Origin of the sequence: Duganella radicis (assembly GCF_009720825.1) — a bacterium.
Taxonomy (GTDB): domain Bacteria; phylum Pseudomonadota; class Gammaproteobacteria; order Burkholderiales; family Burkholderiaceae_D; genus Rugamonas; species Rugamonas radicis.
The window spans coordinates 111659-152947 of sequence record NZ_WNKY01000013.1 but is presented as its reverse complement, the minus strand read 5'-3'; the positions used below and the strand labels follow the sequence as shown (position 1 = coordinate 152947).

Annotated in this window: 40 protein-coding genes and 1 pseudogene (1 of these 41 running past the window's edge); 18 read left to right on the top strand and 23 right to left on the bottom strand. The window is 64.2% G+C overall.

Annotated elements, in window-relative coordinates:
- Both GM676_RS14415 and GM676_RS14410 read left to right on the top strand, forming a co-directional pair.
- The coding region (locus tag GM676_RS14415) for a beta strand repeat-containing protein (RefSeq protein WP_155464337.1) at positions 1–2025 on the top strand (2025 nt) is incomplete at its 5' end.
- Complete coding sequence (locus GM676_RS14410; RefSeq protein WP_155464336.1) at positions 2022–2498, top strand: hypothetical protein; 477 nt, start codon at positions 2022–2024, stop codon at positions 2496–2498. The genes GM676_RS14415 and GM676_RS14410, both read left to right, overlap by 4 nt.
- Here GM676_RS14410 and GM676_RS14405 read toward each other — a convergent pair.
- Complete coding sequence (locus tag GM676_RS14405) at positions 2495–3283, bottom strand: alpha/beta fold hydrolase (protein WP_229262685.1); 789 nt, start codon at positions 3281–3283, stop codon at positions 2495–2497. The genes GM676_RS14410 and GM676_RS14405 overlap by 4 nt on opposite strands.
- 79 nt (positions 3284–3362) lie before the next feature.
- Here GM676_RS14405 and GM676_RS14400 point away from each other — a divergent pair, with 79 nt between their 5' ends.
- Both GM676_RS14400 and GM676_RS14395 read left to right on the top strand, forming a co-directional pair.
- Complete coding sequence (locus tag GM676_RS14400; protein WP_155464335.1) at positions 3363–4676, top strand: M24 family metallopeptidase; 1314 nt, start codon at positions 3363–3365, stop codon at positions 4674–4676.
- Between the two features lie 132 nt (positions 4677–4808).
- On the top strand, positions 4809–5300 hold the full coding sequence (locus tag GM676_RS14395; protein ID WP_155464334.1) for a phasin family protein: 492 nt from the start codon (positions 4809–4811) through the stop codon (positions 5298–5300).
- Between the two features lie 6 nt (positions 5301–5306).
- Here GM676_RS14395 and GM676_RS14390 read toward each other — a convergent pair whose 3' ends face one another.
- Positions 5307–6299 (bottom strand): SDR family oxidoreductase, encoded by a 993-nt coding sequence (locus GM676_RS14390; protein ID WP_155464333.1) that lies wholly within the window; start codon positions 6297–6299, stop codon positions 5307–5309.
- Between the two features lie 70 nt (positions 6300–6369).
- Positions 6370–7032: a glutathione S-transferase family protein gene (locus GM676_RS14385; protein ID WP_155464332.1), complete on the bottom strand. Its 663-nt coding sequence runs from the start codon at positions 7030–7032 to the stop codon at positions 6370–6372.
- A gap of 144 nt (positions 7033–7176) precedes the next feature.
- Between GM676_RS14385 and GM676_RS14380 the strand changes: the two genes are divergently transcribed.
- The 7 genes from GM676_RS14380 (at position 7177) to GM676_RS14350 (ending at position 13140) form a co-directional block, all read left to right on the top strand.
- Positions 7177–7962 (top strand): MipA/OmpV family protein, encoded by a 786-nt coding sequence (locus GM676_RS14380; RefSeq protein WP_155464331.1) that lies wholly within the window; start codon positions 7177–7179, stop codon positions 7960–7962.
- Positions 7963–8004: 42 nt separating this feature from the next.
- A complete protein-coding gene (locus GM676_RS14375; protein ID WP_155464330.1) occupies positions 8005–8877 on the top strand; it encodes a CPBP family intramembrane glutamic endopeptidase in 873 nt (290 codons plus the stop codon).
- A complete protein-coding gene (locus GM676_RS14370) occupies positions 8870–10756 on the top strand; it encodes an AI-2E family transporter (RefSeq protein ID WP_371866233.1) in 1887 nt (628 codons plus the stop codon). Before GM676_RS14375 ends, GM676_RS14370 begins: the two co-directional genes overlap by 8 nt.
- The gene (gene aroQ / locus GM676_RS32950; RefSeq protein ID WP_155464329.1) at positions 10753–11964 is read left to right on the top strand and encodes a gamma subclass chorismate mutase AroQ; all 1212 of its coding nucleotides are present in this window, start codon (positions 10753–10755) and stop codon (positions 11962–11964) included. The genes GM676_RS14370 and aroQ overlap by 4 nt, the downstream gene beginning before the upstream one ends.
- 50 nt (positions 11965–12014) lie before the next feature.
- On the top strand, positions 12015–12260 hold the full coding sequence (locus GM676_RS14360) for an acylphosphatase (protein WP_229262684.1): 246 nt from the start codon (positions 12015–12017) through the stop codon (positions 12258–12260).
- A 95-nt stretch (positions 12261–12355) separates the two neighbouring features.
- Positions 12356–12814: a hypothetical protein gene (locus tag GM676_RS14355; protein WP_155464327.1), complete on the top strand. Its 459-nt coding sequence runs from the start codon at positions 12356–12358 to the stop codon at positions 12812–12814.
- Entirely contained in the window at positions 12811–13140 is a 330-nt protein-coding gene (locus tag GM676_RS14350) for a hypothetical protein (protein ID WP_155464326.1), read from the top strand. The genes GM676_RS14355 and GM676_RS14350 overlap by 4 nt, the downstream gene beginning before the upstream one ends.
- On the opposite strand, the gene GM676_RS14345 is transcribed toward GM676_RS14350, so the two are convergent.
- Positions 13124–14008, bottom strand: a complete 885-nt coding sequence (locus GM676_RS14345) for a CE1 family esterase (protein WP_170304297.1) — start codon at positions 14006–14008, stop codon at positions 13124–13126. The genes GM676_RS14350 and GM676_RS14345 overlap by 17 nt on opposite strands.
- A 175-nt stretch (positions 14009–14183) precedes the next feature.
- On the opposite strand from GM676_RS14345, the gene GM676_RS14340 reads away from it, so the two are divergent.
- A complete protein-coding gene (locus GM676_RS14340) occupies positions 14184–14951 on the top strand; it encodes a PilZ domain-containing protein (RefSeq protein WP_229262683.1) in 768 nt (255 codons plus the stop codon).
- Positions 14952–15025: 74 nt separating this feature from the next.
- On the top strand, positions 15026–15376 hold the full coding sequence (locus GM676_RS14335) for a hypothetical protein (protein ID WP_155464324.1): 351 nt from the start codon (positions 15026–15028) through the stop codon (positions 15374–15376).
- Positions 15377–15380: 4 nt separating this feature from the next.
- Here the strand turns inward: GM676_RS14335 and phoR are convergent, their stop codons facing one another.
- From phoR to pstS, 7 genes are all read right to left on the bottom strand, one after another.
- The gene (gene phoR / locus GM676_RS14330) at positions 15381–16694 is read right to left on the bottom strand and encodes a phosphate regulon sensor histidine kinase PhoR (RefSeq protein WP_155464323.1); all 1314 of its coding nucleotides are present in this window, start codon (positions 16692–16694) and stop codon (positions 15381–15383) included.
- 7 nt (positions 16695–16701) lie between these two features.
- Positions 16702–17394 carry a phosphate regulon transcriptional regulator PhoB gene (phoB, locus tag GM676_RS14325; protein ID WP_155464322.1) on the bottom strand — a complete coding sequence of 231 codons (693 nt, stop codon included), beginning with the start codon at positions 17392–17394 and terminating at the stop codon, positions 16702–16704.
- 10 nt (positions 17395–17404) lie between these two features.
- A complete protein-coding gene (gene phoU / locus GM676_RS14320) occupies positions 17405–18115 on the bottom strand; it encodes a phosphate signaling complex protein PhoU (protein WP_155464321.1) in 711 nt (236 codons plus the stop codon).
- Between the two features lie 36 nt (positions 18116–18151).
- Positions 18152–18955: a phosphate ABC transporter ATP-binding protein PstB gene (pstB, locus tag GM676_RS14315; protein ID WP_229262682.1), complete on the bottom strand. Its 804-nt coding sequence runs from the start codon at positions 18953–18955 to the stop codon at positions 18152–18154.
- Between the two features lie 22 nt (positions 18956–18977).
- Complete coding sequence (gene pstA, locus GM676_RS14310) at positions 18978–19850, bottom strand: phosphate ABC transporter permease PstA (protein ID WP_155464320.1); 873 nt, start codon at positions 19848–19850, stop codon at positions 18978–18980.
- A complete protein-coding gene (pstC, locus tag GM676_RS14305; RefSeq protein ID WP_155464319.1) occupies positions 19850–20848 on the bottom strand; it encodes a phosphate ABC transporter permease subunit PstC in 999 nt (332 codons plus the stop codon). The genes pstA and pstC overlap by 1 nt, the downstream gene beginning before the upstream one ends.
- 150 nt (positions 20849–20998) lie before the next feature.
- Complete coding sequence (gene pstS / locus GM676_RS14300; RefSeq protein ID WP_155464318.1) at positions 20999–22045, bottom strand: phosphate ABC transporter substrate-binding protein PstS; 1047 nt, start codon at positions 22043–22045, stop codon at positions 20999–21001.
- A gap of 279 nt (positions 22046–22324) precedes the next feature.
- On the opposite strand from pstS, the gene ppk1 reads away from it, so the two are divergent.
- Positions 22325–24421, top strand: a complete 2097-nt coding sequence (gene ppk1 / locus GM676_RS14295; protein ID WP_155464317.1) for a polyphosphate kinase 1 — start codon at positions 22325–22327, stop codon at positions 24419–24421.
- A 2-nt stretch (positions 24422–24423) separates the two neighbouring features.
- On the top strand, positions 24424–24891 hold the full coding sequence (locus GM676_RS14290; RefSeq protein ID WP_155464316.1) for a SixA phosphatase family protein: 468 nt from the start codon (positions 24424–24426) through the stop codon (positions 24889–24891).
- A gap of 267 nt (positions 24892–25158) precedes the next feature.
- Here the strand turns inward: GM676_RS14290 and GM676_RS14285 are convergent, their stop codons facing one another.
- The 3 genes and pseudogenes from GM676_RS14285 to GM676_RS14275 all read right to left on the bottom strand — a co-directional run bounded on the left by GM676_RS14285 (position 25159) and on the right by GM676_RS14275 (position 29193).
- Positions 25159–26265: a polyamine ABC transporter substrate-binding protein gene (locus tag GM676_RS14285; protein WP_155464315.1), complete on the bottom strand. Its 1107-nt coding sequence runs from the start codon at positions 26263–26265 to the stop codon at positions 25159–25161.
- A gap of 92 nt (positions 26266–26357) precedes the next feature.
- Positions 26358–27743 (bottom strand): flagellar filament capping protein FliD, encoded by a 1386-nt coding sequence (gene fliD, locus GM676_RS14280; protein WP_155464314.1) that lies wholly within the window; start codon positions 27741–27743, stop codon positions 26358–26360.
- A gap of 81 nt (positions 27744–27824) precedes the next feature.
- Positions 27825–29193 (bottom strand): annotated as a pseudogene (locus tag GM676_RS14275) (CoA transferase).
- Positions 29194–29286: 93 nt separating this feature from the next.
- On the opposite strand from GM676_RS14275, the gene GM676_RS14270 reads away from it, so the two are divergent.
- Positions 29287–30633, top strand: coding sequence for a citrate synthase family protein (locus GM676_RS14270; RefSeq protein WP_155464313.1), 1347 nt, complete (start codon positions 29287–29289; stop codon positions 30631–30633).
- On the opposite strand, the gene GM676_RS14265 is transcribed toward GM676_RS14270, so the two are convergent.
- From GM676_RS14265 to alr, 3 genes are all read right to left on the bottom strand, one after another.
- On the bottom strand, positions 30614–30934 hold the full coding sequence (locus tag GM676_RS14265) for a PilZ domain-containing protein (protein WP_371866231.1): 321 nt from the start codon (positions 30932–30934) through the stop codon (positions 30614–30616). The two genes, GM676_RS14270 and GM676_RS14265, sit on opposite strands and share 20 nt — an antisense overlap.
- Before the next feature lie 62 nt (positions 30935–30996).
- Positions 30997–32373: a DNA repair protein RadA gene (radA, locus tag GM676_RS14260; protein WP_155464312.1), complete on the bottom strand. Its 1377-nt coding sequence runs from the start codon at positions 32371–32373 to the stop codon at positions 30997–30999.
- Between the two features lie 4 nt (positions 32374–32377).
- Positions 32378–33472, bottom strand: coding sequence for an alanine racemase (gene alr / locus GM676_RS14255; protein WP_155464311.1), 1095 nt, complete (start codon positions 33470–33472; stop codon positions 32378–32380).
- Positions 33473–33602: 130 nt separating this feature from the next.
- Here alr and lplT point away from each other — a divergent pair, with 130 nt between their 5' ends.
- Positions 33603–34865, top strand: coding sequence for a lysophospholipid transporter LplT (lplT, locus tag GM676_RS14250; RefSeq protein WP_155464310.1), 1263 nt, complete (start codon positions 33603–33605; stop codon positions 34863–34865).
- A gap of 3 nt (positions 34866–34868) precedes the next feature.
- Here the strand turns inward: lplT and GM676_RS14245 are convergent, their stop codons facing one another.
- Genes GM676_RS14245 through tsaB form a run of 4 tightly spaced genes read right to left on the bottom strand, consistent with a single transcriptional unit; the run spans position 34869 to position 38251 of the window.
- On the bottom strand, positions 34869–36005 hold the full coding sequence (locus GM676_RS14245) for a DUF1853 family protein (protein WP_211923231.1): 1137 nt from the start codon (positions 36003–36005) through the stop codon (positions 34869–34871).
- Complete coding sequence (locus tag GM676_RS14240; protein ID WP_155464309.1) at positions 35998–37092, bottom strand: uracil-DNA glycosylase; 1095 nt, start codon at positions 37090–37092, stop codon at positions 35998–36000. The genes GM676_RS14245 and GM676_RS14240 overlap by 8 nt, the downstream gene beginning before the upstream one ends.
- Complete coding sequence (gene rimI / locus GM676_RS14235; RefSeq protein WP_155464307.1) at positions 37089–37562, bottom strand: ribosomal protein S18-alanine N-acetyltransferase; 474 nt, start codon at positions 37560–37562, stop codon at positions 37089–37091. The genes GM676_RS14240 and rimI overlap by 4 nt, the downstream gene beginning before the upstream one ends.
- Positions 37559–38251, bottom strand: a complete 693-nt coding sequence (tsaB, locus tag GM676_RS14230) for a tRNA (adenosine(37)-N6)-threonylcarbamoyltransferase complex dimerization subunit type 1 TsaB (protein ID WP_155464305.1) — start codon at positions 38249–38251, stop codon at positions 37559–37561. The genes rimI and tsaB overlap by 4 nt, the downstream gene beginning before the upstream one ends.
- 94 nt (positions 38252–38345) lie before the next feature.
- On the opposite strand from tsaB, the gene GM676_RS14225 reads away from it, so the two are divergent.
- Positions 38346–38771 carry a thioredoxin family protein gene (locus GM676_RS14225; RefSeq protein WP_155464303.1) on the top strand — a complete coding sequence of 142 codons (426 nt, stop codon included), beginning with the start codon at positions 38346–38348 and terminating at the stop codon, positions 38769–38771.
- 87 nt (positions 38772–38858) lie between these two features.
- Here the strand turns inward: GM676_RS14225 and GM676_RS14220 are convergent, their stop codons facing one another.
- Both GM676_RS14220 and GM676_RS14215 read right to left on the bottom strand, forming a co-directional pair.
- The gene (locus tag GM676_RS14220; protein WP_155464301.1) at positions 38859–41132 is read right to left on the bottom strand and encodes a xanthine dehydrogenase family protein molybdopterin-binding subunit; all 2274 of its coding nucleotides are present in this window, start codon (positions 41130–41132) and stop codon (positions 38859–38861) included.
- A gap of 24 nt (positions 41133–41156) precedes the next feature.
- On the bottom strand, positions 41157–41289 hold the 3' end of the coding sequence (locus tag GM676_RS14215; RefSeq protein WP_155464299.1) for a bifunctional diguanylate cyclase/phosphodiesterase. The gene runs 2987 nt beyond the window's last position; 133 of the gene's 3120 nt are visible here — the last part of the coding sequence; the start codon falls outside the window, past its right edge; its stop codon occupies positions 41157–41159.

Below are 41289 nucleotides of genomic sequence, written 5' to 3'. Positions count from 1 at the left end.
GCCGGCGGCAGCGGCGCCAGCAGCGATGGCGTGGCCGGCGCGGTCGGCAGCGACGGCACCGCCGCCTCGCTCAGCAACGCGGTGGCCGGCAGCACCAGCGGCCAGCTGTCGCTGACGCAAAATGTGCGCGGCGGCGACGGCGGCAGCTCCGGCTACCACGCCGCCGGCAAGGGCGGCGACGCCAGTTCCAGCCTGGTGCTGAGCGACAGCGTGGCCAGCCGGCTGGTGCTGAGCGGTAGCGCCGCCGGCGGCACCGGCGGCAGCTCGACCTACAACCTGGCCGGCAATGGCGGCAACGCCAGCTTGCAGCTCGACGGCAGCGGCGCCGGCGCTGTGCAAGTGGCGGGCAACGCCACCGGCGGCGCCGGTGGCTGGGGCCATTACGCCAACGCCACCGGTGGCAACGGCGGCAACGCCAGCGCCAGCGCACGCGGCGCCAGCAGCGGCGCCAACAGCGTGGACGTGGTGCTGACCGTGGCCGGCGGCGATGGCGGCAGCAACCAGGCCGGCGCCTACGGCGCCCTGCAAGCCGGTTCCGGCGGCGTCGCCAGCGGCAGCACCGCCGCCGGCAGTTCCGGCAGCGGCGCGGTGACCGTGCGCCTGACCCAGTCCGGCGGCCACGGCGCGGCCGGCTACTACGGCGCCAACGCCGGCAACGGCGCCGATTCGGCGCTGGTCGACGCGGTCAGCGGCAGCACCCATGGCGCCCTGTCGCTGACGCAGAGCGCCAACGGCGGCAACGCCGGCAGCGCCTGGGGCGGCACGGCGTCCAGCATCAACGGCGTGGCGGGTGCGGGCAAGTCCTGGCTGAGCCTGACCGATAGCAACGCCAGCAGTGTTCAGGTGCAGCTGAACGCGAGCGGCGGCAGCGGTGGCGGTTCGTGGACGGACACGGCCGCCACCAATGGCGGCAACGCCGACAGCCGCCTGCTGCTGCAAACCAGCGGTTCGGCGCAAGGCAGCGCCAACGCCACCGGCGGTAGCGGCGGTTCACATTCCAGCAACTACGGCCTGGGCGGCGACGCCACGGCGCGCGCCGAAGTGCGCGCGCCCGCGTCCGCCGTCGCCAGCGCCACCGCCAACGGCGGCTATGGCAACCCGGCGCAACGCTACGGCAATGCCGACGCCTATGCGCTGGCGCGCAGCACCCAGGCCGGCGGCTACAGCCAGGCCAACAGCCAGGCCATCGGCCATCAGATCAGCTCGGTGGCGCAGGCCGAGGGCGTCGGCAATGGCAGCATCCGCGCCAGCGCCAGCGGCCGGGGCGACAGCGGCCAGGTCAGCGCCATCGGCAGCGCCAGCGACGGCCTGGCCCTGTCCACCGCCAAGGCCACGGCGCCGGTGGGCGGCGGCAGCGGCTACAGCTACGCCAGTGCGCAGGCCGCCAGCGGCGGCGCCAGCGCCACGGCGTCGGAACTGGTCAACCTGGCCTATACCCCGCAAGCGCTGTCGCGCGTCACCGGCGCGCCGGCCGACAGCGCCGCCCTGCTCGCCGGCACCACCCATGTGGCGGCGGCGCTGACCGATGGCGTGGTGATCGGCAGCGGCGTGCAAGGGGCGTCGTTCTCGCCCGACGTGGCGCCGGCGGGCGGCAGCCTGACCTATCTGACCAGCGGCGAGTTCCAGTTCAAGACCACGCAGTCGGGCCACCTGATTGTCGGCTGGTTGTCCAGCTACGGCATCAACAGCGGCTTCGACACATTCAGCCTGAGCATCAACAGCCACGGCACGCTGATCTACACGCAAACCTTCACCACACTGGGCGAGGCGCAAAGCTTCTTTAGCGATGGCACGCTGGACCTGGGCCTGTTTGGCGCCGGCACGCAAAACCTGGAGATCGCCGCGGCGCTGACCACCAGCGGCGGCGTCAGCGGCGGCTTCGGCATCAACTACCTGCTCGGCGCGGTGGCGGCGCCGGTGCCGGAACCATCGACCTGGGCCATGAGCCTGGCGGGCCTGATGCTGCTGTTGCTGCAACGCCGCCGCAATCCATCCAACCAAACTAACGCCGGGGAGGCAGCATGAGCGCGCAGATCGACGACAACATCACGTACCCGAAAGCAGTGGAATTCCGCCCCGCCGCGCCAGCCGGCGGCTGGAAGGCGTGGCAGGTGAACCTGGCGCTGGTGCTGGGACTGCTGGGCGCCGGCGCGCTGGCGGCGTCGGCCGCCGGTGAATGGAACAAGAGCGCCGAGCGCGTGATCGCGCCGGGCCCGCTGGGCGGCTTGTACAGCGTGCAGTTGGCGAACGGCCAGGTGTATTACGGCGTGCTGCTGGAGGCCAAGCCGGCCTATATCCGGCTGGGCGACGTGTACTACATCCAGACCTACCAGCAGCCCAACGGCCAGCCCGGCAACCGGGTGGTCAGCCGCCGCAAGAACGACTGGCACGGGCCGGAATCGCAAACTATTCCGGCCGATAAAATCCTGACGCTGGACGCGGTCGGCCCGCAATCGCAGTTGGCCAAGCTGATCCAGCAGGACAAGGCCGCCAATTAAGCCGGCGACAGGCACTCCTCCAGCGTCAGTTCCAGCAGCGGGAAGTGGCCCGTCTCCACCTTGAAGAAGGCCGCCTGTGGGAAGATGATCTCCCACACGGCGCGGTCCTTGTCGGCGTCGATCATTGGATCGTAGGCGCCGAACAGGACCGACACCGGCCCGGTGAAGGCGCTTTGCACCGGCGTGTGGTCCAGCGCCGAGAAGTCGTCCGAGGTGGCCACCGAGGTCGGGCCGTCGAAGGCGCCCGGCTGCTGGATCAATTCCGCGAACGAGCGCGCCGCCTGCTCGCCGCCGTTGGGGCCGAAGTACAGGCCGGTGACGTCCGGCAGCAACGACAGCGCGCCAAACACATCCCAGAAACGCGGACGGCCCGGATCGTCCTCATACATGGCCAGCGCGGTGGCCAGCTTGCCGGCGTGCTCGTGGCCTGTATGCACGCGGAAGGCGCGGCGGGCGAAGCGCAGGGCGGCGTCTTCCGGATTGAAGGTCGGGCCCAGCAGCACGATGTCCTTGATCAGCTCCGGCGCGTGGCGCGCCAGATGCACCGCCAGATGGGCGCCGAAGGAACTGGCCATCAGCGTCAGCGGCTGGCCGGCCTCGGCGGCAACGCGGCGCAACTCGGTCAGCGCGGCTTCCAGCAGGTCCAGATACGGGCGGGCGGCGCAGGGCTTGGCCAGCGGCTGGTGCCACCAATGGACGTGACTGGCGTCCGGATAACGGGCGCGCTCGAAGACCGGACCGAGCCCGGGACCGCCGTGCAGATAAAAAACCGAAGGTGCTGCCATGTTCTCTCCTTTGCAGATGCAACGGCCATTATAAATATTGTTGATTGACATTGCCAAAAACCGGGCTCAAGATCGGCGGATGAAAAAATTCCTCTTTGCCCTCTCCCTGCTGCTGGCCGCGGGCGTGCCAGCCCGGGCCCAGCAAGTGCTGTCGGTGCGCGACCAGGCCACCGTCATCAATGAACTGCTGGTCGACCGCTTTGACAATCTGCTGCCGGCCGCGATGGAACAAACCGGCATCGACATGTGGGTGGTGGTCTCGCGCGAATACAACGAGGACCCGGTGCTGAAAACCATGCTGCCGGCCGAATGGCTGAACGCGCGCCGCCGCACGGTGCTGGTGTTCTACCGCGACGCCAGAACCGGCAAGGTGGAACGGCTGGCCGTGGCGCGCTACAACGTCGGCAAGAGCATCACCGCCGCTTGGGACATGAAGAAGTTCCCGGACCAGTGGGCGGCGCTGGTGAACATCATCAGGCAGCGCAATCCGGACAAGATCGCGCTCAACACCTCCACCCATTTCGCCCACGCCGACGGCATCGACCACACCGAATACAACGAACTGCTGGCCGCCCTGCCCGCCGAGCTGAAAAAGCGCGTGGTATCGGCCGAGCCGCTGGCCGTGCGCTGGCTGGAGACACGCACCGCGCGCGAGATGCAGATCTATCCGCAACTGGTGAACGCCACCCATAAAATCATCGAGGAAGGTTTTTCCGAACGCGTGATCACGCCCGGCATCACCACCGCCGACGATGTGGTGTGGTGGTTCCGCCAGAAGATCCGCGACCTGGGTTACGACACCTGGTTCCATCCCTCGGTGGAAATCCAGCGCGCCGGCAAGGGCCTGGCCAACGCCGACATCATCGTGCCGGGCGACCTGCTGCACGTCGACATCGGCATCACCTATCTGCGCCTCAACACCGACATTCAGGAGCACGCCTACGTGCTGAAACCGGGCGAGACCGCCGCGCCGGCCGAGCTGGTCAAGGCCTTTGCCAGCGCCAACCGCTTGCAGGATATTTTGACCGGTAACTTCAGGCAGGGCCGCAGCGGCAACGCGGTGCTGGCCGCGTCGCTCAGGCAGGCCAAGGCCGAAGGCATCGCCGCCACCATCTACACCCATCCGATCGGCTACCACGGCCACGCGGCCGGGCCGGCGATCGGCATGTGGGACATGCAGGGCGGCGTGCCGGGCAGCGGCGACGACGTGCTGCGCTACCAGACCGCCTACTCGATCGAACTCAACGCGGCAACCACGATACCGGGCTGGAAAGAGCCGGTGCGCATCATGCTGGAGGAGGATGCCTACTTTGATGAAAGTGGCGTCCGCTACATCAACGGCCGGCAGAAATCGCTGTTCCTCCTGCCACGGCCGGCCCCATCTGTTGAGTAGGAAAAACAAATAGTTCCACTGGGCTCTGGAGTGCCCAAAAGCGCAGACATTTGCGATGATACGGGGGCGGACGACAGGCCAAATCGTCCGCCCCTGTGTCTTTGGCCCCCTCATCCCAACAGGAGCACGCTTATGAACTCGTTTGTGGAAACGCTGTCCCCGGCAGCCCGAAATCATGCGGAGGCCCGCATCGACTATTACGCCGACCTGACCCAGTCGGTGCTGCGCTCGCTGCGCCAACTGTCGGAGGTCAATGTGCAGTTCAGCCGTGAAGTGCTGGACAACTCCACCGCCGCGCTGCGCTATGCGCTACTGACCCCGCCAAACGAACGCAACCCGGAAAACGCGCCGCAGCAGACCGGTGAACTGCTGCACAAGCTGCAAAGCTATCACCAGCAACTGGCCAAGGTGGTGACCGACTTCCAGGCCGACATCAACCAGATCGCGCAGGAGCACGTGCCGCAAGCCACGCGCACCGCCACTGAACTGGCGGATGCGGGCCGCAAGGCGGCGGGCAAGCATCTGGCCGATGAAGCCAGCCGCTTCGCCTCCATCGCGCAGCAAAACCAGGCCTTCCCGCAGGCGGCCTCGGTGCAGAGCGCGGGCGAAGGCAATAAAAACTAAGCAGCGTCACGGGCCGCCACGCGCACCGGTGGCGGCATACACCTGGCCGCTGGCGTAGCTCGACTCGTTGGACGCCAGCAGCACATAGACCGCGGCCAGCTCGGCTGGCTGGCCCGGCCGCTTGAGCGGCGTGTCGGCGCCAAACTCCGGCAGCTTGTCCGGCGGCTGGCCGCCAGTCACCTGAAGCGGGGTCCAGAACGGTCCCGGCGCCACGGCATTCACGCGGATGCCTTTCGAGGCCAGTTGCTTGGCCAGTCCCTTGGTGAAAATCATGATCGCGCCCTTGGTGGCGGCGTAGTCGATCAGGTTTTCGCTGGGGTCGTAGGCGTTGACCGAGGCGGTGTTGATGATGGTGGCGCCCGGCTTGAGCAAGGGCACGGCGGCGCGCGTGATCCAGAACATGGCGTACACATTGGTCTTGAAGGTCTCGTCGAACTGCGCGCTGGTGATGTCAACGATGCTGTCGCGCGAAAACTGGCGCGCCGCGTTGTTGACCAGGATATCGAGTCCGCCCAGTTCGCGCGCGGCGTCCGCCACCAGCTTCTTGCAGAACGCCTCGTCCTTGATATCGCCGGGAATCGCCACCGCCTTGCGGCCTTCGGCGCGGAGCAATTGCACCACTTCGCGCGCATCCTCTTCCTCGGCAGGCAGGTAGTTGATGGCGACGTCGGCCCCCTCGCGCGCATACGCAATCGCGGCGGCGCGGCCGATGCCGGAATCGCCGCCGGTCAGCAGCGCCTTGCGCCCCTTCAGCCGCCCCGAGCCCTTGTAACTGGTTTCACCATGGTCGGGACGCGGCGTCATCTTGCTGGCCAGGCCCGGCCATGGTTGCTGCTGTTTCGGAAATGGCGGCTTGGGATAAGCATTGAGGGGATCGCGCGGCGGCTGGGCGGCGGCGTCCGCGCCGGGCTGGGCACCGGCGGGTGCGACCGCCGCGCCCAACAGGCCGGTGGCTGCGGCGCCGACCAGCGCGCGGCGCGAATGGTTGGGTGTATCCATGACGGTTCCTTTCTCGATAAGAAAGGCCATCATTCGCCGTTTCGCCGCCGCGCACTGTGCGGCGGCGCGCTTAGAGGAAGCGGTCGGGAATATCGCTGGCGAAGGGATACATCGGAAAGTACGGCTTGGCCTCCTCCAGCACCTGTTTGACCGAGGGGCGGGAAACCAGCCGTTCGAAGTATCCCTGCAAGTGGAGATATTCCTCCGGGAACGGCAACAGCGTGGCGGCGTAGAACAAGGCGGGCGCCGCCGCGCACTCGGCCAGGCTGAAGCTCTCGCCGCACATCCAGCTGCGCGTGCTCATGCGCTTTTCGATCATTTTGTAGGCCGTCTTGAGCTTGGTGCGCTCCTTGGTCTGGTCGCAGCTCAGACCGGTCAGGTGGGCGGTGACGATGGTGGTCACCGGCTCCTGCACGTAGTTATCGAAGAAGCGGTCCCACAAGCGCACATCGAGCGCGTCGTCCCAGTCGGCCGGGATCATCGGCTGCGCGCCCGGATAGTGGCGGTCCAGGTATTCAATGATGATGGAAGTCTCCGGCACATCGCGCCGGTGGGTGTTGTCGCGCAGCACAGGGAATTTGCACAGCGGCCAGATCGCCTCCAGCTCGGCGCGGTCGGCCTGGTCGCCGAGGTTGATGATGCGCTTGTCGAAGGCGGTGCCGTTCTCGTACAGCGCGATCAGCACCTTGTGACAGAACGAGGCCAGCGGATGGTAGTACAGGGTCAATGACATGGTCGGCTCCGGAATGCGATACCAAAGATTTCAACACATGATACTTCAGCAACGGCGATAGCGGCGGACTGCAATTGCTGGGAAACTCTCGCGGTCTTAAGCCGGGCAATCAGGCACCGGCGGACCACTGAACGGGAACCCACCATGCGCTACGCGATCACTCTCACCCTCGTCTCCTTGTGCGCTTTCAGCGGCAAGAGCTTTGCCGAAGAAGCCAAGCCTGCTGCCGGCGGCGACAGCTTCACGGCCGGCGTCGGCCTGGCCTACGTGCCGGAATACGCCGGCGCCGACAAGAGCCGGGTACTGCCCCTGCCCTTCCTTGAAAAAACCTACGCCAACGGCTTCTTCCTCAGCACCCAGCGCGGCATCGGCTACGCGACCGAAGTCGATGGCTTCAAGCTGAGCGGCGCGCTCGGCTACAACGGCGGCCGCAAGGACCACAAGGAAAACTACTTTTCCGGCTCGGATGCGCTGAAAGGCATGGGCAACATCGAGGGCGCGGCGCAGGCGGTGCTGAGCGTGGGCTATCAGGTCGGCACGGTCGGCCTGAGCCTGACCACCAAACAGAACCTCGGCCACCGCGAATATGGCAGCACTTACACGCTGGGACTGGAAGCGCCACTGTACACCAGCGCCACCGACCAGATCGGCTTTGGCGCGTCGGCCGAGTATGGCGACCGCAAGCACATGCAAACCTATTTCGGCGTCACCGCCCGCCAAAGCGCGGCCTCGGGCTACAAGGCCTACACCGCCAAGGCCGGCTTCGAGAACGTGACGGCCGGCGTCAACTGGAGCCACGTGATCGACAGCAACTGGGCGGTGCGCAGCGTGCTCGGCGTATCGCGCCTGACCGGCGATGCGGCCGACAGCCCGCTGACCAAGCGCAAGACCACGCCCATGGTCATGACGGCGCTGGTCTACAGGTTCTAAGCTGCCTTGGAGTATCATTGACGAAAACTCATCGTTAAAGCAATGACACTCCTCGCTTACCTCTTCCTTGTATGTGCCATCGCTTCGGCCTGGCTCCCGCCACTGGCTTTCGGGCCGCGCCGCCTGCCGGTGTGGCCACTGTTGCTGGTCATGGCCATGGCCTGGGGACTGGTGGCCGGCGTGCTGGAGCCGAGGGCGATCCTCTGGCTGGCGGGGCTGACCGGTGCGGCTTACGCCTGCGCCCGCGCACCGCGCGCGTGGATACGGCTGGTGTGCGGCATGGTGACTGCCGTGCTGGCGCTGCAACTGGCGATGCACAAACTGCCCGGTTTCCATAATCCGCTGCTGCTGGACGGCGTGGTGCTGTCGGCCGGCGCCGCGCCCTTCACGCTGTACGCCAACTTCGACAAGGGCGTGGTCGGGCTGATCCTGCTGGCCCTGCTAAGCCAACGCGTCAGCTCGCGGGCCGAGCTGGGCGAGGTGCTGCGCCGGACGGCGCCGGTGCTGCTGCTGACGATTGCCGTCACGCTGGGCTTTGCCGTGGCGGCCGGCGTGGTCGGCATCGACCTCAAATTGCCGCCGCAGACACCGCTGTTTATTGGCGTCAACCTGCTGTTCACGGTGGTGGCGGAGGAAGCCTTCTTCCGCGGCTTCCTGCAAGCGCGCCTGGCCTCGGCGCTGGGACGCTTCAACTGGGGGCCATGGCTGGCGGTGGCGGCATCGGCGCTGCTGTTTGGCGCGGCGCATCTCGGCGGCGGACTGCGGTATGGCATACTCGCTGCAATTGCCGGCTTCGGCTACGCGGTGGCATACCAGCGCACGCAGCGCATCGAGGCGGCCATCTTGGTCCACATCGCGCTGAACGCGGTGCATTTTATTGGTTTTACTTATCCCGCCAGGTTAAACGGTGTCTGATTCCTCCCTTGCTTCCCGCACGCTGCCGGGCGCCGTTGCCGGCCTGGTCGGCACCGCCACGGTGCTGGCCCTGCTCTACTTCGGCCGCGATGTGCTGATTCCGATCACGCTGGCGTTTATCTTCAGCTTCCTGATTGCGCCGTTTGTGCGCGCCTTGCGCCATCTCGGCCTTGGACAGACCACCTCGGTCTGCACCGGCGTGCTGGTGGTGACGCTGACACTGCTGGCGATCGGCGCGGTGATCGTGCAGCAGGTCGGCATGATGGGCGCCAGCCTGCCCAAGTACCAGGACACCATCGCCGCCAAGATCGAAACGCTGGACGAGCTGACGCGCGGCACCCTGGGCAGCCTTGGCGGGCCGGCCGGGCAACTGATCGAACACTTCACCAGCGACAGCGGCGGCGCCGCACAGCCGGTGCTGCAAAACGACGGCAGCCTGAAGACGCCGGTGCTGGTGGAAATCCACGAGCCGGCGCTGAAACCGTTCCAGCTGCTGGGCAAGGTCGTGGCGTCGGTGTGGCCGCCGCTGGAGACGGCGGGCATCGTGTTCGTGGTGCTGATCTTTGTGCTGCTGGAACATGAATCGCTGCGCGACCGCTTCATCCGGCTGGCCGGCGGCGGCGACTTGCGCGCCACCACCATTGCCGTCAACGATGCGGGCGAGCGCCTGTCGCGCTTTTTCATCTCGCAGTTTTTGGTCAACATCGCCACCGGGCTGGCGGTGTGGCTGGGCCTGAGCCTGCTGGGTCTGGGCCAGGCGCTGTTGTGGGGCACCATGACCGCCGTGCTGCGCTTCATTCCCTACGTCGGCGTGTGGATGGCGGCGTTCTGCGCCACCCTGCTGGCGGCGGCGGTCGATCCGGGCTGGTCGCTGGCGCTGATGACGCTGGGCTTGTTCCTGGCGGTGGAAATCATCGTCGCGCAAACCATCGAACCCAAGCTGTATGGGCATACCACCGGCTTGTCGCCGCTGTCGGTGGTGGTGTCGGCCATCTTCTGGAGCTGGCTCTGGGGACCGGTCGGACTGGTGCTGTCGACGCCGCTGACCCTCTGCCTGGTGGTGGCGGGCCGCTATATCCGCGCCTTGAAAGTGCTGGAGGTCATGTTCGGCGAACTGCCGGCGCTGACCATGCCGCAGAATTTTTATCAGCGCGCTCTGTCGGGCGACGCGCATGAAATCATCACCAGCGCCAAGCGCTACATGCAGCACAAATCGCTGGCCGAATATTGCGACGGCGTGCTGCTGCCGGCGCTGCACCTGGCCAACTTCGACCTGAAGGACAGCGCCATCACGCCGGACGAAGAGGAAAAAGTCACCTCCTCCATCATCGCCGTGATCGAAGCGCTGAGCGGCAATCCGAAGTGGTGGAAAAAGCGCAAGCGCAGCAGCGTGCTGGCGGGCGGCGGCATCGGCCGGCAATTGCGCGATCAGCGTATTTCCGATACCGGCGAATGGCAGGGTTCGTTCGACGTGCCGGCCGGCAGCCTGGTGCTGAGCGTCGGGCTGGGTTCGGCCTATGCGGAGCTGGCCACCGAAATTCTGGTGCGCATCCTGCGTGAGCAGAAAATCGATGCGCGCAGCATGAGCTTTGAGGATCTGGACAAACCGGCACCGCCGGAAGCGTCACCGGAACTGGTGGCCATCGTGTGCCTGGTCAGCGTGAATCCCTTGCAGGATTGCGAGCTGATGACGCAAGCGCTGGAGCGCATGCGCCGCGACCTGCCGCATTGCAAACAATTCGCCCTGCTGCTGCCGAGCCCGTTTGAAAACCCGGACTTGAAAACCTGCGTCTTCCCGAACGCCGACCACGTCTCGCGTTCGTACGACGATGCGCTGCATAGCTGCCAGCGGGCCATGAAAGGCCGCGTGACCTTATGAAACGACTGCTCCTGCTGGGCGCGCTGTGCGCCGCTGCTCCCGTCTGGGCCCAGGCCATCCTCGCCGACATCCACGCGCGCGGCGAGCTGCGGGTGGGCAGCACCGGCGATTACAAGCCGTTCAGCTACCGCGCCGGCGCCGCCGACTTCATCGGACTCGATGTGGAACTGGCGAGCGAGCTGGCGCAAGCGCTGGGCGTGAAGCTGGTCATCGTGCCGACCAGCTGGCCGACGCTGATGAGCGATTTCAACGCCGGCAAATTCGACCTCGCATGGAGCGGCATCTCGGTGACGGCCGAGCGGCAAAAACAGGCGCTGTTCTCCATCAGCTACCTGCGCGACGGCAAGACGCCGATCACCCGCTGCGGCAATGAGGCGCGCTTCCAGACGCTGGAGCAGATCAACCAGCCGGGGGTGCGGCTGATCGTCAACCCCGGCGGCACCAACGAACGCTTCGCCCGCAGCTACGCGCCGCGTGCGCAGCTGACCGTCTATCCGGACAACGTCACCATCTTCGGCCAGATCATCGCCGGCGCGGCCGATTTGATGATGACCGACGCCATCGAAACGCGCTTGCAACAGCGCCTGCATCCACAACTGTGCGCGGTGCATCCGGACCAGCCGTTCGACAGCGCCGAGAAAGCCATCCTGCTGCCGCGCGACGACGCCTTCAAAGCCTGGGTCGATCAATGGCTGGGGCAACGCATCGCCGACGGCAAGGTACAAAAAGGCCTGGAACGCTGGCTCGACTTCGCCTGGAAGCTGGAGCCTTTGCGGCAAGCCATCGACCAGCGGCTGCTGCTGGCGCCCGCCGTCGCCCGTGCCAAATGGAACGTGCAAGCGCCGATCGAAGACTTGCCGCGCGAAGCGCAAGTGATTGCCGCGGCCGTGCAGCAAGGCCGTGCACTGGGCCTGCCGGACGAATTGGTGGAAGCCGTCTTCAAAGCCCAGATCGAAGCCTCCAAGACCGTCCAGCGCGAGCTGTACGCAAAATGGAAGAACGAGCGAGCCGGCCACTTCGACGACGCGCCCGACCTGGCCAAAACCATTCGCCCCGAGCTGGACCGCATCACCGCCCAGCTCCTGCGCTCGATGGCGGACAATCAAACCACACTAAAAAGCGCGGCCCGGAACTTGCGACCGCTGGAGGCCTCGTTACTTAGCCCCTCCGCCGCAAAGCAGGCGTTGGCGCCATTTTCAGGAAAATAAAGATCCACTCCCGGAGGTTACCAATGGCGAAGCGATTGCGGATTACCGGATTGGTCCAAGGCGTTGGCTACCGCGCGTCGTTTGAGCGGCAGGCGGTGGCGCTGGGCTTGCGCGGCTGGGTGCGCAATCGGCGCGACGGGTCGGTGGAAGCGGAGGTGGATGGCGATGCGGCCGCACTGGAGCGCATCGTCGCCTGGGTGCACAAAGGCCCGCCCGCCTCGCGCGTCGATCATGTCCTCATCGAGGAGGTAGCAGCATCGGCCGATGATGCGTTCAGAATACTGCCGACGTTCTAGCGCCGCGCACCTTTGCGCAATCTCAAGCTACTATGTGGTTAAGGGAAGACCATCGTCAATATCCGACGCCATACTTTGACTTGAGGTATTCCATCATGAGCCACGCTATCCCACTCAATTTGCCGCTCGACTCAGTCGATCAAATTTTGCGCAACGCCGCAGAGCGCACGGACGAGCGCGTCATTGAAGAGCTTCGCAAAGCAACCGCCCAAATTGCGGCACAGTGCCGGGAGCTCAATCGAAGAAAAGCGCTCGTACAAGCCGATGAATGCGCTGTCCCCATTGATTCCAGCTTCGAAATACGTGACGGCCTGGAGCGCGCCCGCGAAGGCATTCGTCTTATGCATAAGCTCTTGCTGGGCATCCCGGAAAACAAGGCGCAGATTTTTAACTCGTTGAGGCTAGCACTGGAAGAAATCTACACCGCAGCAAATCAACTGCAATGGGAAATCGGTGAGCACGATGCCAGCTGCTACCCTCGCGGAACGCCGATTCTCGTATCGACTCAGAATGAAATCGAGCAGGCCCTAGATGCTATACGAGCACAAAAATGAGCCCGCTCATTGTGGAGCGGTTGGACCTGGAAAACCCCGATTTCCAAAAATCCTATCGCAAACTGCCATCGCAGGTGGTCAAAGAAGCGCAACTGGCAATCGGACTATTGGCCCTTGCAGATCTTGAACATCCGCCGGCAAAGCTAAATTTACATCATCTTGCGGGCAAAATGGTGAGCTCCCGCGTCAGCGCACAAAAGACAGTCAAGGTCTACGTCTTCAATCTGACGAGCAGTGGAAGTTTCAAAGCCAGTTTCACTTTTGAGCGAGGCGTTGCTTATCTGCGTACCTGCGGGCCACAAGAAAAGGTCAACAGCAATCCTTAGTGCGCTTTTCGCGGAAGAAGTCCCAAGCGGCTTCGGCGACTTCGAGGTCGGCGTTCTGGAGGCCGGTCAGCCACTTGATGAAGCGCGGGTAGCGTTTCAGGCGGCTGGGTTCGGCGTGGCCGGCGCCATCGATGCGGTACAGGCCGACCTGCATGCCATCGGCCGCGTCGCCCCACATGTGGCGGGTGACGCTGGTGCGGGCGTCGCTGACCGGCAGTTTCTTCACGTCTGGCTGATCCGACAGGCCCGCCAGTTCACGCCAGGCACGCACGCTGGCTTCGATGCCGCGCACCGGTTCGGCAAAACCCAACGCATACCAAGGCTTGCCGCCGTGGTAATAAATCAGCGGATCGGCGGTGCAGCCAAAGATCAGCGCCGGCAGCGGCACTGTGGGCTCCTTGCCGCGGCCAGGCAGCGGCATCCCCGCCAGTACGACGGAGAAGGCCGCCAGCTTGTGCGGCAACTCCGTGGCCACGGCATAAGCCATCCAGCCGCCGCGCGATACGCCCATCAGGTACACCCGGCCGGGATCGACGTCGTGCGCGCTGATCGCATGGTCGATCAGCGCGCCGATGAAGGCGACGTCGTCCTTCCTGGCCACGCGGGCCTCGGAGGCGTAGCAATCGCTCCAACCGCCCTTGTCCGCGTCCGGCGCGATCACCACCAGCCCTTCCCGCGCCGCGATGTCCAGCCACACGGACAAGGGCGACGGCGGAAACGCCTGCCCCAACACTTGCGCCGCCGAGGCGCCCGCCCCGTGCAGCAGCACGACCAACCCACGCTTGCCGGCCGCCGGCGGCGCCGCCATCAGGTAACGGCGCGCCCCTTCCGCGCGATTCAGTGTTAATCTCGTTGGCAGAATGTTCATATTGTCCGGCATCCTATCCTCGATGTGATTTTCTGGCAACGGCATCTGTTGCTGGCGCAACTCAGTCTTGACAAAGGCCATTTCCCGTCATCCAAAATAGGTTGCCATTTGGAAAAATTGGACTATGATGTAGTTGTAACTGGACCCAAACAACGTCTGAGGCACAAAAATTATTATGACGCTCCATGAGTCACACGCCGTCCTGATCCGCAAAGGCCCGCCACGGCCCCAAGACGCGATCGCCCCCTTCACGGCGGTGGCTGACAACTCGTTTGAGATGACCACCGAAGATGACATCGGTGATGCGCTGACTCTGCTGGCTGAGCACGGCGATGCCATTTCCATGTACGCCCCGGGCAGCCGTGAACCGATTTTCGGACGCATCCTGTCGGTCGATCCCGAACTGCCGCATTTTGTGATGGAGCTGAACGACGGCGCCGTCCTGCCCCCCGGCAAGATCACTTTTGTCAGCACCCTGCGCTCGGCCAAACTGCAATTCCGCCTCTCCAGCGAGGACTGGAAGCCGCTGCCCGGCCAGCCGCTGCACATCCCCATGGTGTTTCCCGAAACCTGCACCGTGCTGAACCGCCGCAGCACCGAGCGGGTCGAGACACCGCTCGGCATCACTTGCATGGCCTTGTTCGCGGTCAGCGAAACCACCGAGCATGAGTTGCCGGTGTACGATATCTCGGAGGGCGGGATTGGCATGCATTGCTCGAAAAACCGCGCCAAGGGCTTGATCAAGGGCCGCAAGCTCCAGAATGTGGTGCTGGAGATGGGCGAGGTCACCATCGAGGTCGAGGAAATGGAAATCCGCTTCGGCCGTTCGTTCCGCTCTTTCCTGCTGGGCGAACAGCTGCACCTCGGTTGTATGTTCACCAAGCTGTCGCCGGAGGCGATTGCCAAGGTGAAGAATGTGATCGACCAGATCAACCATCCTTAGCCGCAGCGTTAGGCCGCGAACAGACCTGTAGCGCCAGCATCGTAAGCTCCTCGTTATGATCACAAGGAGCTATCATGTCTATCCAGTTCGCCAGCGACACCGACCACGCCGCCAGCGTCAAGGCCGCGCTTCACTCACAGCAAAAGGCGCCGTCCACGCTGACGATCAGCCAGCTGTTCTTGCGCAGCAGTCCCGGGCAACGGGCCGATCTGCTCAATCATTTGCTGGCCAATGTCAGCCCCGAGATGCGCACCGCGCTGGCCGGCAGCATCGGCAGTTTCAGTGAGGACGGCACGCATCCGCACATTACCCCCGAGCAGACCGAACAGATCGCGCCAGGACAGGTCGAGGAGATCGCCGCCACCGCCGAACAGCATACGCCCGGCGTGCTCGCGCAACTTCAACCGCTTGGCGACGACGTCTGAAGCGTTACCCCAGCAGCAGTTCGGCTGGCTGCGTCACGATGGCGGTCTTCGGAATGCAGACGATGAAGGTGCTGCCTTTGCCCGCTTCAGATTTGATCTGCAAGGTGCTGCCGTGGCGCAGCAGCACGTGCTTGACGATGGCCAGGCCCAGCCCGGTCCCCTGCGTCTCGCGCGACCGGCTCTTGTCGACGCGGTAGAAGCGCTCGGTCAGGCGCGAGATGTGTTCCGGACTGATGCCGATGCCGGTGTCCTCCACCTTGAACTTGACGCCGCCATCGTACGCTTTCCACGCCAGGTGGATCTTGCCGCCGGCCGGGGTGTAGCGCACCGCGTTGGAGGCCAGGTTGCCGAAGGCGCTGTGCAGTTCCTCGTACGATCCCAGCACATCCGGGCCCGACACTTCCATGGTGATCTCATGCTTGCCCGAGGACAGCGCGCGCGCCTCGCGCAGCAGCTGGTCCATCAGCTTGCCGACGTCGACCGGATCGGGCCGCATCGGATAGTCCACCGACTCCAGCCGCGACAAGGTCAGCATATCCTCGATCAGGTGCTGCATGCGGTGGCCCTGCTCGGTCATCAGCTTCAGGTGGGCGGCGCGGGTGGCCGCGTCCAGCCCCTCTTGCGCGGCGATCTCCAGGAAGCCGACGATCACGGTCAGCGGCGTGCGCAGTTCGTGCGAGGCGTTGGCGATGAAGTCGCGCCGCATTTCCTCGATGCGCTCGGTCTCGGTGGCGTCGTGCGTCACCAGGATCTGGCGGCGGTTCTCGAACGGGATGATGTGCACGATCAGCTTGCGCTCGCGGAAGCTGATGGTCAGCGGCTGCTCGTAACGGCCCAGGATGATGTAATCCATGAAGTCCGGATTGCGCACCAGGTTGGTCACGCGCATGCCCTTGTCGCGCTCGTTGCTCAGGCCCAGGTGCTTTTCGGCGGCCGGGTTGCACCACTCCAGGAACAGCACGTCGTCCATGATGGCCACGCCGTCCGGCAGCAGGTGCATGGCCTGGCGGAAGCGCGCCAGCCACTCGGTCAGCTCGGTCTGGTTTTTCTCGTCTTCGCGCCGCATGCGGTACAGGCGCGAGAAGATATTGGTCCACTCGCCCCAGCCGTCCGGCAGCTTGGCGCTTTGCGGATCGTCCATCCAGTTGCTCAGCTGGTAGAGGTAGGACAGTTGCGTGAACACCAGCGCCAGCATGGCGATCAGCGCCAGGATCAGTCCGTTGACCCAGCCGAACATCCAGCCTCCCAGCGCGCAGGCCGCCAGGATCACGGCGGTGCGCAGCGCGGCAGGCACCCAGAACACCAGTTTTGGATTCATGTGAAACTCAGTTTTTTTCCGACAGCATGTAGCCTACACTACGCACGGTTTTGATCAGGTGCTCGGCCTCCTTCAGCGCCTTGCGCAGGCGCAGCACGTGCACGTCGACGGTCCGTTCCTCGATCACCACGTGATCGCCCCACACTTTGTCCAGCAGCTGGCTGCGCGAGAACACGCGTTCCGGATGGGCCAGCAGGAATTTCAGCAGCTTGTATTCGGCGTGGCCGATGTCGATCTTCTGGTCGTCCATCGACACCGTGCAACTGACCGGGTCCAGCATGATGTTGGCGGCGCGCATGGTCGATTGCGCATGCTCCGGCGCCTTGCGGCGCAGCAGCGCCTTGGCGCGCGCCAGCAGCTCGCGCGGCGAGAACGGCTTGGTGACGTAGTCGTCGGCGCCGGTGTTGAGGCCGGCCAGCTTGTCTTCCTCCATGCTTTTTGCGGTCAGCATGATGACCGGGATGTCGTTGAACTGGCGATCCGAGCGGATGCGCGACAACAGGCGGATGCCGGTCGAATCCGGCAGCATCCAGTCCAGCAAAATCAGCTGCGGGGTCTTGGTCTGGATGAAATCCCAGGCCTCACCCGCGCTTTGCACGTTGCAGCAGTTCCAGCCCGCCTCGCGCAGCGAAAACGTCACCAGCTCGACAATCGCCGGTTCGTCTTCAACAATCAGTACGGTGGTTTTATCAGATGCCATTTAATGTATTTTATTCAGCTTGCTCAGGCTGTTCTTCGGTTGCGTGGGACTTGGTGTGGCGAATGTCTTTGCCTTCCACCACATAAATCACGTATTCCGCGATGTTCTTGGCGTGATCGCCAATGCGCTCGATGGCCTTGGCCACCCACAGGGTGTCCAGCGCGGCCGAGATGGTGCGCGGATCTTCCATCATGAAGGTGATCAGGTTGCGCATGATCGAACGGAATTCGTGGTCGATCACGGCGTCCTGGGCGATCAGTTGCAGCGCCTGCTTGCCGTCGTTGCGGGCGAAGGCGTCCAGCGCGTCGTGCAGCAGGTCCGAGGTGTTGTTGGCGATGCCGCGCACCATCTCGTAGTGGTTGACGGTCACCGCGCCGCGCCCATGCAGCGCCTTGGCGATGCGGGCGATCTTGGTGGCTTCGTCGCCGATGCGCTCCAGGTCGGTGATCACCTTGATGGTGGCCATGATGGTACGCAGGTCGTTGGCGGCCGGCTGGCGGCGCACGATCAGGTGGCTGCACTGGTCGTCCAGCTGCACTTCCAGCTGGTTGACGGAGTCGTCCTCGCGCATCACGCGGTCGGCGCGCTCGGAGTTACCGATGCGGAAGCAGGTCATGGCGTCGAGGAACTGGGTCTCGACGATGCCGCCCATCAGCAGCACCTTGCTGCGGATGGCTTCCAGCTCGTTGTCGTACTGTTTGGATGAATGTTCACCGATCATGCTGCTCTCCAATTGTGGCTAGTATTATAAGATGGATCAGCCGAAGCGGCCGGTGATGTAATCCTGGGTTTCCTTGCGGGCCGGATTCATGAAGATCTGGTCGGTCTCGCCGAATTCCACCAGTTCGCCCAGGTACATATAGGCGGTGTAGTCCGAGCAACGCGCGGCCTGCTGCATGTTGTGGGTCACGATGGCGATGGTGTAATCCTGCTTCAGCTCGGAGATCAGTTCTTCCACTTTGGAGGTCGAGATCGGGTCCAGCGCCGAGGTCGGCTCGTCCAGCAGCAGCACGTCAGGCTTGACGGCCACGCCACGGGCGATGCACAGACGCTGCTGCTGGCCGCCGGACAGCGACAGGCCGCTCTTGCTCAGCTTGTCCTTCACCTCGGTCCACAGGGCGGCTTTTTTCAGCGCCCATTCGACGCGCTCGTCCATCTCGCCCTTCGACAGGTCTTCGTACAGGCGCACGCCGAAGGCGATGTTGTCGTAGATCGACATCGGGAACGGGGTCGGCTTCTGGAACACCATGCCGACCTTGGCGCGCAGCATGTTCAAGTCCTGGCCGCCCTCGAGGATGTTGCGGCCGCGGTACATGATCGAACCTTCGGCGCGCTGGCCTGGGTACAGGTCGTACATGCGGTTCAGGGTGCGCAGCAGGGTCGACTTGCCGCAGCCCGACGGGCCGATGAACGCGGTCACCTGCTTCTCGTGGATGTCCAGGCTGACGTTGTGCAGGCTCTGGGTTTTACCGTAGAAGAAGTTCAGGCCGGAGATTTCAATGGTCTTGCGTTTGCCTTGGTTCATGGCGACGACGTTTTCTTGGCTCAGTTGCGTATTCATTGTATGGATTCGCTTTATCGGATTAATTCGGGGCTTTTTGGGCAAACACGGTGCGCGAGATGATGTTCAGGGCCAGCACGCTGAAGGTGACCAGCAGTGCGCCACCCCACGCCAGTTCGCGCCAGTTGTCGTACGGGCTCATGGCGAAGCCGTAGATCACCACCGGCAGGTTGGCCATCGGCGCGTTCATGTCGGAGCTGAAGAACTGGTTGTTCAGGGCGGTGAACAGCAGCGGCGCGGTCTCGCCGGACACACGGGCCACGGCCAGCAGCACGCCGGTGATGACGCCGGCTTTGACGGCGCGCAGACGCACCATCATCGCCACTTTCCAGCGCGGCGCGCCCAGCGCGAACGCGGCTTCCAGCAGGCTGTTCGGCACCAGACGCAGCATGTTGTCGGTGGTGCGCACCACCACCGGGATGGCGATCAGCGCCAGCGCGATGGAACCGGCGTAGCCCGAGTAGTGCTTGGTGGTGGCCACGTACATGGCCCACACGAACATGCCGATCACGATCGACGGCGCCGACAGCATGATGTCGGTGACGAAGCGGGTGATGTTGGCGATCTTGTTTTCTTCGCCGTACTCGGCCAGGTAGATGCCGGCCAGGATGCCGATCGGGGTCGAGATCAGGGTCGACAGGCCGACGATCATCATGCTGCCGAAGATGGCGTTGATCAGGCCACCGCCCTCGCTGCCGGGGGCCGGCGTGGTTTGGGTGAACATATTGATGCTCAGCGCGCCGAAGCCCTTGATGATCAGCGTGAGCAGGATCCAGGCCAGCACCAGCAGGCCGACCGACATCGCGGCCACCGACAGCGCGATGCCGATGCGGTGCGTCAGCAGACGCTTGCGGTACACCGGGTTCATCGCGGCTTTTTCCAGAGTTGCGCTCATTATTTGACGCCTTCCTTGCGAGACATGCCGGCCAGCATCAGCTTGGCGGCGGACAGAACGATAAAGGTGATCACGAACAGGATCAGGGCCAGCGCGAACAGCGACGAGGTGTGCAGCGGCGTATCCGATTCGGCGAATTCATTGGCCAGGGTGGAGGCGATCGAGTTACCGGCCGCGAACAGCGACCACGACAGCTTGTTGGCGTTGCCGATCACGAAGGTGACGGCCATGGTCTCGCCCAGCGCGCGGCCCAGGCCCAGCATCACACCGCCGACCACGCCGGTCTTGGTGTAAGGCAGCACGATCTTGCGCACCACTTCCCAGCGGGTGCAGCCCAGGCCGTAAGCCGATTCTTTCAGCACCGCCGGCACGATCTCGAACACGTCGCGCATCACCGAGGAGATGAACGGGATGATCATCACCGCCAGGATCAGGGCGGCGGTCAGGATGCCGATGCCCATGGTCGGCCCGCTGAAGAACTGACCGATCAGCGGCAACTGGCCCAGCGTGGCCTTCAGCAGCGGCTGCACGTAGTCGCCGAACAGCGGCGCGAACACGAACAGGCCCCACATGCCGTAGATGATGGACGGGATGCCGGCCAGCAGCTCCACCGCCGTGCCCAGCGGGCGGCGCAGCGCGGTCGGGCAAATCTCGGTCAGGAACAGGGCGATGCCGAACGACACCGGGAAGGCGATCAGCAGCGCGATGCCGGAGGTGGCCAGCGTGCCGACGATGGCGATCATGGCGCCGTACTGGTCGTTGACCGGGTCCCACTCCACGGTGGTGATGAAGGCCGGGCCGAATTCCTTGAGGGCCGGCCAGGCGCCGACCATCAGCGAGAAGATAATCCCCAACAGCACCGCCAGCACCGACAGCGCGAAGATCATGGTGGTCTTGTGGAAGAAGAAGTCCTGAATGCGCTGCTTGCGCATGGTGCGGAGCATGGATTGCATCGCAGCTTGCTCCGCGGCGGTGACTGGTGCGGTGCTGGTTTGCATGGCCGGCTCTTGCTTGGATAGTGGCGTGGAAGTGATATCTGCGCTCATATTTTTGTCTCGGTGGAGGTAAGCTAGCCTGCGGTGCCCGGTTGGGCGCCGCAGGCTAACCCCCTCGCCGCCGCGACTGAGGCGGCGAAGGGACAGTCCGGATTAGTAGATCGCTTTGCCCGCAGCGTCTTTCAGGTTGGCTTTCCAGGAATCCTGTACCAGCTTGACCACCGATGCCGGCAGTGGAACGTAGTCCAGTTCGGTCGCAGCGGCGCCACCGTTCTTGAAGGCCCAGTCGAAGAACTTCACGACTTCCTTGCCTTTGGCCGCGTCAGCCTGTGCCTTGTGCATCAGGATGAAGGACACGCCGGTGATCGGCCACGAGTTTTTGCCAGCCTGGTCGGTCAGCACCACGCCGAAGCCTGGGGTCTTGGTCCATTCCGCGTTGGCGGCGGCGGCTTTGAAGAACTCGTCGTCAGGTTGCAGGAAGTTGCCGTCCTTGTTTTTCAGCTGGGTGTGCGACATTTTGTTCTTCTTGGCGTAGGCCCACTCGACGTAGCCGATCGAACCCTTGATACGCTGCACGTTGGCGGCCACGCCTTCGTTGCCCTTGCCGCCCACGCCGACGATCCATTTCACAGCGGTCGAAGCGCCGATCTTGGTCTTGAATTCAGGGCTGGTCTTCGACAGGAAGTCGGTGAACAGGAACGAGGTGCCCGAGCCGTCGGCGCGGTGCACCACGGTGATGTCTTCGGCGGCCAGTTTCACGCCTGGGTTCAGGGCGGCGATGGCTGGGTCATTCCACTTGGTGATCTTGCCCAGGTAGATGTCGGCCACAACCGGGCCGGTCAGTTTCAGCTGGCCTGGGGTGATGCCATCCAGGTTAACCACGGTCACAACGCCACCCATGATGGCTGGGAACTGCATCAAACCTTCCGCGTCCAGGTCGGAAGCCGACAGCGGCATGTCCGAGGCGCCGAAGTCGACGGTCTTGGCTTTGATCTGCTTGATGCCAGCGCCCGAACCGACGGACTGGTAGTTCAGGCCGTTGCCGGTAGCGGCTTTGTACGACTCGGCCCATTTGGCGTAGATTGGGTATGGGAAGGTCGCGCCGGCGCCGGTCATATCGGCGGCGTGGGCTGCCGACGAGAAGGCCATCACAGCCGCTGCGCCAACCACCAGGGAAGAGATCAATTGTTTCAGTCGCATTTCAAGTCCTTTGTTATGACAGGTTAGGATGCTGCGCAGTCTAACGGGCGAATATGACAGCTTTATGACATCGCCAAAATATTTCAAAAAGATCCTTTTCGCGGCCCTTCCCTATGAAAACAGGTGAATTTTCGGGCTATGTTACGTCGGCTTGTCATAATTGCGCGCCATTTATGACAGGCTTTGTCACAAAGCTGTCATATTTGGTCTTTACACTGTTGCAATCATTCTTCCGCAAACAGGATAGAATGGAATTACCTGCAAAGTGATCAAAAAGACATGAAGCCTGACTTGCATGCGGAAGTAAAAAAGAACTCGGCGTTTCTGGACCGGGAACTGTCGCAATTGATGTTCAACCGCCGGGTGCTGGCCCAGGCCGAAGACAAAAACATTCCTTTATTGGAGCGGCTGCGTTATCTGTGCATCGCCAGCAGCAATCTCGACGAATTCTTTGAAGTGCGCGTGGCCAGCCTGCTGGCGGCCGGCGCGGCGGACGGCGCCCTGTCGGCCCACCCCGCCCTGGTGGCGACGCTGTCGCGCATCAGTAATGAGTGCCATCTGCTGGTGGCGCATCAATACGAAATCCTCAACAACGAAATCCTGCCCGAGCTGGCCGCCAACGGCATCCACTTGGTGCGCCACAACGAACGCAATGAGGCGCAGCGCGCCTGGGTCAAGGATTACTTCGACACCGAAGTGCGTCCGCTGCTGACGCCGATCGGCCTCGATCCGGCCCACCCGTTCCCGCAGGTAGTTAACAAGAGCCTCAATTTCATCGTCCAATTGGGCGGCAAGGACGCCTTCGGACGCGGCACCGGCATCGCGATCGTGAAAGCGCCGCGTGTGCTGCCGCGCGTGATCCGCCTGCCAGATCACTTGTCGAAGAGCGGCGGCGTTTCGTTCTGCCTGCTGTCCTCGGTGATCCACGCCCACATCTCCGATCTGTTTGCCGGCCGCGAAGTGATCGGCTATTCGCAGTTCCGCGTCACCCGCGACAGCGACCTGTGGGTGGATGAGGACGAGGTCAAGAACCTGCGCCAGGCCTTGAAGGGCGAGCTGGTCGGCCGTCAGTTCGGCGCCTCGGTGCGGCTGGAAGTGGCCAAGAACTGCCCGCCCGAGCTGTCGCAGTTCCTGCTCGACCAGTTCGGGCTGCATCAAAGCCGCTTGTACGCGGTCAACGGCCCGGTGAATCTGGTGCGCCTGACCGAGATGATGGATCACATCAACAACCCGGCGCTGCGCTTCCCGCCCTTCTTCCCCGGCTTCGCGCAGAAAACGCCCAACCAGGATATTTTCGCGGCCCTGCGTGAAAACGATATCCTGCTGCACCACCCTTACCAGTCCTTCCAGACGGTGATCGACTTCATCCGCAGCGCCGCCCACGATCCGAACGTGGTGGCGATCAAGCAGACGATTTACCGCACCGGCATGAACTCGGACCTGATGGAATCGCTGATCGCCGCCGCCAAGGCCGGCAAGGAAGTGACTGTCATCGTGGAATTGAAGGCGCGCTTCGACGAGGAAGCCAATATCAATTGGGCCGACAAGCTGGAACAGGCCGGCGCGCAGGTGGTGTATGGCGTGGTGGGCCTGAAGACGCACGCCAAGGTGGCGCTGGTGATCCGCCGCGAAGACAACAAGCTGCGCTACTACGCCCACCTCGGCACCGGCAACTATCATCCGACCACCACCAAGTTCTACACCGACTTCGGCCTGCTGACCTGCCACCCCGGCATCTCGCAGGAAGTGAACGAAGTCTTTATCCACCTGACCTCGCTAACCAAGCCGCACCGCCTCACCCACTTGTGGCTGGCGCCGTTCGCGCTGCAAAACGAAATCATCAAGGCCATCCGCAACGAAGCGCGCATCGCGCGGGCCGGACGACCGGGGCGGATTATTGTTAAAATCAACGCGCTGGTGGACGAATCGGTGATCCGCGCGCTGTACGCGGCGTCCAAGGATGGCGTGAAGATCGACCTGATCGTGCGCGGCGCCTGCATGCTGAGGCCGGGCGTGCCGGGGCTGTCGGAAAATATCAAGGTGCGCTCGGTGATCGGCCGCTTCCTGGAGCACAGCCGCATCTACTACTTCCGCAACGATCTGGCGCATGACACCTATCTGGCCAGCGCCGACTGGATGAGCCGCAATCTGTTCCGCCGCATCGAAGTCGCCTTCCCGATTCTGGACAAGGCGCTGAAACGCCGGGTGATGGCCGAGGGCCTGAACCCCTATTTGAAGGACAACCAGAACGCCTGGGAACTGGAGGCCGACGGTCACTACCAGCGCCGCAAGGCGCGCGGCAAGCAAGCCGCATTCAGCGCCCAGCAACACCTGATGGACACGCTGGGCACGCCCAACGCCCACCTGGGAGAGTAAGCATGGATCTGATTTTATGGCGACACGCGGAGGCCGAGGATGCCGGCCCCGGCATGACCGACCTCGAACGCGCCCTGACCGGCAAAGGCCAGAAGCAGGCGCGCCGCATGGGCCAGTGGCTCAACTCGCAGTTGCCCGATAGCTGCAAGATCTTGTCGAGCCCCGCCGTGCGCACGCTGCAAACGGTGGAAGCGCTGGGCCGCAAGTTCAAGATCCACACCGACCTGGCGCCGGGCGCCGATCCGGCCGACGTCCTCAAGGCGGCCAACTGGCCGGGGAACAAGGACTCGGTGCTGGTGGTGGGGCATCAGCCCACGCTGGGCCAGGTGGCGTCCATGCTGATGACCGGCGACGATCTGGAATGGGATATCCGCAAGGCCAGCGCGTGGTGGTTTGCCCAGCGCGATGCGGGCGATCCGATGAGCGTGTATCTGAAGGCCGTCATGGCGGCCGACCTCGTGGTTAAATAACTTGCAAAGCGAAGGGCATCTGCTAAAGTTTAATTGTATCAACTATGAGGGAGGCCATCATGATGTTCACCTTGCTCACCATGGGGATGTTCGGGGGCATGATCGCCCTGGTAGTCTACGAACTGGTACAGGAAATGCGCGGCAGTAAACACAAGCTTATCGATCGCTATCACGAATAGCATATAGCTTCATGGAAGCCTACGGCGCCAGCGGCGTGGCCTTACAAGGACATCGCCTCTCGCGCCGTTCAACGTTTACAGTGCCCGATCAAACGCCGGTTTTAAACTTGGTGTAGATGCGGGTGATGTTACGGCGGATATCCGCCGGCACGGCTTCCGGCGCCGCCATGCGCTTCTTGTCGTCGTCCGACAGGAACACGGTCTTGTTGTTAGCGATATCCTTACGCACGAACTTGACGCTGGCCGCATTCGGGTTGGCGTAGAACACCTTGTTGGTCAGGCTGGCGTGCACTTCCGGACGCATGATATAGTTGATCCACAGGTGCGCGTTGTTCGGATGCGGCGCGTCGGCCGGGATGGCCATGGTGTCGAACACCAGCGCGGCCGAGGTCTTCGGCACCAGCACTTCAATCACGTTGCCGTTCTTGGCATCGATGGCGCGCTGACGGGCGATGTTGATGTCGCCCGACCAGCCCAGCGCCACGCATACCGCGCCATTGGCCATGTCATTGATGTAGCCCGACGAGCTGAACAGGGTCACGTAAGGACGGATCGCTTGCAGCACCTTGCCGGCCTCGGCGTAGTCGGCGGCGTTCTTCGAATAGGCTGGCTTGCCGGCGTACATCAGCGCGGCCGGCAGCACTTCCGACGGCGAATCGAGGAAGGACACGCCGCACGATTTCAGCTTGGACGCGTACTTCGGATTGAAGATCAGCTCCCAGGCATTGTCCGGCATCGGCATGCCGCCCAGCGCGGCCTTCACCTTGTTGACGTTGATGCCGACCGTGGTATAGCCCCACAGCCAGTCGACCAGATAGTCATTGCCCGGATCGATATTGGCCAGCTTGGCCTGGATGGCCGGATCGAGGTTCTTCAGGTTGGGCAGCTTGGACTTGTCCAGCTTGCGCAGCAGCTTGCCATCGATTTGCAGACGCGCCCATTGGGCGGTCGGCACCACGATGTCGTAGCCGGATTTGCCGGCCACCAGCTTGGAGTTGAGGATTTCGTTGTTATCGAAAAGGTCATAACGGACCTTGATGCCGGTTTCCTTCTCAAAGTTTTTAACCGTGTCTTCGGCGATATAGTCCGACCAGTTATAAATATTGAGAACCTTTTCCTCTTGCGCACCAGCTACCTGGACCGCGCCCGCCATCAAGCTAGCGACCAGCACCGCACCAACGAACTTCCCTGCCATAGCACCTCCAAAATGGGATTCATCACACAAGCCGTGATGATCCGGCATCCACCGCCCGGATGCAAGGAGTTCCTTAGAATTCCGAACCCAAATCAGCCCAGCATGTCAAACAGGGTGCCGGTGCCCTTGCCGGTGCCGGCGGTCAGTGCGCTGCCGGCGCCGGTCTGGGCCTGGGCGGTGTACAGTGCGGCCAGGGCGTTGGCCTGGGCGGTCAGGGCCTTGGTCATGGTGGCTTTTTTGCCGTTCAGGCTGGTGATTTCGTTGCTGGTCAGGGTGGTTTCCTTGGTCAGCACGCTGTTGGTCGAAGTCAGCGACGCAGCTTTGGACGATAGCAAGTCGGCAATGCCGCGCTTGTCGTCGCTGGTGAACAGCCTGGACACGGCCGAGGAATCGGCGGCCAGCGCGGCTTGCAGCTTTTTATCGTCCAGCACCAGATTGCCATCCTTGTCCTGGCTGAGGCCCGCCGCAGCCAGCTTGGTGACCGAAACGGAACCGCCGCCGGTTTTCAGCAGCATGCTCATCTGGCTGATGGCCTGATTCAGCGCGGTGTCCGACTTGAGATCGCCTTTTTGCAGCTTGAGCAGCTTGGCGTTGAGGTCGTTGTAGGCGCTGACCAGGGCTTTCAGGTTGTCGCCGATCTGGCCGGCGCCGGCGGCGATGGTGACGTCGCTCTTGCCTGTCGCCGTCAGGTTCAGCGTGGCGCCGGCGATGGCCGTGTCCTTGATGGTGTTGCTGGCGCTCTTGATTTCCTTGCCGTCGACCGTGAGGATGGCGTCCATGGCGGCGCTGGTCTGCTTGAGTTTTTGAGCGCCGTCCGGGTCGAATGCCAACAGGTTTTTCAGCGCGGCGTCGCCGCTGACGCTGATGCGCATGCTATTGGCCGCGCCCGGCTGGCCGGCGATCGACAGCGAATACTGGCCGTCGTCGCCCTTCACCACCTTGACGTCCACGCCGGCCGCCTTGAACGCGGCGGCGATCCCATCCAGCGTGTTATTGCTGCTATCGATGGTGATGGTCTTGCTGGCGACGGCGGCGTTGACGAAGCCCTTCCCGCCGCCGGCCGCGCCGAAGTCGATCTTGACGGTGGTGGTGGCGCCGGCGCCGATTTTCGTGGTCGCGGAATCGAACTCGTCGCTGGTCAGGAACTGGCCCTGCGCCAGTTGCTTGACGTCGATGGCGTAGGTACCGGCCTTGGCCGTGCCGGTCGACGAGGCGGTCAGCATGGTCTTGGCCGAACTGGCGGCGCTGGTGCTGAGGCCGTTGCCGGTCAGGCCGGCGGCGATCTGCTGGAAACTGGCCAGGGCGCTTTGCAACTGCCCGAGCGCGGACAGCTTGGTCTGATCTTTGGTGATGGACGCATTGAGCTTGGCGGCGGCGCTGGTCTGCGACGCCATGGTTTGCTGGACGCGGTTGTAGACGTCCGTCGAGACCTGCGAGCTGGTCGAGCTGTTGGTCGAGTTGATACTGGAGGTAGCCATGATTTCATTCCGCCTTGGTGGTTACTTAGTATGCAACATGGATGCTTGCACCAAAGCGGCGAACAACGCTGGATTTGCCCCTTAATCCCGCCAGCGGGCGTCCGCGCTGCCGAGGCTGGAGGCAGGCAGGGTCCAGCGCATCGGCGTGCCTTCGATGACGACGGGAGGGCGGTAGCGGCGTGCGGGTCCCCATTCGGTTTGCTCCAGCTGCGGCGAGAAGTCGTCTTCGCGCATAGGGGCGAGCGGCGTTTGACCGGCGGGGCGCTGGCGCATCGGTCAGCAGTTTGGCGGTGCGGGCCAGCGAAAGACGCGCTTGCAAGATGCGGCCTTCGTTCAGGCGGGCGATCAGTGCACGCACCACGGCGGCGGCCATCAGGTAGCCGGTGGCATGGTCCAGCGCCTGCACCGGCAGCGGCGTGGGTTTGCCGGCGCCCTGCTGCCGCATGCCGTGGTGCGCGATGCCGCTGCTCATTTGCACCAGGCTGTCGAAGCCACGACGGCCGTTCAGCGGGCCGCTCCAACCGTAGGCATTCAGTGCGACGTCGATCAGCGAAGGGTTGATTTGGCGGCGGATTGCTTCGCCATAGCCCAGCCTTTCCAGCGCGGCCGGCCGGTAGCCATGCACCAGCACATCGGCCCGCGCCAGCAGCTGTTCGAAGATGGCGCGATCTTCGGGCCGTATCAGATCGAGCCGCGCGCAGCGTTTGCCGAGCGTGACTTCGGGAATGGCGCCGGGCTCGTTCCAGTGCGGCGGATCGATGCGCAGAACCTGAGCGCCGTAGCCCGCCAGGAAGCGGGTCGCCACCGGGCCGGCCAGCACGCGCGTCAGGTCCAGCACTTTGAGTCCGGCCAACGGCCGCTCGCTGGTCCATGCCCATGGGCGCGGTGCGGCGCGGCTGGCATCGGCAAAGGCGATCAGCGGTTCGCCGGCGACGGCCTGGCCTTGCGGGTGAGCGCGCCATTCCGCCATCGAACGCATGACGGCCGCGCAGCCGCCCTGCGCCACCACGGCCTCTTCCAGTTCCAGCCCGCGCCAGGCGGCCACGGCCTGGGCCACCGCCGCACGCTCCGGTGCGCAGCCGAGTACTGACAGCGCGGCGTCGCGGTGATGCGGCGCGTTGGTGTGCAGGCGTACCCAGCCATCCGCAGTGGCGTAGTCGCCGGCGACGGCGTCCCACAGCGGTGGCCGCTCCCAGCCAAGCGGATGGAACGACCAGCTGAACCACATCGACGCCAACCGGCGGTCGATCTGCACGCGGGCCGGTGCACTGCCCTGCGCCACCACCAACTGCCGCACCGCCAGCGCTGCCGCGCCGACCGACGCAGCGGCCAAGTCGGTGACGGCAAAGGACGATGGCAGCTCACCTTCGCCCAGCAGCTCCACGGCATCCAGCGCCGCAGCGGGCAAATCCAGCGCCGACCCAACGGCGTTCAGCAGATGATGAGACATGGCGGCTCCCGATAAGTTATCCTTGAGCGCAGCTTAGGACTGCCAGTCCGTGAGCGTCAATCTTGATTTGATGTGTCAACATAGGAAGTGGATATGGTCTGGCTGACCGCTGCCGAAGCCCTGGAATTGCTGAACGTGCGCCCGCAAACGCTGTACGCCAACGTCAGCCGGGGAAAGATCCGCGCCAGGCCGGATGACGACGATACACGCCGCAGCCTGTACCATCGTGACGACGTGCTGCGCATGGCGCGCCGCGCCAACGGCCGGCGCAAGGTGGAAATCGTCTCCAGCGAGGCGATGCAGTATGGCGATCCGGTGCTGGCCTCCGCCATCTCCACCGCCGCCAACGGCAAGCTGCTCTACCGTGGCCATGACGCCACCAAACTGGCCGACACCGCCAGCCTCGAACACACCGCCGCCCTGCTGTGGCAGTGCGACGCGGCCGAAGCCGCCGCCCTTTGGCCGGCCTGCGCCCACCACGCCTTGCGGCCGTCCGGCCGTCGGCAGGCGTGGTCCCCGCTGAGCGTGGGCACCACGCGTCACACCGCCGAGCCCCCGGCAGACGGGCGCACGGCTGCAGGCGACGATGGCGCGCAGGAAAGTGCGCTGGCCGCCGGCCTGCTCGTCCTCGCCCGCCGCAGCGCTGTCGATGCACCATCGCTGGGCCGTCCGTTGTCCGAGCTGCGCGCCGAAGCGGCCACGGTGCTGGCCTCGCTGGTCGACGCCATGACCGGCGACGGCCTTCGCAACGAGGCGGCCAGCATGCCGGGCTCGCAAGTCGATGCGGCGGCCAGCGACGGCCTTGGCGCCGACGCGGCCGATGCGCTCATCAGCCACCGCCTCGCCAGCAGCTGGCGCGCCGGGCAACATGAAGACCTGATCCGTCGCGCCCTCGTGCTGATGGCCGATCATGAACTGAACGCGTCCACCTTCGCCACCCGCGTCGCCATTTCAACCGGCGCCTCGCTGGCGGCGGGGGTGCTGGCCGGCTTCACCACGCTCACCGGCCCGCTGCACGGCGGGGCAGCCAAGGAATTCGCCCAGTTGATCGCCCAAGCCCAAGCCGGCAATGCCGACGACGCCGTGCGCGCCTGGCTGGCCAGTGGACGGCCACTACCCGCCTTCGGCCACCCGCTCTACAGCGACGGCGACCCGCGCGCCAAGGCGCTGCTGCGGCAGCTGCCGAAAATGCAACCATATGAAGCCCTGGCAGTCGCCGCCGAACAGCAAGCCGGGGAACTGCCGAATATCGACTACGCACTATCGATGCTGACCGCGCACTGCGGCCTGCCGCAGGAGGCGCCGTTTGTCTTGTTTGCTGTAGGTCGCTGCGTCGGCTGGCTGGCCCATGCCCTGGAGCAGGTACAAGCCGGGCGCCTGATCCGGCCGCGCGCCCGCTACACCGGGCCGGCCGACATCATCAACGCAGGAATTTATTGATGGTGGCCATGGTGGCCAGGTCGGGATTCATGAACTGGAATCCGATCTTGAAATGATCTCCGCTGAAAATGCAGTAATTCACCCGGGACTGGCAACTCAGGACCTGCGCCTTGCCCTCGACAAACAACTCAAACGACACCATGCCGATATCACCCGTCGTCAGCTTGTGATCGAACGTGATCGACACCCCGCTCGCGCTGATATCCAGCGTGCGCCCCTGCTTGGGCTGCATGCCATCCATCACCACCACCACCTTGGAACGCACGATCTTACGCGCGCCTGACCTTTGATCAACTAACACTTGCTTACCTCTTAGTTACGCAATTTGCACTATTAACGATTACAGCACATAACAATACAGCGTTATTGGATTTCGCGCAGCTTATTGAAGGCGTCATCGATTCGATCAACACCGATAATCGTCATGCCCTCGATCGGCTGCTTGGGCGCGTTGGCGGTGGGGATCATGGCAATCGAAAAGCCCAGCTTGGCGGCCTCGCGCAGCCGCTCCTGTCCACGTGGGGCCGGCCGGATCTCGCCCGCCAGGCCGACCTCGCCAAACACCACGAAACCACGCGGCAGCGGCTTGTTGCGCATCGAGGAATTAATCGCCAGCAGCACCGCCAGGTCGGCCGCCGGCTCGGTGATTTTCACTCCGCCCACGGCGTTGATGAACACGTCCTGATCGAACGCCGCGATCCCCGCATGCCGATGCAGCACCGCCAGCAGCATGGCCAGGCGATTCTGCTCCAGGCCGACCGACAGGCGGCGGGCGTTGGGCTGATGGCTGGCGTCCACCAGCGCCTGGATTTCCACCAGCAGCGGCCGCGTGCCTTCCTGCGTCACCATCACGCAGGAGCCGGGCACTTGATTGTCATGCTGCGACAGGAACAAGGCTGACGGATTGGACACGCCCTTCAAACCCTTCTCGGTCATGGCAAACACGCCCAGCTCGTTGACCGCGCCGAAACGGTTCTTGATCGCGCGCACCAGGCGGAAGCTGGAATGGTTGTCGCCTTCGAAATACAGCACGGTGTCGACGATGTGCTCCAGCACGCGCGGACCGGCCAGCGCGCCCTCCTTGGTGACATGGCCGACCAGAATAATCGTCACGCCGGTTTGCTTGGCGGCGCGGGTCAGTTGCGCCGCGCACTCGCGCACCTGCGCCACCGAGCCGGGCGCGGAACTCAAAGCATCCGAATACAGGGTCTGGATCGAGTCGATCACCGCCACTTCCGGCTTGAGATCGGCCAGCGTGCCGAGGATTTTCTCCAGCTGGATTTCAGCCTGCAATTTCAGCTCGCGGGCATCGATGTTCAGGCGCTTGGCGCGCAAGGCGATCTGCGCGCCGGACTCCTCGCCGGACACGTACAGCACTTTTTTCAAATGCGAGATATTGGCCAGCGCCTGCAACAGCAGGGTCGATTTGCCGATGCCGGGATCGCCGCCGATCAGCACCACGCCGCCGCCCACCAGGCCGCCGCCCAGCACGCGGTCGAACTCCTCGATGCCGGTGCCGAAGCGCGGTATGTCAATCGCATCGATATCGTTCAGCGACAGCACCGGCGCCGTCTGCGCCAGCGACAGGTGAGCTGGCTGCGAGTAGCGGTTGTTACCGCCCGCCTCGATCACGGTTTCCACCATGGTGTTCCACTGCTGGCAGGACGAGCACTGGCCGGTCCACTTGGTGGCGGTGGCGCCGCACTCGCTACAGGTGTAATTGGTTTTCGCCTTTGCCATGGGTTCAGCCCTCGACCACCGGCACGCGCGGCGCCAGCGCACACATCAGCTCATAGCCGATGGTGCCAGCGGCTTCGGCCACTTCATCGATCGGCAAGCCCTGCCCCCACAGCACCACCTTGCTGCCGATGCGTGCTTGCGGCAGGTCGCTCAGGTCGACGGTCAGCATATCCATCGACACGCGGCCGACCAGGCGGGTGCGCACGCCATCGACCAGCACCGGCGTGCCCAGCGGCGCCACGCGCGGATAGCCGTCGGCATAGCCGCACGCCACCACGCCGACCCGCATCGGGCCTTCGGCCTGAAAGCGGCTGCCGTAGCCGACCACTGCGCCGGCGGCGATGTCCTGCACGCCGATGATCTCGCTGCTCAGGGTCATGGCCGCTTGCAGGCCGAACGCCTCGGCGGTGGCGCCGCCCGGCGTGCCGCCATACAGCATGATGCCGGGACGCACCCAGTCGTTGCTCAGGTGATCGTGGTGCAGCAGCACGCCGGCCGAGTTCGACAGGCTGCGCTGGCCCGGCAGGCCGGCCGCGCCCAGCTCGAAGCGGCGGATCTGCTCGGTAATCGGCAGCAGCGGATGATCGACATCGTCGGCGTTGGCAAAATGCGTCATCAGGGTGACGCTGCCGACACAGGAGATGGCTTGCAGGCGCGCATGCGCGGCCGCATAGGCCTCCGGCGTGAAGCCGAGACGGTTCATGCCGGTATTCATTTTCAGGTGCAGGTCGAAGCGGATGCCGCGCGCGCTCAGCTGCGGCGCCGCCTCTTCCAGCCAGGCCAGTTGCTCGTTGCAGTGCACCGCCGCTTGCAGTTCGTAGCCGGCCATGGTGTGCAAATCGGCGGAACTGAAGAAACCTTCCAATAACAGGATAGGCTTTTTCCAGCCCAGTTCACGCAGCTTGACGGCGTTGTCGACTTCGATCAGCGCCAGGCCGTCGGCCTCGGCAAAACCGCGCATGGCGCGTTCCAGGCCGTGGCCATAACCATTGGCTTTCAACACGCCCCAGGCCTTGGCCCCCGGCGACTTGGCCTTGGCCAAGGCTAAGTTATGCTTCATGGAGTCAATATGAATTGTTGCTAGGATCGGCCTTGGCATACGACATTTCTGCTTGATAAACGAAGCCGCCATTTTACCAAGAGCGGACCGAGACGCACTGCTCAATTCTTGGGGATACGAACAAAGCATGGTATAAAGCAAGCCAGATAAGTTTTCAGGCTATCCCAGAATGAATCGTGGTTTCTATACCATCATGGCGGCGCAGTTCTTTTCGTCCCTTGCGGACAATGCGTTGCTGTTTGTTGCGATCGACCTGCTGGTCAACATGAAATCACCGGGGTGGATTACGCCGCTCCTCAAGCTTTCATTTACCCTCTTTTACGTGCTGTTGGCGGCATTTGTCGGCGCTTTCGCTGATTCGATGCCTAAAGGCAAGGTTATGTTTATTTCCAACCTGATCAAGGTTGGGGGTTGCCTGCTGATATTCGCCCACGTTCATCCATTATTGGCTTATGCGATTGTCGGTTTTGGCGCGGCGGTTTATTCGCCGGCCAAATATGGCATCCTGACGGAATTGCTGCCGGCTGAAAAACTGGTGGCCGCCAATGGCTGGGTGGAAGGCCTGACCGTGTTGTCGATTATCTTCGGCACCGTGATGGGCGGCGCGTTGGTCGGCGGGCGGGTATCGTCCTTCCTGCTGGGCTTTGACATGCCGCTGATCGACACCGGCATCGAGACGCCGACGCAGGCGGCGTTGTGCGTGGTGGTCGGTATTTACATGCTGGCGGCGCTGTTCAATACGCGTATTCCGGACACCGGCTGCGTATACGGCCATCAGGAGCGCAATCCGGTCAAGCTGATCAGCGATTTCGCCAACTGCTTCGGCCTGCTGTGGAAAGACAAGCTGGGCCAGATTTCGCTGGGCGTGACCACCCTGTTCTGGGGCGCGGCACAGACCCTGCAATTCATTGTGCTGGAATGGGCCAACCGCACCCTGCACCTGAGCTATGAGCAGTCGACCAGCCTGGTGGGCGTGGTGGCGATTGGCGTGGCCGCCGGCGCGGTGATTTCGGCGCGCTTTATTTCGCTGCGCAAGTCGCTGACCGTGATCCCGGTCGGCATCGCCATGGGCGTGATTGTGATGTGCATGACCATGGTGAATTCGGTCAAGGTCGCTTATCCGCTGCTGATTCTGGTCGGCCTGCTGGGCGGCTTCTTCCTGGTGCCAATGAATGCGCTGTTGCAGCACCGCGGCCACGTGCTGATGAGCGCGGGTCATTCGATTGCTGTGCAGAATTTCAACGAGAATCTGTCGATCCTGACCATGCTGGCGGTGTACTCGCTGATGCTGCGTGCGCACCTGAATCTGGACATCATCATTCTGCTGTTCGGCCTGTTCCTGGCCGGCACCATGCTGTACATCATGCGGCGCCACCAGGCCAACCAGCGCGAGTTCGATTCGATCGCGCTGATTGGCGAAGCCAAGCACTAAGCTCTACGCCGGCAGCACACCTTCATGACGGCGCTGCGCGGCTTGCGCGCGCCAGTCGTCGGGGACGATAAATCCCCTCTTCTCTTCCACCAGCCATTCCCCCGCCGGGCGCAGCGCCGCAATCATCAGCGGCGCTGGCTGGCCGTGCACGGCGTCCAGCAAGGCCGCACGCGCTATGCCGGCACTGGCGGGCAGCTTCGCCGGCGCCAGCCATTGCAGGCGCGGCATGATGGCATAGTGCTGGTCCGGCAGGCTGGCGGCCTGTTCCTGTGTCATCCAGAAGCCGTGGCAGTGCTGCCGCGTGATGCCGGGCATGTCCGGCACGGCGTTCGGGTAGAACAGCCAGCCTTTCACCAGCGCTTGCGCGCGCGTGACGGGCAACGGCAGCAGAGCCTGTGCGGCCGGATGCCCGGCCAGCGTGAGTTGCTTGTCGAAGATCTTGCGCATTTTTACGCCCAGCGTGTCGGCCAGGTTGGGGCCGATCAGGCCGTTGAAGCCGGGGCTGTTGGCGTCCAGCAGGTAGAACTTGGTGGCGAATTCGATGTGTCGCAGGCCGACGCCATCGTGCAGCAGGAAATCGAATTCGCCGATGGTGTCGGTGCGGTCGGCGCGGACTTGCAGGCCGTGGGCGTGCAGTTGGCCGTGCTGGGCGAAATAGAAGGCCATCAGCTTTTCGGCGTACAGGCCGAGGCGCGAGATGTGCTTGTCGCCGAGGGCGGCTTGCAAAGGTGATGGATCACGGTCGAGCGCGGCCAGCCAGTCGGCGGTCTGCGGCGAGACCGGGCCCAGCGTGGCGATGCGGCCTTGCCATTGCGGCGCGGACGGATCGAGCAGGTCGGGCGCGTCCAGCAGCCAGGCCAGCGCCCGCACGTGCGGATTCACCAAGTGCGGCCAGCGGCTTTCAAACAGGGCTTGGTAGCCGCCAGCGACAAGCTCGGGCGCGACAGCGGCGAGCGGTGACGTGGCATCGGCGGGCGACGACGTGGCGGCGGCGGATGGCGACGTGGCAGCGGGGAGCGACGACGTGGCGGCGGCGGGTGGCGACGTGGTACCGGCGGGCGACGACGTGGCAGCGGCGCGCTGCTCGGAGAGGCTGCCCGGCGGTGGCACGGCTGGCGCGCCGGGAGGCTGGTCAGGCATGGCTGGATTTCGCCAGGCAGAGGTCGGCCCAGGCCTTGGCTTTGTCTTCCGGCTTGCGCAGCAGGTCGTCCGGGTGGTAGGTGGCGACCACTGGCAGGTTGCTGGCGCCGTAGCGCATCACCTTGCCGCGTGCGGCCGGCCCCATCATCAGGCCTCGGGCGGCGAACTGGCCGAAGGTCATGGCCATGGTGGCGCCGGTCAGCGCCAGTTCGCGGTCCAGGAATGGACGGCAGGCGACCACCTCGTCGGCGGTCGGCATGCGGTCGGCATCATCCGGCGTGGCTGGGCGGCATTTGACCACGTTGGTGATGTAGACCTCGGACTCTGGCTGGAGTTCAACGGCTTTCAGCATATTGTTCAGCAGTAGTCCCGCTTCGCCGCTGACGGCTTGCGCTTGCTCGTCGTCAAGGCGCGATGGCATGCCGCTGATGGCGATCCAGCGCGCGCGCTCCGCGCCACGGCCGTTGACGGCGTTGCGGCGCGTCTCGCACAGCGTGCAGCGCGTGCAGCCAGCAACGGCGGCTTGCAACGCAGGCCAGTCCATCGCAGCAATCGCCTCGTCGCTTAGCGGCGCGTGCCCGGCAGGTTCAGCATAGGCCGGCACGGCGGCCGACGGAGCAGCGGCGGACGGCGGCGGCATAGGCGCGTCGTCAAACCACGCGGTCGATTCTTCGTCAGCTGCGGCGGCTGGCGTTTGGATCGCCGGACGCGGCACAGCGGGCGCGGCGGCCGGACGAGATGGCGGAGCGGACGGCGCACGCGCGGCCTGGCGAGCGTCGGCCGGTGGCGGCGCAGGTGCATCGTCGAACCATGCGGTCGATTCATTGTCGGCCGCGTCGGCTGGCGGTGGCGCAGGCGCATGCTGGGCCGCTGGCGGAGCCTGTGGCGCCGTAACAGGCGTGGCCGCGATGGAGCTCGGCGCGGCGGCAGGCATCCCGGCCGGGGGCGTTTCCTGTTCCGGCAAGCCATCCGCCAGCGCCTGCACAGCCGTGACAAACGGATCGGTCACCTCGCCGCCGCGCAACTTCCACTGCACACCGATGCCCATCTCTTGCAGGAACACCGCATTCCGCGCCAACTGACTCATATGCCAAACCGCATCACAATTGCGTCCTCACGTTGCCCGTCCGCCGCCGGGTAATAGCCCCGACGGCGGCCAATCTGCTTAAATCCATAACGCTCGTAAATCTCCAGCGCGCGCGTATTCGACGGCCGCACCTCCAGCAGCACCGACTCCATGCCCAGGCCACGCGCGCAAGCCACCGACTGATTCAGCAAAAACCGCCCCAGCCCCTGCCCCTGCCGCTCAGCCGACACCGCCACATTCAGCAAATGCGCCTCGTCCACCGCCGCCATCAACAGGAAATAACCGAGCAAATCGCCATCGCGATCGCGCAAGACCCAAGCCTCGTAATGGCTGCTCAGCGAATCCTCGAAGTTGGCCATGCTCCACGGATGCGGATAGACACTCTGCTCCAGCGCAAACACATCGGCCAGATCGGCCTTCCGCATCGGCTCGTAATTGAGCCGCGCCAGATCCCACACCTGCGCCGTCATGCGCCGGCTTCCTTGTTGACCGCCATCTCACGGCGCTCGGCCTGCGTATAAGCGACCTTGTTTCGCAGATACAGCGGTTGCGCATCGGCAGCGGCCACCGTGCGACCGGCGGCAAACGCCACCGCCGCCAGCTGCGCGATCTGCTCCGCGTGCGGCATCACCTCCGCATATCCTCCCGCCGGGAACGCCTCCGCATAGGCCGACAAGCCATTGCCGCAAGCGACCGGCGTACCCTGCGGCCGCACCTCGCCCGGCGCCGACAACACCGGCGGCAGCACCGCCACCGGCTGGCCGTTTTCAAAGCGATACTGCGCCCAATAGACCTCGCCCATGCGCGCATCCAACACCACCAGCACCTCGGCGGCGCCGTGCCGCTGATGACATGCCAGCGCCATCGCGTCCAGCGTCACCACCGGCACCGCCGGCAACTTGCCGCCAAACGCCAGCCCCTGCGCCACGCCGCAAGCGGTGCGCACGCCGGTGAAGGAACCGGGACCGGAACCATAGGCCACCGCATCGCATTCCTGCAAGCTGATGCCGGCTTCGGCCAGCAATTCTTGAATCATCGGCAAAACCGACTGGGAATGGGTACGCACGCCGCTGGAGACGCGGCTGATGATGGCGTCGCCCCGCAGCAGAGCGCAGGAGGCGGTTTCGGACGAGGTTTCAATGGCAAGAATATTAGGCATCCCGTATTTTAACCCGACGCGCCAGCAGGCGCGCCCCCGCAAGGACGGGTAAAATACCGCTTTAGCGCCGAGTGCGCTGTTTGCTATTCACACTATGGCCAGCCTGACCCTGAATTCCGAAAACCGCGAGGACGTCGCCGCCGCCATCGGCGGCGACCGCTGGATCGTCGCCTGCCTGTGCGCGGCGTGGTGCGGCACCTGCGCCAGCTACCGCGCCACCTTCGACGAGGTGGCCGAGCGTCATCCGGACAAATTCTTCGTCTGGATCGACATCGAAGACCACGCCGACATCGTCGGCGACCTGGACGTCGAGAACTTTCCTACCCTGCTGATCCAGCACCACGAAATGGTGGCCTTCTTCGGCACCATGCTGCCGGACGCCGGCGTCGCCCACCGCCTGGTGCAGTCGACCGCCGCGCAGAGCGACGAAGAACTGCAAGAACTGATCATCAACAACGAAGAACGCGCCCAGTGGCAGCGCGACTGCAACCTGCGCGCCCTGCTGCGCGAAGCGCTTTAACCCGGGGTCAGTTCTTGCAATCCAACACGAGCTCAGCCGCGCGCGGCTGAGCTCGTGTTGGATTGCAAGAACTGACCCCGGGTGCGGCTATAAGGTCAGCGGCAGGCTGCGCAGGCGCTTGCCGGTCAGCCTGAAGACGGCGTTGGCCACGGCCGGCGCAATCGGCGGCGTGGTTGGCTCACCCATGCCTTCCGGATGCGCGGCGCTTGGCAGGATGATGGTCTCCACCTCCGGCGCGTGGCTCATGCGCGCCACGGGATAGTCGTGGAAGTTGGATTGTTCAACCTTGCCATCCTTGATGGTCACCGCGCCAGACAGCGCCGCCGACAAGCCAAATATCACGCCCGATTCAGCCTGCTGGGCGATGATGTTGGGGTTCACCGCCAACCCGCAATCGACCGCGCACACCACGCGATGCACGCGGATCTCCGTGCCTTCCACCGACACTTCCGCCACCTGCGCGCAGATGGTACCGAACGACTGGTGCAGCGCCACGCCGTGCGCGCGCCCCTCGGGCGCCGTGCCAGCCCTGGATACCGCAGCATTCAGCACCGCCAGATGGCGCGGATGCTGCGCCAGCAGCTCGCGCCGGAACGCCACACTGTCCTTGCCCGCGGCGTGCGCCAGTTCGTCGACGAAGCTCTCCTTGAAGAAGGCGTTGTGCGAGTGGCCCACCGAGCGCCAGTTCCCCAGCGGTACCGCGCTGTCCACGATCACATGGCGGATGCGCTGGTTGGGGAAGTGGTACTGCATATCGAACTCGCCTTCGGCAGTGCTCTTGTCCGGGCCCGCCGGCGGCAGGCCCAGATTCCGGCGCAGGAACTGGTGCGTCACCGAGCCGCTGGCCGACTTGTTATCGTAGCCCAGCACATTGCCCCTGGCGTCCAGCGTGGCGCTGAAGCGCGCCAGCGCCGCCGGTCGGTACACGTCGTGGGTGGTATCGTCCTCGCGACTCCAGATCATCTGCACCGGATAGCCGTCCGCCTGTTTGGCGATGGCGACGGCCTGCGGCACCATGTCCACATCCAGCCTGCGGCCAAAGCCGCCACCCAGCATGGTGATGTTCAGCACCACGTTCTCCTGGGCGACACCGGCCACCCTGGCCGCCATCGCCACGGCGAAACTTGGCGACTGCGTCGAAGCCCACAAGGTCACCTTGCCGTCCTTGACCTGCGCCGTGCAGTTGACCGGCTCCATGGCCGCGTGAGCCAGGAACGGTGCGCGATATTCGGCCTTCACGGTTTTGGCCACGCCGGCGGCCTTGCCCTCCACCGCATCCATGTCGCCCGCTTTGTAATAGGCGAAGCCGTCTTCCTTATCCAGCTTGGCCGCCAGCTCGGCGTAGATGGCGGCGCTGGACAGGCCGGCGTGCGGGCCGTCGTTCCATTTGATGTCCAGCGCCAGCGCGGCCTGCTTCGCTTGCCAGTAACTTTTGGCGATGACCGCCACGCCGGCGCCGGCGCCCGCGTGCTCCGGCAGCGCGCCATCGTAGTTCACAACCTTGATCACGCCAGGCATCTTGAGCGCGGCGGCGCTATCCACGCTGGCCACCGTGCCGCCGACCACCGGCGACATGCGCACCGCCGCATACAGCATGCCCGGCGGACGCGCATCGATGCCGAAGATGGCCGTGCCATTCACCTTGGACGGCGTATCGCGGCGCGGCTGCGGGCGTCCGATCAATTTGAATTCCTGCGGCGACTTGAGGCGCACCTCGCCCGGCCTGGCTTCGACAGCTTTTGCCGCCAGCGCGCCGTACGCCAGCTTGCGGCCATCGGCATGCAGCACATGGCCGTTGTCGGTGCGCAGGTCTTCGACACGCACACCCCATTCGGTGGCGGCAGCGGCAATCAGCATGGCGCGCGCAGTGGCGCCGGCTTGGCGCATCGGCTCCCAGGCGTCCTTCACGCTGGAGGAGCCGCCCGTTAGATTCAGCCCCAGTTCGCGCGCGACCTTGCCGACCACCCAGGTGACCGTGCTTTTCAGTCGCCCGGTGTCGTCGGGATGGAAGGGCAGCGAGTCCTTGAACACGGCGACATTGCCGAAGATTTTATCGATGGGCGCCTGCACCACCTGCACGGCGGACAGCGGCACGTCCATTTCTTCCGCCACCAGCATCGGCAAGGCGGTATGCACGCCCTGCCCCATTTCGCTGCGCGGCACGGCCACGCTGACCGTGCCGTCCGGGTGGATGCCCACCCAGCCGTTCAGCGCGACGCTGCCGCCGCTCAAGGGCAGTGGAGTTGATCCATTCAGGCGCTGGCGCGGCGGCATGACGCCCCAGCCAACCACCAATGCCCCCGTTACCGCGAGGCCGCCCAGAATAAAGCGGCGGCGCGATGTGCTCTTCGCTCCCTGCATACATTGCCTCCACTGATAATCTTGTTATTTTTGCCAGCGTGTGAGCATATCATCCGCCGCCAGTGGACGGCTATAGAAGTAGCCCTGCGCGAGATTGCAGCCGTGGCGCAGCAGGAACGCCGCCTGTTCCTCGGTCTCCACGCCTTCCGCGATCACC

Excerpts from the sequence above, each read along its gene's own strand:
- GM676_RS14220 (WP_155464301.1), bottom strand. The coding sequence starts at position 41,132 with ATGCAGGGAGCGAAGAGCACATCGCGCCGCCGCTTTATTCTGGGCGGC.
- GM676_RS14375 (WP_155464330.1), top strand. The coding sequence starts at position 8,005 with ATGACACTCCTCGCTTACCTCTTCCTTGTATGTGCCATCGCTTCGGCC.
- GM676_RS14240 (WP_155464309.1), bottom strand. The coding sequence starts at position 37,092 with ATGAGTCAGTTGGCGCGGAATGCGGTGTTCCTGCAAGAGATGGGCATC.
- lplT (WP_155464310.1), top strand. The coding sequence starts at position 33,603 with ATGAATCGTGGTTTCTATACCATCATGGCGGCGCAGTTCTTTTCGTCC.
- radA (WP_155464312.1), bottom strand. The coding sequence starts at position 32,373 with ATGGCAAAGGCGAAAACCAATTACACCTGTAGCGAGTGCGGCGCCACC.
- GM676_RS14340 (WP_229262683.1), top strand. The coding sequence starts at position 14,184 with ATGACGCTCCATGAGTCACACGCCGTCCTGATCCGCAAAGGCCCGCCA.
- tsaB (WP_155464305.1), bottom strand. The coding sequence starts at position 38,251 with ATGCCTAATATTCTTGCCATTGAAACCTCGTCCGAAACCGCCTCCTGC.
- phoU (WP_155464321.1), bottom strand. The coding sequence starts at position 18,115 with ATGATCGGTGAACATTCATCCAAACAGTACGACAACGAGCTGGAAGCC.
- pstA (WP_155464320.1), bottom strand. The coding sequence starts at position 19,850 with ATGAGCGCAACTCTGGAAAAAGCCGCGATGAACCCGGTGTACCGCAAG.
- GM676_RS14385 (WP_155464332.1), bottom strand. The coding sequence starts at position 7,032 with ATGTCATTGACCCTGTACTACCATCCGCTGGCCTCGTTCTGTCACAAG.
- GM676_RS14350 (WP_155464326.1), top strand. The coding sequence starts at position 12,811 with ATGAGCCCGCTCATTGTGGAGCGGTTGGACCTGGAAAACCCCGATTTC.
- pstC (WP_155464319.1), bottom strand. The coding sequence starts at position 20,848 with ATGCAAACCAGCACCGCACCAGTCACCGCCGCGGAGCAAGCTGCGATG.
- GM676_RS14345 (WP_170304297.1), bottom strand. The coding sequence starts at position 14,008 with ATGAACATTCTGCCAACGAGATTAACACTGAATCGCGCGGAAGGGGCG.
- GM676_RS14355 (WP_155464327.1), top strand. The coding sequence starts at position 12,356 with ATGAGCCACGCTATCCCACTCAATTTGCCGCTCGACTCAGTCGATCAA.
- phoR (WP_155464323.1), bottom strand. The coding sequence starts at position 16,694 with ATGAATCCAAAACTGGTGTTCTGGGTGCCTGCCGCGCTGCGCACCGCC.
- GM676_RS14290 (WP_155464316.1), top strand. The coding sequence starts at position 24,424 with ATGGATCTGATTTTATGGCGACACGCGGAGGCCGAGGATGCCGGCCCC.
- GM676_RS14245 (WP_211923231.1), bottom strand. The coding sequence starts at position 36,005 with ATGCCTGACCAGCCTCCCGGCGCGCCAGCCGTGCCACCGCCGGGCAGC.
- pstS (WP_155464318.1), bottom strand. The coding sequence starts at position 22,045 with ATGCGACTGAAACAATTGATCTCTTCCCTGGTGGTTGGCGCAGCGGCT.
- pstB (WP_229262682.1), bottom strand. The coding sequence starts at position 18,955 with ATGAATACGCAACTGAGCCAAGAAAACGTCGTCGCCATGAACCAAGGC.
- GM676_RS14335 (WP_155464324.1), top strand. The coding sequence starts at position 15,026 with ATGTCTATCCAGTTCGCCAGCGACACCGACCACGCCGCCAGCGTCAAG.
- rimI (WP_155464307.1), bottom strand. The coding sequence starts at position 37,562 with ATGACGGCGCAGGTGTGGGATCTGGCGCGGCTCAATTACGAGCCGATG.
- GM676_RS14395 (WP_155464334.1), top strand. The coding sequence starts at position 4,809 with ATGAACTCGTTTGTGGAAACGCTGTCCCCGGCAGCCCGAAATCATGCG.
- aroQ (WP_155464329.1), top strand. The coding sequence starts at position 10,753 with ATGAAACGACTGCTCCTGCTGGGCGCGCTGTGCGCCGCTGCTCCCGTC.
- phoB (WP_155464322.1), bottom strand. The coding sequence starts at position 17,394 with ATGGCATCTGATAAAACCACCGTACTGATTGTTGAAGACGAACCGGCG.
- GM676_RS14270 (WP_155464313.1), top strand. The coding sequence starts at position 29,287 with ATGGTCTGGCTGACCGCTGCCGAAGCCCTGGAATTGCTGAACGTGCGC.
- GM676_RS14285 (WP_155464315.1), bottom strand. The coding sequence starts at position 26,265 with ATGGCAGGGAAGTTCGTTGGTGCGGTGCTGGTCGCTAGCTTGATGGCG.
- GM676_RS14225 (WP_155464303.1), top strand. The coding sequence starts at position 38,346 with ATGGCCAGCCTGACCCTGAATTCCGAAAACCGCGAGGACGTCGCCGCC.
- alr (WP_155464311.1), bottom strand. The coding sequence starts at position 33,472 with ATGCCAAGGCCGATCCTAGCAACAATTCATATTGACTCCATGAAGCAT.
- GM676_RS14405 (WP_229262685.1), bottom strand. The coding sequence starts at position 3,283 with ATGGCAGCACCTTCGGTTTTTTATCTGCACGGCGGTCCCGGGCTCGGT.
- GM676_RS14410 (WP_155464336.1), top strand. The coding sequence starts at position 2,022 with ATGAGCGCGCAGATCGACGACAACATCACGTACCCGAAAGCAGTGGAA.
- GM676_RS14390 (WP_155464333.1), bottom strand. The coding sequence starts at position 6,299 with ATGGATACACCCAACCATTCGCGCCGCGCGCTGGTCGGCGCCGCAGCC.
- GM676_RS14400 (WP_155464335.1), top strand. The coding sequence starts at position 3,363 with ATGAAAAAATTCCTCTTTGCCCTCTCCCTGCTGCTGGCCGCGGGCGTG.
- GM676_RS14380 (WP_155464331.1), top strand. The coding sequence starts at position 7,177 with ATGCGCTACGCGATCACTCTCACCCTCGTCTCCTTGTGCGCTTTCAGC.
- ppk1 (WP_155464317.1), top strand. The coding sequence starts at position 22,325 with ATGAAGCCTGACTTGCATGCGGAAGTAAAAAAGAACTCGGCGTTTCTG.
- fliD (WP_155464314.1), bottom strand. The coding sequence starts at position 27,743 with ATGGCTACCTCCAGTATCAACTCGACCAACAGCTCGACCAGCTCGCAG.